General features: G+C 55.0%; 45 protein-coding genes and 3 pseudogenes. 33 read left to right on the top strand and 15 right to left on the bottom strand.

The annotated features are described in order from the left end of the window. The 9 genes and pseudogenes from AAFN47_RS26510 to AAFN47_RS26470 form a co-directional block, all read left to right on the top strand. Positions 1-186: hypothetical protein (locus AAFN47_RS26510; RefSeq protein ID WP_499812238.1), on the top strand; the 186-nt coding region annotated here is incomplete at its 5' end. 60 nt (positions 187-246) lie between these two features. Beyond that, on the top strand, positions 247-1,113 hold the full coding sequence (locus tag AAFN47_RS26505) for a polysaccharide deacetylase family protein (protein WP_499812237.1): 867 nt from the start codon (positions 247-249) through the stop codon (positions 1,111-1,113). A 24-nt stretch (positions 1,114-1,137) separates the two neighbouring features. Beyond that, a complete protein-coding gene (locus AAFN47_RS26500) occupies positions 1,138-1,917 on the top strand; it encodes an SDR family oxidoreductase (RefSeq protein ID WP_499812236.1) in 780 nt (259 codons plus the stop codon). Between the two features lie 35 nt (positions 1,918-1,952). Continuing rightward, a complete protein-coding gene (locus AAFN47_RS26495) occupies positions 1,953-2,927 on the top strand; it encodes a Bug family tripartite tricarboxylate transporter substrate binding protein (RefSeq protein WP_499812235.1) in 975 nt (324 codons plus the stop codon). Positions 2,928-3,199: 272 nt separating this feature from the next. Beyond that, positions 3,200-3,940 carry a GntR family transcriptional regulator gene (locus AAFN47_RS26490; RefSeq protein ID WP_499812234.1) on the top strand — a complete coding sequence of 247 codons (741 nt, stop codon included), beginning with the start codon at positions 3,200-3,202 and terminating at the stop codon, positions 3,938-3,940. A 78-nt stretch (positions 3,941-4,018) separates the two neighbouring features. Further along, a complete protein-coding gene (locus AAFN47_RS26485) occupies positions 4,019-4,474 on the top strand; it encodes a tripartite tricarboxylate transporter TctB family protein (protein ID WP_499812233.1) in 456 nt (151 codons plus the stop codon). Then, on the top strand, positions 4,474-5,979 hold the full coding sequence (locus AAFN47_RS26480; RefSeq protein ID WP_499812240.1) for a tripartite tricarboxylate transporter permease: 1,506 nt from the start codon (positions 4,474-4,476) through the stop codon (positions 5,977-5,979). The genes AAFN47_RS26485 and AAFN47_RS26480 overlap by 1 nt, the downstream gene beginning before the upstream one ends. Before the next feature lie 414 nt (positions 5,980-6,393). Then, positions 6,394-7,113 (top strand): hypothetical protein, encoded by a 720-nt coding sequence (locus tag AAFN47_RS26475; RefSeq protein ID WP_499812232.1) that lies wholly within the window; start codon positions 6,394-6,396, stop codon positions 7,111-7,113. Between the two features lie 301 nt (positions 7,114-7,414). After that, a pseudogene (locus AAFN47_RS26470) lies at positions 7,415-8,020 on the top strand (transposase); the annotation flags it as partial. Positions 8,021-8,065: 45 nt separating this feature from the next. On the opposite strand, the gene AAFN47_RS26465 reads toward AAFN47_RS26470, so the two are convergent. The 3 genes from AAFN47_RS26465 to AAFN47_RS26455 form a co-directional block, all read right to left on the bottom strand. Then, positions 8,066-9,013, bottom strand: coding sequence for a D-2-hydroxyacid dehydrogenase (locus AAFN47_RS26465; protein WP_499812231.1), 948 nt, complete (start codon positions 9,011-9,013; stop codon positions 8,066-8,068). 3 nt (positions 9,014-9,016) lie between these two features. Then, a complete protein-coding gene (locus AAFN47_RS26460; protein WP_499812230.1) occupies positions 9,017-10,081 on the bottom strand; it encodes a M24 family metallopeptidase in 1,065 nt (354 codons plus the stop codon). Between the two features lie 141 nt (positions 10,082-10,222). Beyond that, positions 10,223-10,588, bottom strand: a complete 366-nt coding sequence (locus tag AAFN47_RS26455; protein ID WP_499812229.1) for a YciI family protein — start codon at positions 10,586-10,588, stop codon at positions 10,223-10,225. Between the two features lie 105 nt (positions 10,589-10,693). On the opposite strand from AAFN47_RS26455, the gene AAFN47_RS26450 reads away from it, so the two are divergent. Continuing rightward, positions 10,694-11,578 (top strand): VOC family protein, encoded by an 885-nt coding sequence (locus AAFN47_RS26450; protein ID WP_499812228.1) that lies wholly within the window; start codon positions 10,694-10,696, stop codon positions 11,576-11,578. A 60-nt stretch (positions 11,579-11,638) separates the two neighbouring features. Here AAFN47_RS26450 and AAFN47_RS26445 read toward each other — a convergent pair whose 3' ends face one another. Beyond that, the gene (locus AAFN47_RS26445; RefSeq protein ID WP_499812227.1) at positions 11,639-12,673 is read right to left on the bottom strand and encodes a hypothetical protein; all 1,035 of its coding nucleotides are present in this window, start codon (positions 12,671-12,673) and stop codon (positions 11,639-11,641) included. 190 nt (positions 12,674-12,863) lie between these two features. On the opposite strand from AAFN47_RS26445, the gene AAFN47_RS26440 reads away from it, so the two are divergent. Genes AAFN47_RS26440 through AAFN47_RS26410 form a run of 7 tightly spaced genes read left to right on the top strand, consistent with a single transcriptional unit; the run spans position 12,864 to position 19,734 of the window. Then, entirely contained in the window at positions 12,864-13,976 is a 1,113-nt protein-coding gene (locus tag AAFN47_RS26440; RefSeq protein ID WP_499812226.1) for an alpha/beta hydrolase family protein, read from the top strand. An 18-nt stretch (positions 13,977-13,994) separates the two neighbouring features. Further along, entirely contained in the window at positions 13,995-14,846 is an 852-nt protein-coding gene (locus AAFN47_RS26435) for a fumarylacetoacetate hydrolase family protein (protein WP_499812225.1), read from the top strand. A gap of 43 nt (positions 14,847-14,889) precedes the next feature. Continuing rightward, complete coding sequence (locus AAFN47_RS26430; protein WP_499812223.1) at positions 14,890-16,980, top strand: tripartite tricarboxylate transporter permease; 2,091 nt, start codon at positions 14,890-14,892, stop codon at positions 16,978-16,980. Next, positions 16,944-17,810 carry an enoyl-CoA hydratase/isomerase family protein gene (locus AAFN47_RS26425; RefSeq protein WP_499812222.1) on the top strand — a complete coding sequence of 289 codons (867 nt, stop codon included), beginning with the start codon at positions 16,944-16,946 and terminating at the stop codon, positions 17,808-17,810. Before AAFN47_RS26430 ends, AAFN47_RS26425 begins: the two co-directional genes overlap by 37 nt. 32 nt (positions 17,811-17,842) lie before the next feature. Further along, positions 17,843-18,550: a GntR family transcriptional regulator gene (locus AAFN47_RS26420; RefSeq protein WP_499812221.1), complete on the top strand. Its 708-nt coding sequence runs from the start codon at positions 17,843-17,845 to the stop codon at positions 18,548-18,550. Next, positions 18,543-18,932: a carboxymuconolactone decarboxylase family protein gene (locus AAFN47_RS26415; protein ID WP_499812220.1), complete on the top strand. Its 390-nt coding sequence runs from the start codon at positions 18,543-18,545 to the stop codon at positions 18,930-18,932. Before AAFN47_RS26420 ends, AAFN47_RS26415 begins: the two co-directional genes overlap by 8 nt. Further along, entirely contained in the window at positions 18,850-19,734 is an 885-nt protein-coding gene (locus AAFN47_RS26410; RefSeq protein ID WP_499812219.1) for an alpha/beta fold hydrolase, read from the top strand. Before AAFN47_RS26415 ends, AAFN47_RS26410 begins: the two co-directional genes overlap by 83 nt. A gap of 494 nt (positions 19,735-20,228) precedes the next feature. On the opposite strand, the gene AAFN47_RS26405 is transcribed toward AAFN47_RS26410, so the two are convergent. The 3 genes and pseudogenes from AAFN47_RS26405 to AAFN47_RS26395 all read right to left on the bottom strand — a co-directional run. Then, positions 20,229-21,488, bottom strand: coding sequence for a tyrosine-type recombinase/integrase (locus AAFN47_RS26405; RefSeq protein ID WP_499812218.1), 1,260 nt, complete (start codon positions 21,486-21,488; stop codon positions 20,229-20,231). Positions 21,489-21,970: 482 nt separating this feature from the next. Next, a complete protein-coding gene (locus AAFN47_RS26400; protein WP_499812217.1) occupies positions 21,971-22,147 on the bottom strand; it encodes a hypothetical protein in 177 nt (58 codons plus the stop codon). A 443-nt stretch (positions 22,148-22,590) separates the two neighbouring features. Then, positions 22,591-22,707, bottom strand: a pseudogene (locus tag AAFN47_RS26395) (class D beta-lactamase); the annotation flags it as partial. 191 nt (positions 22,708-22,898) lie between these two features. On the opposite strand from AAFN47_RS26395, the gene AAFN47_RS26390 reads away from it, so the two are divergent. Then, a complete protein-coding gene (locus tag AAFN47_RS26390) occupies positions 22,899-24,140 on the top strand; it encodes a class I SAM-dependent methyltransferase (protein ID WP_499812216.1) in 1,242 nt (413 codons plus the stop codon). Positions 24,141-24,184: 44 nt separating this feature from the next. Here AAFN47_RS26390 and AAFN47_RS26385 read toward each other — a convergent pair whose 3' ends face one another. Next, complete coding sequence (locus AAFN47_RS26385) at positions 24,185-24,523, bottom strand: ATP-binding protein (protein ID WP_499812215.1); 339 nt, start codon at positions 24,521-24,523, stop codon at positions 24,185-24,187. A gap of 44 nt (positions 24,524-24,567) precedes the next feature. Here AAFN47_RS26385 and AAFN47_RS26380 point away from each other — a divergent pair. From AAFN47_RS26380 to AAFN47_RS26370, 3 genes and pseudogenes are all read left to right on the top strand, one after another. Then, positions 24,568-25,284, top strand: a pseudogene (locus AAFN47_RS26380) (IS6 family transposase). A 326-nt stretch (positions 25,285-25,610) separates the two neighbouring features. Next, positions 25,611-26,744, top strand: a complete 1,134-nt coding sequence (locus AAFN47_RS26375; protein ID WP_499812214.1) for a TAXI family TRAP transporter solute-binding subunit — start codon at positions 25,611-25,613, stop codon at positions 26,742-26,744. Between the two features lie 110 nt (positions 26,745-26,854). Beyond that, entirely contained in the window at positions 26,855-27,310 is a 456-nt protein-coding gene (locus AAFN47_RS26370) for a MaoC family dehydratase (RefSeq protein ID WP_499812213.1), read from the top strand. Between the two features lie 8 nt (positions 27,311-27,318). Here the strand turns inward: AAFN47_RS26370 and AAFN47_RS26365 are convergent, their stop codons facing one another. The 5 genes from AAFN47_RS26365 to AAFN47_RS26345 form a co-directional block, all read right to left on the bottom strand. Then, positions 27,319-28,068 carry an SDR family NAD(P)-dependent oxidoreductase gene (locus tag AAFN47_RS26365; RefSeq protein ID WP_499812212.1) on the bottom strand — a complete coding sequence of 250 codons (750 nt, stop codon included), beginning with the start codon at positions 28,066-28,068 and terminating at the stop codon, positions 27,319-27,321. After that, positions 28,065-29,594 carry a class I adenylate-forming enzyme family protein gene (locus AAFN47_RS26360; RefSeq protein WP_499812211.1) on the bottom strand — a complete coding sequence of 510 codons (1,530 nt, stop codon included), beginning with the start codon at positions 29,592-29,594 and terminating at the stop codon, positions 28,065-28,067. Before AAFN47_RS26360 ends, AAFN47_RS26365 begins: the two co-directional genes overlap by 4 nt. A 10-nt stretch (positions 29,595-29,604) precedes the next feature. Beyond that, positions 29,605-30,063, bottom strand: coding sequence for a MaoC family dehydratase (locus tag AAFN47_RS26355; protein ID WP_499812210.1), 459 nt, complete (start codon positions 30,061-30,063; stop codon positions 29,605-29,607). Then, positions 30,051-32,042: a TRAP transporter permease gene (locus AAFN47_RS26350; RefSeq protein WP_499812209.1), complete on the bottom strand. Its 1,992-nt coding sequence runs from the start codon at positions 32,040-32,042 to the stop codon at positions 30,051-30,053. The genes AAFN47_RS26355 and AAFN47_RS26350 overlap by 13 nt, the downstream gene beginning before the upstream one ends. Positions 32,043-32,122: 80 nt before the next feature. Continuing rightward, a complete protein-coding gene (locus AAFN47_RS26345; protein ID WP_499812208.1) occupies positions 32,123-33,055 on the bottom strand; it encodes a DUF6282 family protein in 933 nt (310 codons plus the stop codon). A gap of 187 nt (positions 33,056-33,242) precedes the next feature. Here AAFN47_RS26345 and AAFN47_RS26340 point away from each other — a divergent pair, with 187 nt between their 5' ends. The 3 genes from AAFN47_RS26340 to AAFN47_RS26330 are packed head-to-tail and all read left to right on the top strand — an operon-like array spanning position 33,243 to position 35,610. Beyond that, positions 33,243-34,112 (top strand): fumarate hydratase, encoded by an 870-nt coding sequence (locus AAFN47_RS26340; RefSeq protein ID WP_499812207.1) that lies wholly within the window; start codon positions 33,243-33,245, stop codon positions 34,110-34,112. Further along, positions 34,105-34,728 carry a fumarate hydratase C-terminal domain-containing protein gene (locus tag AAFN47_RS26335; protein WP_499812206.1) on the top strand — a complete coding sequence of 208 codons (624 nt, stop codon included), beginning with the start codon at positions 34,105-34,107 and terminating at the stop codon, positions 34,726-34,728. The genes AAFN47_RS26340 and AAFN47_RS26335 overlap by 8 nt, the downstream gene beginning before the upstream one ends. A 33-nt stretch (positions 34,729-34,761) precedes the next feature. Further along, positions 34,762-35,610, top strand: coding sequence for a cupin domain-containing protein (locus AAFN47_RS26330; protein ID WP_499812205.1), 849 nt, complete (start codon positions 34,762-34,764; stop codon positions 35,608-35,610). 9 nt (positions 35,611-35,619) lie between these two features. Here the strand turns inward: AAFN47_RS26330 and AAFN47_RS26325 are convergent, their stop codons facing one another. Then, complete coding sequence (locus tag AAFN47_RS26325) at positions 35,620-36,411, bottom strand: HpcH/HpaI aldolase family protein (RefSeq protein WP_499812204.1); 792 nt, start codon at positions 36,409-36,411, stop codon at positions 35,620-35,622. 161 nt (positions 36,412-36,572) lie between these two features. On the opposite strand from AAFN47_RS26325, the gene AAFN47_RS26320 reads away from it, so the two are divergent. From AAFN47_RS26320 to AAFN47_RS26280, 9 genes are all read left to right on the top strand, one after another. Next, the gene (locus AAFN47_RS26320) at positions 36,573-37,649 is read left to right on the top strand and encodes an Ldh family oxidoreductase (RefSeq protein ID WP_499812203.1); all 1,077 of its coding nucleotides are present in this window, start codon (positions 36,573-36,575) and stop codon (positions 37,647-37,649) included. Then, positions 37,646-38,662, top strand: coding sequence for an NAD(P)H-quinone oxidoreductase (locus tag AAFN47_RS26315; RefSeq protein WP_499812202.1), 1,017 nt, complete (start codon positions 37,646-37,648; stop codon positions 38,660-38,662). Before AAFN47_RS26320 ends, AAFN47_RS26315 begins: the two co-directional genes overlap by 4 nt. A 37-nt stretch (positions 38,663-38,699) precedes the next feature. Continuing rightward, the gene (locus AAFN47_RS26310; protein ID WP_499812201.1) at positions 38,700-39,572 is read left to right on the top strand and encodes a DNA-binding transcriptional regulator; all 873 of its coding nucleotides are present in this window, start codon (positions 38,700-38,702) and stop codon (positions 39,570-39,572) included. A gap of 377 nt (positions 39,573-39,949) precedes the next feature. After that, positions 39,950-41,788 carry a DNA helicase RecQ gene (gene recQ, locus AAFN47_RS26305; protein ID WP_499812200.1) on the top strand — a complete coding sequence of 613 codons (1,839 nt, stop codon included), beginning with the start codon at positions 39,950-39,952 and terminating at the stop codon, positions 41,786-41,788. 177 nt (positions 41,789-41,965) lie between these two features. Then, complete coding sequence (locus AAFN47_RS26300) at positions 41,966-42,514, top strand: lipocalin family protein (protein ID WP_499812199.1); 549 nt, start codon at positions 41,966-41,968, stop codon at positions 42,512-42,514. A 259-nt stretch (positions 42,515-42,773) separates the two neighbouring features. Then, positions 42,774-43,523, top strand: a complete 750-nt coding sequence (locus AAFN47_RS26295) for a sulfotransferase family protein (RefSeq protein WP_499812198.1) — start codon at positions 42,774-42,776, stop codon at positions 43,521-43,523. Positions 43,524-43,542: 19 nt separating this feature from the next. Further along, positions 43,543-44,697 (top strand): UDP-galactopyranose/dTDP-fucopyranose mutase family protein, encoded by a 1,155-nt coding sequence (locus tag AAFN47_RS26290; RefSeq protein WP_499812197.1) that lies wholly within the window; start codon positions 43,543-43,545, stop codon positions 44,695-44,697. 13 nt (positions 44,698-44,710) lie between these two features. After that, positions 44,711-45,697 carry a glycosyltransferase family 2 protein gene (locus AAFN47_RS26285; RefSeq protein WP_499812196.1) on the top strand — a complete coding sequence of 329 codons (987 nt, stop codon included), beginning with the start codon at positions 44,711-44,713 and terminating at the stop codon, positions 45,695-45,697. Continuing rightward, complete coding sequence (locus AAFN47_RS26280) at positions 45,698-46,951, top strand: glycosyltransferase family 2 protein (protein ID WP_499812195.1); 1,254 nt, start codon at positions 45,698-45,700, stop codon at positions 46,949-46,951. Between the two features lie 284 nt (positions 46,952-47,235). Here the strand turns inward: AAFN47_RS26280 and AAFN47_RS26275 are convergent. After that, positions 47,236-47,342 (bottom strand): transposase domain-containing protein (locus tag AAFN47_RS26275; protein WP_499812239.1); only part of this gene is annotated, 107 nt, incomplete at its 5' end.

Genomic DNA, 47,342 nt, shown 5'->3' with positions numbered 1-47,342 from the left:
AAAACGCCGACCCGCAAGCGGGAAACTCTGGTCGGGCTACGCCCTCCCGGCGTTCCCCGCTTGCGGCGCAAAGTGGCCTGGTTTTGCGCCGCCCTTTGGCCGACTTTTATTCCGCCGTTGACACTCTCTAAATGGAATATATTTCGAAAAAAAACTTATAATAAAAAAATTTTCGAAAAAAATTGACATAGGCTATTCATTTGAGGCACCCTGTGAATATCAAGCCGAACACGAAAGTGAATGAGAATGACTGAAGAAGTCGTAGAAACGACAAACCTCCCTGAGAGCTTTCGCTGGCCGGATGGTAAGCGTATCGCCGTGATTTTCAGATGCGCATTCGAAGGGTGGGCGGACGACAAATGGCCCGGCATCGGCCCGATGGGTAACCCGATCAAAGCCGGCGTGCTTGATACCAATGCTGTCAGTTTCGCAGAGTATGGGCCGAAAAGAGGGATCCAGAGAATCCTCAAGGTAGCGGACAAGCTTGATATACGCCTGACCATAATGATTAACGGTATCATGGCGGCCAGACATCCGGATATCGTCAAGGAAATCCACGAAACGGGTCATGATATCGTGGCGCACTCCTACTCAATGGACGTGGTGCCGGCCTACCTTTCCGAAGAAGAAGAGCGGGCGAATATCCGCAAAGCTGTAGGTGCGATCGAAACCGTTACCGGAAAGCGCCCCGAAGGTTGGATCAGTCCTCGCGGTACGCCAAGCCTCAACACAGGCAGGTTGCTCGTGGAAGAAGGGCTCAAATGGCACGGCGATCCTCTTGATGACGATCTTCCGTATTTTGTGAATTACAAGTCCGGCAAACTGCTCGTCTTCCCAAGTAATATGGATATCAACGACCTTCCAATTTACATGAAGCACGGCCAAACGCCTGATGCGATGATCAAGATATTTGATCAATGGCTCGAATATGTGCGCAAGTATGAAGATGGCGCGGTGCGGATCGATCCAACGATACATTCCCATGTATTCGGCCGGGCGCTCGGAATGTCCGCTTATGCAAAGCTGATCGAAAAAGCAAAAGCCGAAGATGACATTTGGATCGGAACGCGAGCGGAAGCCGTCAGTCATATCCTGACGAACTATGCTGACTGAGTCGAAATCTAGGAAATATCAGCTATGGACCTGGGAATATCGGAAAAGGCAGCTCTCATATGCGGATCATCGCGCGGACTTGGAAAAGCCTGTGCGCTATCGCTGGCAGAAGCGGGCTGCTCCGTAACAATCAACGGCCGGAATGAAGAGGCTTTGCAGGTCGCTGCATCAGAAATCGAGGAAAAGACTGGGCGTAAGGTCAACTATATTTGCGCCGATCTGAATGATGAACGTCAGTTGAAAGAGTTTGTGGTTGCAGCGGGAACGCCGGACATCCTTGTCACAAACAATAGTGGGCCGGCACCAGGCCGCTTCGTGGATTGGGGTCCGGAAGACTGGATGGATGCAATGAACAAGAACATGATTATTGCTCTCACGATAATTAAGCATGTCTTGCCTCATATGAGGGAGCAAAAATTCGGTCGTATAGTTAATATTACCTCTGCCATGGTCAAGTCACCAAGACCGCGAATGGGGCTTTCCACTGCGGCAAGAGCAGGTTTGACCGCCGCTTGCAAGGCTCTTTCAATTGAATGTGCGATAGACAATGTAACAATAAATAACATGTTGCCCGAACGATTTGATACGGATCGAACAACATTTATGGCCGATATTATCTCGAAAGATAAGTCAGTAAGTATCGAGGAAGCAAAGAAGCAAATTGCTTCAACAATCGCTGCAAAGCGGCTCGGGCAGCCGAATGAATTTGGCGATACGTGTGCATTTATTTGCAGTCAGCAGGCTGGATACATGTCAGGTCAGAATATTCAACTGGATGGAGGGTCCTACGCAGGTCTCGTTTAAATATCGTCGCCGAAACTAATCAAGGGAGGTTATCTATGAAACATAAGATCATTGCGGCATTCACCGTCGCATCATTCGCTCTTTTTTCTCACCAAACTGTAGCGCAAGAATTTCCCAGCAAGCCAATCACTCTCGTCGTGCCATACTCGGCTGGTGGTAATGTTGATACCAGTGCTCGGCTTCTACAGAAGGGACTTGGCGATAAGCTGGGTCAACCGGTCGTTGTCGTCAACAAGCCGGGCGGTGGAGGAATGATCGCAGGTGTGGCCGTTTCGAAATCCGAGCCTGATGGGCACACACTTTTTATCGGGGGAAACGGTCCGCTGATATTCGGACCTATGCTGAGAGAAAATGCACCTTACAGCGACTGGAAATCAGTGTTCGATCCTGTCAGCAGCCTCGCGGAGGCGACAAACCTGCTTTTGGTTCGGTCATCTCTTCCGGTTACAACCGTTGAAGAGTTTGTCGAATATACAAAGGCACATCCAGGCGAAGTTACGGTCGGCTTCAGCAGCCGTCTCAGCACAAATCACTTCATCGGCATGTTGCTCCGTCAGGAGTCGGGCGTTGACTGGACTGAAGTTTATTACAAGGGGAACGCCCCGGCGATCACCGCGCTTGTTGGAGAGCAGATTGATGCAGGTTTCCAGCAGTTGAAGAGTGCCATGCCGCACATTGAAAGTGGAAAACTGCGACCCCTCGCCGTTATTGGAAATTATGGTCGGAGCAAAGTGCTGCCGGACGTTCCAACCATTGAAGAAGCAGGCTATCCCAATGTCACGGGTAGTACGCTAAACGGTGTGTTGGCACCGAAGGGCACCCCCGCCGATGTGCTCAACTTTCTAAGCAAGCACATTCAGGAAGCGCTCGCAGTGCCGGAAATTGAAGAGGCATTTACCGAAATTGGTTCTGTGGCACCTGGTTCGACTCCTGAAGAATACGGTCAATGGCTGACGGACGAGGAAGCCAAATGGGTGCTCGTCATCAATAAGGATGAAGAATCGAAATAGATACGAGATATCCGCCTGTGCAGAAGTGTGTTGCAGGCGGATATGCTTTTCCTAATAAAAGTCAAGTTTTTAAATATTTGAATGGTATTGCCATTGATAAAGAATTGGTTGTGATTTTTTGCTTCGGACTGATCTTCTAAAATGGAGGGCATGTAGGTCAGGTTGCTAGAATTGGTGCGCAATTGTAAATAATTGAGGCTCTTAGAGAAGGTGCAACTGATCGAGTGTTTCTTCAATTTGTCGCACGAGGACCTTTGAATATGGAAACAAGGATGCCGAACGTTCTACCCTTTGCCGAAACTTCACCGGATCTGTCGGATTTCGGGGCAGGACGGACGACCGAAGCGAGTACAAAGAGAACGTTGGCGACGCAAGCATATATCCTCATTCGAGAGGATATTCTCAATGGGAAATACTCCCCAGGCGCGAAGTTACAGCCGCAGGAACTGGGCGCTAAATATTCAATTGGAGCAGCACCCGTCAGGGAGGCTTTGAGCAGGCTGGCAAGCGAGGGCATGATTGCGCAGAACGAGCGACGCGGTTTCACCGTCGCTGGTTTCAGCGTGGTGGAACTGGATGGAATATTGAGGACGAAGCGGTGGCTCAATGAAATCGGTTTGCGTGAATCGATCGAGCACGGAAGCCAGGAGTGGGAGGAGCGTATATTGATTTCCTTACATCGGTTGGCGCGGACGGACCGATTTGCCAGAACTTCAGAGCAAGAAATAAACCGCAATCCCGAGTGGAATCTACGGCATCTCGAGTTTCACGAAGCGTTGATCAGCGCATGCAGATCGGTGTGGCTGCTGGGATTTTGCAGAACGCTCTTTTTCGCTTCGGACAGGTATCGGGTTCTCGCACGATTGACGCCGCAGGCAAGCGACCGTGCCAAGGAGCACGAAGCGATTGCCCAGGCAGCGATTGCGCGGAACGGCGATGAGGCCGTGAACCTGCTGAACAACCATTTTTCCCGAACTGCCGATCTGGTTCGCGACAGTATTACGCCATCATGAAAGTGATCAAAACGGTCTCGCCAATTGTTGCCGCTTGGCGATGTCACGATAGTTCCGAAATGTGTGGAGTCGTGCGCGATGCGTTGGATCGCAGGAATTGACGTGTTGACCGGGCTTGTCATAGCCGGGTTTGGTATCGGCGTTTCAACTTACGCTTATGCAAAGTTTCCTACATCGGGATTTGATGACCTTGGGCCGGGCCTGTTCCCGCTTCTGGTGGGGATTCTTCTTACCTGCTCCGGCATTGTCATCGGTGTGCAAGGCGCGCTGAAAAACGCCGAAGCGCTGCATTTAACATGGTCGCGCGCTTTCATTATCCTGTTCGGCATACTCAGTTTTATCGGCGTTGTGAGTTGGTTCGGTCTGGTGCCAGCGATTGGCATCCTTGTCGTGATTTCGTCTTTGGCGAGTGCCGAGTATATCGGATTTGTTAAGAGTTGTGCTCTCGCCGTTTTCCTCTGCTTGTTCGTCTATCTCATATTTAGTTTGGGGCTGGGTCAGCACGTCGAATATTTTACCTGGTTGGGGGCTTGATGGATTTCCTTTCGGAAACATTCGCTAACATCGGATTTGGCTTGTCGGTTGCGTTGCAACCAGCGAATCTCTGGTATTGTTTTGTAGGTGTGTTTCTCGGTACATTTGTGGGCGTCCTGCCCGGTATTGGTGCACTGACCGCAATATCACTGTTGTTCCCGCTGACCTTTTACATGGACCCCACTGCAGGCCTGATCATGCTTGCCGGCGTCTGGTATGGGACGGCATATGGTGGATCGATCGCGGCAATTTTGATCAATGTTCCAGGTACCCCGTCGTCCGCTGTGACTGCGATTGACGGCTATCCACTTGCGAAAAAGGGGCGTGCGGGTGTTGCCCTCTTCATCACTGCCACCTCGTCCTTTATTGGCGGGAGCATAGGCATCCTATTGATGATGCTGTTTTCGCCGATCATCGTCGACTATGCGCTAAAGTTCGGTTCCGCAGAGTATTTTGCGCTGATGGTTTTGGGGTTGGTCGCGGCCTCGACCATATCGGGCAGTTCTGCTGCCAAGAACATGGCCATGATCCTTTTCGGTATGGCTGTCGGATTTGTTGGGCTGGATATTGATACCGGCGATGAACGTTTCACCTTCGGTATATTTGCTCTTCAGGATGGCATCGGCCTGATTCCGGTTGTTATGGGTGTCTTCGGCCTTGCGGAAGTCATCATCAGTGTAAGCAATGCTGGAGCAACAAAACGTGAGGATCAGGCGATCAACTTGAAAAGCATGTGGCCCAAGCGCGACGAATTTGTTCGCTCGTTGTTTCCGACGTTAAGGGGTGCCGGGATTGGGTCATTTTTTGGGACACTCCCCGGAACCGGCCCTACGATTGCTTCATTCATGGCTTATGGTGTTGAAAAGCGATTTGCGAAGGAGCCTGAGCGACTTGGCCATGGGGCAATTGAAGGAATTGCGGCGCCCGAAGCTGCGAACAATGCTGCCGATCAGACAGCCTTCATCCCGACGATGACATTGGGGATTCCCGGTAGCGCGACCATGGCACTTATGATCGGTGCCATGATCTTGCACGGAATAACGCCTGGGCCTTCGCTAATGGCGAGCCATGCGGACGTCTTTTGGGGGCTCATCATGAGTTTCTGGATCGGAAACGTCCTTCTTCTTGTTTTGAATGTGCCTCTGATCGGCATATGGGTCCGTCTGCTCCAGGTGCCCTATAACATGCTGTTCCCTGCAATACTGGTACTGCTGTGTGTGGGACTGTACATTGTCGACGGTAGTATCGTCGCCTTGTGGGTAGTGTTCGCGTTCGGGGTAATTGGCGTATTCATGCGTGTCGCAGGTTTGCCCGCAGCTTCATTCTTGTTGGGATTTGTTCTGGGGCCGATGATGGAGGAAAATTTCCGCCGTGCACTGACGATTTCGGGAGGAGATTACCTTACTTTCGTTGAGAGGCCGTTGAGTGCCGTTATCCTCGGGATCGCTTTTTGCCTGATATTGTTCTCCGGGTTTAGTGGGTTGCGGCATGTTGTTAAGCTGTAGCCTCCGCTTAAACCCAGTTGTTACTCTTCTTTACTTTGCCAAAATCACTGCCTTAAGCAATCAGCCCAATCTGTCCAGTAGGCGCTGACGACGGACACACAAAAGCTTTTCACGCTTTCGTTGCTCGCGGAAAACACAAAGGCGCCTTACTCTTTCCACACCGTCACGACGATGGTGCATTTGTCGTTTCACCGACGCGATTTGCGAGGGACTATGTCCAGGTAGCGAATGAAAGTGACTTGGAGACTTGGATCCTGAAAGGCTTTGGTCTTCGTATGCCCAACCTAACGGCCGGTATCGCAGCCCCGAGCCTTATATCACCAGCTAAAATATATCGACCGGTCTTGCGCTGAGATGCTTGACCTTCTGCAAGCCGCTACTCATGATTGAGTTGCTAGTTATCTTGGGGGAAGCATGACTACGCATCTTACCGCACGAATTGCCTGGCACGACGACGGGTGGAATGGACGGATCTGTTCGAAACCGGAGCAGAACACATATTGTGTTGGTGTGAAGTCCTATCCGGGCTACGTGATCCACCGCAAACGCAATCTCGAACGCGAGAAGGTCTGTACCGGTCAGGCGCTCTGCAATCTCAGGAGCCATGATCTACCGCCCTGCATATACAGCATCAATGCCTTCGGACCGGATGCCATTCGCGGATATTCGAACCCGCCCGATTTCTTCAACGGCGATGCCGACCGCGAGGAATGGGACATCCCGCCTTCAACGGTTTGCGTCTGGTCCTATGAAGCCATGTATGGCGATGAGGTTTATACTGATGGCCGTCTCGACAACGACAACGACAACGACAATCGCCGGGCCGGGGCAGACGAGTTCTTCGCAGAGCTGGAAGAGAGCGAAAGCCTCATCTTCTACTACACCAATTATTCCAACCCGTTCACTGACGAGAACGACTCAAAATATGTCATCGTTGGCGTGTCTCGCGTGAAGCAGCTCGGTAAACCGCTGTTCTATCCCAATGCGACGGATGACATAAAAAAGCGTTTTGCCAACGGAATGGTCTGGGCACGCAATATGACGTCGCACTATCCGGACGAAGGTTTCCGCATTCCCTATCACGTCTATCGCGACCAGCCGGAAATCCTCGACAAGATTCTCGTGACGCCGTAAAACCCTGCCACCTGCAAATATGGCGCACGGCATCTGACCGACGACACGACTATCGGCATGCTGGAGCAGCTGCTCGACGTGATCGCGCGCCTGAAGGAAATTGGCAACACCAGCGAGAATTGGGACGCCCGCGCCAAATGGGTCCAGGCTTAGATCGCCAAGCGTTGGAAGAGGCGTGGTCTTTATCCCCGCCTTCTGTCCGTGATGGATATTCTAGAAACAGAAGGATCGATTACCAACGCCAAATGGTATTGCGATCGCGGTGAGTAGAAGAAGGCCTATCAGCTGTTCTTCAAAATCGCCGCTCTATCAGGCCTCGGCGGTTCTGGAGCAAAGGCAGCGCCAACGCGGCCGCAAGATCTACAGCCTGCACGCCCATGAGGTGGAATGCATCGGCAAGGGCAAGGCCCACGCGCCTTACGAGTTCGGCGTCAAGGCCTCGATCGCCACGACGCTCAACCGCTCGAAGGGCGGCCAGTTCGCGCTGCACGCAAAGGCGCTGCCCGGCAATCCCTATGACGGCCACACGCTGGCGAGCGTGATCCCGGACATGGAGAGGACCATCGGCAACCAGATCGACCACATCCTGGCCGACGCCGGATACCGCGGCCACAATGCGCCCGACAGCCACAGGTTCAGGGTATTCACCGCCGGCCAGAAGCGACGGGTCACGCCAGCAATCAAACGACAGATGCGCAGACGCTCGGCGGTCGAGCCGGTCATTGGTCACATCAAGGCCGAACATCGCATGGGCCGCAACTATCTCGCCGGAGAACAGGGCGACGCCATCAACGTCATCCTGGCGGCTGCCGGATACAACTTCTCACTCCTGCTCAAATGGTTCAGGGAGCTCTTGTGGCTGATCGCCACTGCGCTCATCTCACACAGAATATCAATTGCAGCCTGAAACAGATCCTTTGTTCACGGTCGACAAAATAACCCGTTTCCCGCGTCAGTACTCGATGGAAATTAAAACACGGTTAACCATTTTTCCAACTTCGCCATGTAGGAATCGCGGAATGTTGGCTTCCAAGATGCTCATGAGCTTCATATCGTAGTTGTCGCTTCGCCCAGCCAGACCCGGAGTAATGAACACGTTGGGCATGGTCCAGAGTGGGCTGTCGGTGGGCAATGGTGTCAGTTCGAATGCATCCAGCCCGGCCGCCGAAATTTTCCCGTCTTTAAGCACGCCTATCAGCGCGGACGTGTCGACAGTGCCGCCCCGGCCGAGATTGATAAAAACGCATTCGCGTTTGCAGCCGTGCCAGAATCGAGCATCCACGAAGTGCCGATTTTCCTCTGACATGGGCAGAAGATTGATGACGAAATCAGCTTCGGCCACTGCCACGTGCACGGCCGAGCGCGCAACAATCGCTTGGAACCCCTCTTCCTGGCGCGGAGCCGCGCTCACTCCGAGAACACGCATGTCCATTAGCGACAGCACACGCGCCATATGCTGTGCGATCGCTCCAGAACCCAGGATGACCGCAGTTTTCCCTTCTAGCACGCGGGGCGTGAACGGCTGCCATTGCGCCTGTTTCTGATTGCACAGAAGCCGCGGCACCTGGCGTATCAGGACGAGCATGTGGGTCAGCGCTGCCTCGGTCATCTGCGCACCGTGTATGCCCCTCGCATTCGTCAACAACACGTCTGGTCGACGCCGCAAAAGTGGTTCGATATGTTCAGTGCCGGTGATCAGGCATTGGATCCATCGAAGCCGAGATGCCCGTACGACATGTTCGGCTGTCAACCAGCGGCCAATCGTAAGAAGAATGTCCACATCTTGCAGGTAGCGTGGCGCGACATCATCACGTGCGACGACGAGATCGAGCTTGGGAAACACCGATTGCAATAAATGGGCAAGCGGCTCGGGATTGGGATGAGCAAGCAGGAACCGCATGTATCACAATTCCAATATGGCTTCGTCCATCTGGTGCAACCGTTCCAGTTCGCCATTCTGGTCGATCAGGTAATTGTCGCAAATCCAGCTTCGTACGCCCCCATGAATGTAGCTCGGATGGACTGCGAGGTTCATCGATGTCCCCAGACGCATTGTTTCGTCCTGACGGAGCAGCGGACGTTCAACCATGTCGTAGCCTTGGCCATGCGCGAACAGCCGGCGCTCCTGCGGTCGGCCGCGGCTTTGCAGCCAGTCGCTATACTCCGCATAGATCTCGGCGGCGTCCGCCCCAGGTTTGAGCAGGTCGCAGACAAAATTGCGCGCCGCAAGCGCCACTTCCTGCTCGGCAAGCAGTTGCTCGGGAGCCTTGCCAAGCACGCAGGCGCGACCAAGTTCCGCATACTGGCCGCCCGGCCCATTGGTTTCGATGAGAAGAATGAGCTGATCGCCCTCGTTCAGCGTGCGGTTTTGGAAATGCCGTTGATTGAGTGGCATCGGCGTGCCGGCCTTGGCTGAGGCGGCAAGGTAAATGCCCTGCTCGGCTCCACGTTTCTGGGTTTCATACATCGCAATTGCAGTAACGTCGCGCTCGCGCATTCCTGGGCGGAGCGCTGCCAATGTCGCCTGCATCGCCTCGTCCTGAAGTGCTGCGGTCAATCGGATCTGCGCGATTTCTTCTGGGCTTTTGAACGCCTTGATGCTGTCGATCAGCTCGGAAGCTTCCCGAAAGTCGGCATCCGGCATTTCCTCCAGGAAAAAGGCGGCATGCGCGTGGGACAACTGATATGTGCCGACCAGCCCGATCGTGCCCTTTGCGTATGGTGCGAGCGCGTTCAGCGCGAGCCTTGCATCGTAGTATCGGGTATAGCTTGCCGAGGAGAAGCTCGGGGTCGTGAACATCCAGCGCACACCGGGCAAATCTTCGCGGCCACCCGCCCCACGGTCTTCTCGGTGATCAAACGCACCTTGCCGCACGACCGTCATGTCCTCGTCGCGCGGGAAGATCACAGTGACTGGATAACCATTGGTGGCTGGCAGGTCAGTCAGATACCGGACATAGCCGCCCATGTGATCATTGTTGTTCTGGAGGAGGAGTGCATCGAATCCGCATTCCGCCATTTTCTGCCGTATAGCGTTGCAACGCCGCTCCAGTTCGCGGCGCGATACGGGTGCATGGAGTCGTTCGAGCACGTCTTGCATGGTTTCCACCTATTCGACTATCGCCGACTGGTCGGAAAACCGGACCGTCATGGACAACGAACCTTCATTCATTAGCCAGCGCTGGATCGTGTAGCTGCGAAGACCTGCGCGGTGTAGCGGATCTCGATCCGCGATTGCCCGAGCGGCCTCGAACGAGTCCGCGCGCAAGATAAACATGCCACAGACTGGCTCTCCCGATTCGTCAAAGACCGGACCGGCGCCGAAGAGTACACCCTCTCGCTCCAGCCTAACCTGATTCTGCAGATGTTCTTGCAGAAGCGATTTTATTTCTTCTTTGGAAGCTTCAGGTTTTGAAAATATTAAGTATAAATTCATTCTTAGAAGCTTTTCTAGTTGTATAATATTTTTAGACATTTGATTTTTCCCTTTGTAGTTTCTTCGACTTAATTTATATTTAATGTTGCTTGATTAATATTTAATATATATGATCATCAACGTAAACAAGAGGAGAAATTTTAGATGATCAATGTCAGACGTCTTGCCTATGCCGAAATCACCACACCAAACCCAGAACGTTTGGCTGCCTACTACAAGGATGTGATGGGCCTGATCGAAGTCGGCCGACAGGACGAGACGATATTTCTTGCCACACCGACGGGCCAGCAGGCAGTGCATGTCAGCGTGGGCGACACCGCCCAATGCACACGCATAGGATTCGAAGTGCCTGCTGAAACAGATTTCCAGTCGGTCGGAAAATTTTTGTCCGCACAGGGAATCAATTCCGAGACTCGAACTTCGAACTCCCCGGGAATTGATCAGAAACTCACCTTCGCGGATAACAAGGGCACTGCAATCGATATTTTTGCCGAAGAGCAGTTCAGTCCAAGCTCCTTGTCTCCTAGCAGCATCAAGCCATTGAAGTTGGGTCACCTTGCGTTCCAGGTGAACGACATAAAGAAAACGGTGAAATTCTACGAAGAAATACTGGGGTTCCGTGTTTCCGACTGGCGTGGCGACTTTTTCGTTTTCATGCGCTGTGGGCCGGACCACCACGCGGTCAACTTTGTCACCCACGAGCGTCAAAAAATACATCACATTGCATTCGAGTTGAAGGATTGGGCGGAGATCCAGCGCGCATGCGATCATCTCGGCGCGCACGATATCCATCTGATTTGGGGACCGGGCCGTCACATTATCGGACACAACATTTTTATCTATCATCGCAATCCCGATAACCATATTGTCGAATGCTACACTGAGCTGGACCAAATGAAGGACGAGACGCTAGGCTATTGGGAGCCGCGCCCGTGGCATCAGGAATTTCCACTCCGCCCGAAGGTCTGGCCCGTTGATACCCTGGGCAGCTACTGGGGCGGCGGGCCGCGTCCGGATTTTGCAGACTGATCATAGATCAATGAAATGCGGGCCGACGCGTTAGCGCCGGCCCGTCAGCCAATATCGTGACTATTGCTGCAAAGCCATTGCGGCCTGCGCCTTTTCCAGAACGTCTGCAGGCGCGGAATGGATTTTATTTAGCAGCGCATCCAAATGCTGGTAAGGCACATACTCGATGTCAATTCCGGCCTCGTCGGCGTCGGCAAGAAATTCTGGATCGGTCAGCGTTTCCTCGAACGCCTTGCGAACAGCCTCAACGCGTTCGGCTGGCACATCTGGCCCCATGTAGTAGAAACGACCAAAATCACCAGAAATGCCCGCCAGCTCCGCTACTTGCTTGTTCACCGGATCCTCAACCACGTCTACGAACAGAGGTACGCCGGACAGCTCCGGATCGGGTGTCAACGCGAACTGAACAATTGGCATCAGCTTGTTCTGTTCAAGATATTGCGGATACAGCGCTCGGAAGCTGTCCATAGCGGAAGCGATGCCCTGCGTCTCACCCTGCTCCATAGCCAGGTGCGCCGCGCCAAAATTGTAGCCAGGTATTACATTCAACTTGGTGTCAAGAAATTCATTCATCAACGCCGGAAAGATGTAGGTGGGCGAAGTCTTCCCGGTCGAGCCGATCAGAACCTCCGTTTCCTTTAGCCCTTCGAGCGTATCCACCGGAGCGCCGTCCTTCCACAGCGCGAGGAAGAACCGGTTCGGCTTCATGCTACCGAGCAGCGACCAGCTGCGCACGTCGAAATTCCCCACGCCAGGATTGATAACCTGCGATACGGGGACGGTGTCCTGGGTCGTGCCGATATGCGTGCCATCGCCTGGCGTGTTGTTCTGCATGAAATCGGCCATCATCATGCCACCATTAGCGTCATCGGACCGATATGCGGCATCCGGGTTTCCCGGAATCCGCTTCATCATATGTTTGCCGAGCAGCCGAGTATAGATGTCAAGCATTCCACCGGGGCGGGCGCCAACCAAAAAGGTTATTGTCTTGCCTTCGTAAAATTCGGCTACGCTTGCGTCGTCTTGCGCAAATGCAGACGACGCCGCGATCGGTGATAGGCATAGAGCCAAGGCGGTAACAAGATGTAACTTCACAATTTCCTCCCAATCAATTTGAACTCGCCCGCACGCGATTTGCTGTTGCTGGCGTTATGAATTTATGTCATACAATAAGTCTGTATGTCAATATGACTATAGGTCGGAAAGGTGCCTGTGCGAGATGGCACCGCAATGATCAAGAAACGCATACGGACCGCTCAGTCCGGCTTGGAGGAACAAACAAAATATGTTCGATTTTTTTGCGCCAACCCATCGTTACGGATCACAGGTATTGCGTCTCGTTGCTGAATCACAGCAGGGCGGCGGCGACGTGTTTGATATTGCCCGTCTCTGCCGAACGATCGAGCTCGATGATGATGACGGCTGGGAGGCGGCTTGGGTCGGCCTTGCCCGCGATCTGGAGCAGAAGGCGCATGATGCGATTACGGCCGGCAACAAGCGCACAGCGACGCAGCATTTCTTCCACGCCAATCAGTACTACCGGATGGCGGACGTATTCCTTACCTCTGAACGGGAAGCGAGAAAACGCGAGTTGTTCCTCAAGGCGCAACAGAATTTCCGCGCCGGCGCCGCATTGATCTCGCCCCGAATCGAGGAAATCAGCGTTAAATGCGGCGAGGAAACTTATGACGGATATTTCTGCCACCCCCATAACCCCACTTCAAACAAGTGGCCCGCCGTATTCCTGATCGGTGGTGCGGATGCGTATGCCGAGGAAATCTATTTCAGCGGTCGACAAGTCCTAGACCGAGGCTGGGCGCTGCTTTTGGTTGATACGCCGGGTCGCGGATCGTCAATCTACGTCAAAGGCATTCCCACGCGTGCCGATTACGAAATTCCTGGAATTGCTTGCATCGACTGGCTTATGCAGCGGTCTGAAATAGACCCGGAGCGGGTGGCGCTGATGGGCATCAGTATGGCCGGCTATTACGCACCCAGGGTGGCGGCTTTTGATGACAGGCTGAAAGCCTTGGTCTGCTGGTCCGGCTGCTACTCGATATTGGACAATTTGTATGATTTCGCGCCTCGGCTGCGACCAACCGTCATGCGTTTGCTGGGCGATGTGGATCATGACACCGCGCGCGAACGTCTTCGTACGTTCACCATGGAGGGGCTAGCGGAGAAAATTCGCTGCCCGACCTATATAACCCATGGCACCGAAGATGCGTTGATGGACTGGCGCGGAGCGGAACAACTATATCGCGAAATTGGCGCCGCCGACAAGACATTAAAATTGCGTGACGGTAAATGGCGAGGAGCCGGCACAAATCACTGCAGTCATAATTTCTGGGCCCACAACGTCCCGGATATGCTCGACTGGCTTGAAGAACGGCTTTAGCGCACTGAGGAATTGCCTATGAAACTCTGCAGATATAATGACAATCAAATTGGGATCGTACGCGCCGACGGCGTCCATAACATTACGACAATTGTCGATAAACTCGAACCGCATCGTCACCCATTTCCGTTGGGCGATGCGCTTATAGCGAACCTCGAATCCTTGCGGGATGAAATGGAAGCGCTGGCTGACAGCGCAACGCCAGTTCCAATCTCGCAGGTTAAGTTGCTTTCGCCAGTTGCGAATCCGAGTAAAATTATCGGAACACCGCAAAATTATGAAGCGCATGCTCTGGAGGCGACCGCCGATCTCACGATTTCGCAAGGAAAACAGCGCCGCCCCCTCAAGGACCAGGGTTTGTTCCTCAAGGCCACCAGCTCGCTGGTCGGCGCCGGCGAGGGCATCAATATCCGGTTCCCCGATCGCAGGACCGACCATGAGGCTGAGCTTGGCGTTGTTATCGGCAAGCCGTGCAGTCAAGTTACGCCGGACGAGGCGTTGAGCTTTGTGGCCGGGTACGCCGCAGCGCTCGATATGGTGGTGCGCGGTCCGGAGGATCGAAGCTTCAGAAAATCGATCGACACCTACTCAGTGCTGGGTCCATGGCTGATAACGAGCGACGAGCTGCCCGCTCCCTCAAGTTTTCCATTTACGCTTTCTGTGAATGGAGAACTCCGGCAATCCGCGCATACAAGCGAGATGATCCTGAGCGTTGAGGAACAGATCTCCTGGGCGTCCCAATACTATACGCTGTTGCCGGGTGACATCATTATGACTGGCACTTGCGATGGTGTCGGCCCGGTTCGGCCGGGTGACACGATCGATATTCGCTTCGAGGGTTTGGCGCAGATGCAAGTCGGGGTCTCCTGACAGTTCGCAACTAATAACAGAAACGACCAAAGACGGTGATTTCATGGGTGGAGACATGCTGGATATGGCTGTACAAGCCTTGTCCAACATTTTGCAGATCGAAACATTTCTGTTTCTGATTGCGGGTGTATTTCTGGGTCTTATCATCGGTGTCGTGCCGGGAATAGGTGGGTTAGTCGGCCTATCCCTGCTGCTGCCGTTCACCTTTCACATGCAGCCGGAGGCCGCCCTTGCGATGATGATGGGATTGTCCGCGGTCGCTGTAACCTCGGACTCTATACCTGCCGTCCTTTTTGGTGTCCCGGGAACGGTTGCGTCCGCAGCAACCGTGATGGACGGCTATCCCATGGCCCGCAAGGGTGAAAGCGGCAGAGCGCTAGGAGCGGCATTTTGCGCATCGATATGCGGCGGGTTGTTTGGTGCAGTTCTTCTTGCAATCAGCATACCTGTGCTCCGTCCCCTCATCCTATCGATCACTGCCGCCGAAATGCTGGCTTTCTCCATTTTCGGCCTGTCGCTCGTTGCTGTTTTGAGTGGTAGCGCGCCGGCAAAAGGTCTGGGCGCTGTGTGCATCGGTATTCTCTTGTCCTCGGTCGGCTATCATGGGCAATCTGGTACGCTACGTTGGTGGTTCGGCAACATGTATCTGTACGAGGGGCTGGCGATCGTTCCGGTAGCTCTGGGCCTGTTTGCCCTGCCCGAAATTGCCGATCTCGTAATACAGCGTAAATCGATACAAAGTAACGGTCTAGGACCGTCGAAGAAAAGCAACCAGTTCCAAGGCGTTCGTGACACCTTCCGCCACATGTTTTTGGTCGTGCGATGTTCCTCGATTGGCTCGATGCTAGGTGCGCTTCCCGGCATCGGCGCGACTGTGATCGACTGGATTGCATATGGCCACGCTGTGCGCAGCGAAAAAGGGGCCTCCGAAACATTCGGTAAAGGCGACGTGCGAGGTGTGATCGCCTCGGAAGCTTCGAACAACGCCAAGGAAGGCGGTGCATTGATACCTACAATCGCCTTTGGTGTTCCGGGCACGGCGTCGATGGCGCTGGTTCTCGGCGCCCTGCTAATGCATGGTATCGCACCGGGACCGCAGATGCTCTCGACGCGGTTGGATCTGACCTATACACTAGTATGGAGCATCGCAATCGCAAACTTGATTGGCGGTAGCATCTGCTTTCTGTTCGCCGGCCAATTGGCGCGTCTCGCACTAGTCCCGATCGGGCTGCTTTGCCCGGTTGTTCTGGCGGTAGTTTTCGTCGGAGCCTATCAGGAAAACCAAGTCTGGGGTGATCTGTTTACACTGCTGACGTTTGGAGTTCTCGGCTGGCTAATGAAACGCCTTCGCTGGCCGCGCCCCCCACTGCTACTTGGTTTCATTTTGGGAGCGATCGTCGAGCGATACCTTTACATTTCATATAATGTCTATGGCATGTCCTGGTTGTGGCGACCGATCGTCATCCTGATCCTGATTATCACCGTGTACGGCATCCTCCGTCCGGCGGTTCGTTCCCTGATCGCCGGGATGCGATCACCTGGTCAGGAGCGCCAAAAGTGGGCTTACAGCTTCGACTGGCGAACCAAGGGTGTCGAATTGTTTGTGGCTTGCGTGTTCTTGGCGCTGTTCGTGGTGGCCGCCGCATACGCAGCCCAATGGGAAACCAGCGCTAAGCTAATGCCGCAATTCGCCGGATGGCTCGGCGCGTTCTTTGTCACTATCGCGATCGCAAGAATGCTATTCTCCCCAATCGAGCCTGCCGCGCACACGGCAGATGTCGCGGCATCGGGCAGGAGCGCGTCCAGCGGTGCCTATTACGATCTTGTTACCGATTTTGGTGAGTTGTCGCCGTCTGCTATCTTTGCGCGCGCAGGAATTTTTCTTGGTTGGTGCTTGTTTTATCTGACATGTGTCTGGTTGATCGGCCTGCTTCCAGCAATGTTTGTCTTCGTCGTCGCCTATATCCGCTTCGCCGCCAAGGAAGGGTGGAAACTGTCGCTTCTCGTAGCAGTTCCGCTGTGGCTGCTTTCCTATTTTCTGTTTCACCATGTACTCAAACTGGACTGGCCGGATTCGGTATTGGGCACGATATTACCTTGGCTTCACAACTATCCGTTGCTGGATATACTATAGCAAGTCAATTTGACATACGGAATGATCGTATGACAAACTTGACACAGTATGGCCCGCTCTGCCGGCGCCTTAGCGGAAACTGGGAGATCGTATTGGATAACGCTTTCACTACTGATATCGACGGACAGAACCATATAGCGACCATAACGCTTGCACGCCCCGATGATGGCAATCGCCTGACCGCCGAGAATATTTCGCAGCTCGGCACGGCGATTGCATCAGCGGCATGCGATCCGAAAATGCTTCTTGTTGTCGTTCGTGCGCGTGGCGAGGCGTTTTGCTTGGGTCGTATACCGGGCAAGCAGTCGAAAACCGCGCCTTCCGCCATGGAAATATCCAACCGCGTCACCCGCCCGATTCTCAAATTGTATGCCGATATCCGAGAGGCGGAGATACCGGTGATGGCGATAGTACAGGGTGAAGCCAGGGGATTCGGTTGCGCAATGGTTAGCCAATGTGACCTGGCCATCGCCAGCACGCAGGCCGTGTTCTCCATGCCAGAAATGGACAACAACCTGCCACCGACTCTGGCCATTTCGTCCGTGCTCCATAGGCTTCCTCCAAAGCAGATTGCGCGGCTTGTGTATTCGCGCTGCCGGGTTTCGGCTCAGGAAGCTCTGGCCAGCGGCATCGTCGGCGAACTCGCTGAACCCGATACTCTTGAGACAGCCGCTGCCGATCTCATTGCCCGCATCACCGACCGCAGACGCGCTTCCTTGGTAACGATAAAGTCCTACATGCGCACGGCGCCCTATATGGACCCACGAGCCTACTCATTGCTTGCGGACAACATGCTCTCTGTCGTTCTTTCTTCCGATGACGGCAGATGAGTAGCCACAAACACAAAGAGGATAACAAGGTAATGCCAGACGCAGACCCAAACATCCTTTCACCGGTGCGCCAAGAAACGGCTCCTCTGCGGCGACTAATCATTTCTTCAATTCGACGGGCCATTGAGAATGGCACCTTGCCACACGGTTCGCGCCTGATCGAGCGAGACCTATGTGAGCAGCTGAACGTCAGCCGCACGTCGCTGCGCGAATCGCTACGTGAGCTAGAAGCGGAAGGACTTATCGGCCGTCAGGGCAAGCGTGGCTTGGTGGTGACCAAAATAACCGCCCCGGAAGCCGAGAATATTTACAAGGTTCGCGCTGTTCTGGAGGCTCTCGTCGCCGAACAGTTTGCTACAAATCCAGACCCGGCGGCCCTGTCCAAACTTCGCGAACTGGTCAACGATCTGGCCGCCGCCTATCTGGAAGGGGACATGGGAGAGATTCTTGACACCAAGCGTAAGTTCTATGAAGGGCTATGCACCGGTGCCGGCAACGCGATTGTTCTCGACATTCTACAGCGCCTCAATTCCCGCATTTCTCAATTGCGCAGTTCGTCGCTTTCTACGGCGAACCGCCGGCCTCGCAGCATCGAAGAAGTCAACGCACTGGTGGATGCCATCGCCAGCGGCAACGTGGCTGAGGCCCGTAAGATGGCATTGCTGCATGTTAGCAACGCCGCGGAAATCGCGCTTGGCAAGAAACTGAAGATTACGAAAATGAGCAACGAAAATGAATGATCCGCTCTTCGACAAAGGCCTTGAAGTTCGTAAAAAGGTTCTGGGCAACAAGTATGTAGAAAAGTCGCTGCAGGACGCGGATGATTTCACCCTTCCGCTACAAAGCCTTGTGACAAAATTTTGCTGGGGTGAGGTCTGGGGAAGACCCGGATTGGACCTCAAGACACGGTCCATCATCAATATTGCGATGATTTCAGTTCTCAATCGCCCGGCTGAACTGCGCTTACATGTCCGCGGGGCGCTTAATAACGGTCTCACTAAGGAAGAGATTCGCGAGATATTGCTGCAGGTCGCTGTATATGCAGGCATTCCCGCAAGTCTCGACAGTTTCCGCGTCGCGCGCGAGTCCATCGAAGAGTACAACTCCGAAGCCGAGAGCTAAACAGATGGATGTCGTCTCCGATCGCACCGAAGCGCTCTATTTTGAATCGAGCGGGACGGGCACTCCGATCCTGTTGTTGCACCCCATTGGGTTGGATCATTCAATCTGGCGGCCCTATGTAGACGCGCTTTCGCAGAACCATCAAGTTGTAAGCATCGACCTACCGGGCCACGGCCGGTCGCGCGCGCCTGACTCTGGGTGGGATTTTGCCGATCTGGTGGCAAGCATCGATCGATGCCTGTCGGGTCTCGCATTACCCACCCATGTCATTGGAGCCTCATTCGGCGGTATGATCGCCCAATACATCGCGATCGCAAGACCGCAACGAATCCGCTCGCTAGTCCTTTGCTGTACCGCTTCGCAGTTTCCAGACAATTTGCGAAGCGCAATCGCAGCGCGCGGCGCGGCAGCCTTGCGCGATGGCATGGGCGCGATTGTGCCCGAAACACTGGAGCGCTGGTTTACCGTATCGGCCGTGGATGGCATGACCGCACTCAGTTGCAAGGATCTGCTGCTGGCTAGCAATCCGGCGGTCTGGGACCGATGCTGGAAGACGATCTCCCTTCTCAATACAACATCCGGACTGGCGAGTTTGGACATTCCCGCATTGGTGTTGTCCGGCGAAAACGACGTCGCTACACCTCCAGCACTGTCGCAGACAATTGCGCACGCCATGCCAAATTCGGAATTGGTGATCATGCCGGACGCGTCACATATGGGATGCTTCGAGACGCCGCAGCCTTACATTTCCGCAATCCAATCGTTTCTGCAGCGCGTCGACGAGGCACGCTCAAATACATAGTAATCCGCCTGCTTATTTGTTTGATTACAATCACATTTATAATCCTTGTGTAGTTTGATTACCGTGAACAATGAGCTTGTTTGCGATTGCAATTGATACTCTGCATCTGGCAAGTGTAGCAACGCCTGCTGGAACATTTCGACAGTCGGGGAATTGATCCGGTTATCTCACCTGGAAACATTCCTACGACCCACAGAGACTTCGATAGAGAGCTCCATAAAATCTGCCATCTTATCGAAAATGTCTTCCTCAAGCTGACACGATGGCGCGCCGTCGCTACACGCTACGCCAAAATATCCGTATCATTCCTTGCTGAATGCCGAATCGTCGCGATCAGGTTATAGCTTCGCTAGTGCAAGCACACCGTCTAGTTTTGGATCACTGAAAAAGGGAATGATTTCCAGGCAATTGTTGGTGAAAAGGCAATTACTGCCCGGGATTTGAACCTACCGGCTATGGCAGATGCGTTCGCCAGAACAGATTGGCATTTATATTCACTTCAACGAAGACAATACATACGCTTCCCAGGCCATCATCATATCCCGGCGTTGATCCAGCAGGTCGCTGCGGTGGTATGCTGCTTCGGTGGCATTGGGAATGGTATGTGAAAGAGCCCGCTCGGCTAGTTCTCGTCGATAACCGTTTTCCGACGCCCAATCCCGGAAGGACGACCGAAAACCGTGCGCGGTCGCTATGCGGCCGGAGACGTCACTTTCAACATTCCAGTCTCGGAGCAGCTTTGTCAGCGTCATATCACTAATCATCGTTCCGTTACGCGATGGAAAGACCAAAACACCATCAATTTGATTGGACATTTGTTTCGAGATGATCTCGTTGCATCGCGGCGTCAATGGAACACGGTGTTCCACTCTGGTTTTCATCCGGATTGCCGGAATGGTCCAGATCGCCGATTCCAGATTGACCTCCGTCCATGCCATCCCTCTGATCTCACCCGACCGTGCAGCAGTCAAAATCAGAAGCTCGAGCATTGCTTTTCCAACAGATGAACTTCCACTTCGAATGCGATTGCGGAGGAGCACGGGAACATCGCGCCATAGCACAGCAGGATGATGGACCACACGGGACGTTTTGCCGGGCTGACGCGGGAGGAGCTGCGTGACGATGGAGACAGGACTTGCGATAATGAAGTCCTGAGCCGCGCACCATTTCATGACCGTGTCGCAGCGCTGACGAACTCTCGATGCTGTTTCCGGTTTCGACAGCCAGATCGGACGAAGCGCATCAGCGAAATCGTTGGCTTTCAATTCATTGACAGGCTTGTTTCCAATAAAGGGAAAGACATAAGTCTCGAGTGTGGTTAACCATTGGTCGGAATGCTTCCTGTTGCGAAACCCGTCCCTGATCTGCGTGTGGACTGCGCGTGCTGCGGTTTCGAAGGTTGGCATTGTCTGTGTCAAACGAAGGGATTCGTCCGCAAGTCGCCGTTCCTCGATCGGATCGACCTTTCGGCTGAGCAGTTCCCTGGCGTCGAACGCCGCTCTTCGTGCCTGCGCGATTCCCACTTCGGGATAGGCGCCCAGACCCATATCGCGGCGCTTGCCCGTAAGAGGCGAAACGAACCGGAGGATCCATTTGCCATATCCCCTGGAACTCGAAGGAAAGAGATACAGGCCCCGAACCGTGCCATCCGCAATGGCTTTGTCCCCAGCCTTTATGTTCCTTGCTCTGGCGTCGTTTAATCTGGCCATCTGATCTGGACCCACATTCAGCCCATCAAAAACATTGAGATACATTGAGATTGAATGATACCAAAAAGGAGTTAGGTAACAATCAATATATTGAAAAAACGTGGTGATTTATAGAGCCGTGAGCCTCAGTGAGACTGGATGCTGCCGATTTATGGCAGACTCTCTCTCCGCCATCTACTCTCGCAATATATGTCTCTCGATCCGGCTGAGGCCGGATTCTCCCGTTATTTTGGGCGTGATATGACGGATAGATGTTCACTGACCTCCGCGTTAGAAGGCCCGGAAGTGTTCTCTGAGGGCCGGCATTCTCCGGACCTGTTGAGAGCGTGGGTTTGGTGAATAGCTGTTATGTTATTGGCTTCGCTAAAATATTGCTTTGATTAAAAATTACTTGGATCGGAGTGGCGATTTCCCGTTCGCGACCTAAATCAGAAATCTGCAGACTGGGAAAAAATGATATCACTTTCGTCCGATAGCTGTCTTGGTGCTGACACCATGCTGCGTGATGCGAGGACGGCACTTGATTTTCACCGCGCTATGTACTTGTGGGCTTCATCGAAAACCACCAGCTTGTTGAAGTCCCTTCCCTGGTAGGTTGCTTCCGAGAAAATCTGCAGCATTAACACGAACAGGCCGAGGGCCTCGTCCTTTTCGATGTACTCATCGCGCAAAGCAACACCTTCACGCCGCATCGTACGGCCCATTCTGCTGCCTGACGGACTTGAACCATCCTTCCGGGAAAGCTCCTGACATTTGGCATCAAGGAAGCCTCTGACTTCCTCATCAATCCGAACGATTCCAATCGCGCGGTGAAGTGCTTTAGCACAGAGTTTTGCCAATATGAGTTGGCGGCTACTGGCGATTTCTTCGATATGATGACTTCCACAACGTGCCTAACCTTACCGTGTAGTTGGCGGCTCGGAAACGGAATTATAAAGACCGACTCGCCCTAGATCTCTTGTCGGGGCGCCGCGCCTCCATCAAGTGCCATGTCCCTGTTTCCGGGAATAGGCAGGACGAGGAGCGGTTTCGCGGTCTGGATGATGTGAGCGGATGAATTGCGTTCTCGGCCGCATCGATCGCTACCTTGCAGTATGCTCGATTTGCGTTCTATCCAATGCAGACCCAGTTGGAATATTGCTTAGTTGAAAGTCGATGCAGGGGTTACTCGTGTCCTGCAATCACCCTCATCCAACAATATTTTACCTTCATCTGCATCCGCGATGTTTGTGCATACCGTTTTCGCATCGCTGGATACGGGCATCAGCAATGCTCACTACAGGAATGCAACGCCGCTTATTGTGCCCTTGGTCATCGCCTGCCTTTGTCCTGAAGTCGACGAACCTCCGTCTACGGAAATTTCCGGCATGGGGGTGAGCCTACCGTTGCTCGCAGCTTTTTTTGTTATATACCATCAAGATCACTCGCGAGTTGATCGAGCGAAAGCAACGGTAAATGTTTCCACTCTCACACATGATGAAAACCTTCATCCAGACCGGACGGCTGGAGGTCATTGATGCCGATGGCAAGCGGCATGTCTTTGAAGGCAGGCCGGGGCCGAAGGTCGTCATGCGGCTGACCGACAAAAAGCTATACCGCGACCTGGTGTTCAAGTCCGAAATTGCGGCGGCTGAGGCCTATATGGACGGCACCATGACGTTTGAAGAAGGGTCGAGCCTGCGCGATTTTCTTCATCTGTTTTCGATCAACCGCCTGTCGCTCGCCGCCTATCCTTTGCAAAAGGTCATCCGCAAGATCACCATGCTGACACGACGCAGGCAGCAATCGAACAAGGTTGGCCAAGCGCAGCAAAACGTCGCCCATCACTACGATCTCGGCAACGATTTCTACAAACTCTTCCTCGACAAGAACATGCTTTATTCTTGCGGCTATTTCATCTCCGACAATGATTCGCTGGAGCAGGCGCAACGCAACAAATTGCGCTTGATCGCTGCCAAGCTGAATCTGATGCCGGGTCAAAAGGTGCTCGATATCGGCTGCGGCTGGGGCGACATGGCGCTTTATCTGGCATCGATGGAAGACGTGAACGTTGTCGGGGTCACGCTTTCGACCGAGCAACAGAAACTGGCAACCGAGCGGGCCAGGGAAATGGGGCTGTCAGACCGCGTCGAGTTCCGCTTGCAGGACTATCGCGAGGTGACGGAGAAATTCGACCGCGTTGTCTCGGTGGGGATGTTCGAGCATGTGGGCGTCAGTCACTATGACGAGTTCTTTGAAAAGTTGAACGACCTGATGCCGGATGATGGTCTGGCGCTCATTCACTCCATTGGCCACATGAGCCCGCCGGGCATGGCCAGCAAGTTCTTGCGCAAGTATATTTTTCCAGGCGCGTATTCGCCGGCCCTGTCGGAAGTTTTTGAAAGCGTGGAGCGCAATTCTCTTTGGTGTCTCGATCTGGAATTCCTGCGTGTTCACTATGCCAATACCCTGGCGCACTGGGAGCGAAGGTTTCAGGAAAACCGCGCAGAAGTGGAGGAAATGTACGACAAACGCTTTGCACGCATGTGGGAGTTTTATCTCATCTCCGCCGAGGCCATGTTCCGCACCGGGTCGCAACTCGTCTTTCACATGCAATTGTCCCGCACACGCGATGCGGCTCCGTTGACGCGCGATTATGCGGTCGACGTACAGCGGCAATATGAGCAGATGGAAGCGGAGAAGCTACCGGCGCTATAGGTTTGTTCGGTCATCTGAAAGCCCATGCATTTTCCGAGAGGGCTTCAGCCGGCCTTTCGGTCACGGCTTTGGGCGAGACGATAGCTGTCGCCATTCATCTCAAGCATGCTGACGTGGTGGGTGACGCGATCCAGCAGCGCGCCGGTCAGACGCTCAGATCCGAGCGTTTCGGTCCATTCCTCAAACGGTAGGTTGCTGGTGATCAGTGTGGCGCCCCGTTCATAGCGTTGCGAGATTAACTCGAACAGCAATTCCGCACCGGTCTTGGAGAGCGGCGCGAAGCCCAGCTCGTCGAGGATGACGAGATCGGAATGGACAAGTCGTTTGGCGATCTGTCCCGCCTTGCCCTGGGCTTTTTCCTGTTCCAGCACATTGACGGGCATCGTAACGTTAACCGGGCGGCGATTAGCCTGTGCGATTTTACGGTATGACCCAAACCCCTCGTAATCCCCTTTATCGCCGCCACCGGTTCCCGGCTGAAGTGATTGCCCAGGCCGTCTGACTCTATCTTCGTTTTCCGCTCACTCTGCGGATAGTCGAAGACTTACTGGCGGCGCGTGGGATCATTGTCTCGCACCAGACAGTCCGCCTTTGGGTCGAGAAATTTGGTCGCCATTTTGCCAATGAAATCCGGCGCCGGTCAGCCGGAAAGCTTGGCGACAAATGGCATCTCGATGAAGTCGTCATCTCGATCGGCGGCAAGAAGCACTGGCTTTGGCGGGCCATCGACCAGGATGACTTCGTTCTCGATGTGCTGGTGCAGAGCCACCGTAATACCAAAACCGCCAAACGTCTGATGCGAAAACTTCTGAAAGAACAGGGTCAAGCACCCCGTGTGATGATCACCGACAAACTGCGATCCTACGGCGCTGCCAAGCGAGAGATCATGCCCGGCGTCGAGCATCGTTCACACAAAGGCCTCAACAACCGGGCGGAGAATTCACATCAGCCTACACGACGGCGAGAGCGCATCATGAAGGGCTTCAAGTCAGCTCGACATCTCCAGCGATTCGTCTCCATCAATGACCCGGTCGCAAATCTCTTCCACATTCCACGCCACGATATCCCGTCCCATCATCACCGTGAACTGAGAATCGCAGCCATACAAATGTGGAGTGAGGTCGCTCGCCTGCAAACCGCATAACCGAAAGCGGAGGGCGAAATTCTTGACCGGTATTCGTTAAGTTTACAGTGCCGTCTTCTGATTTTCAAATGTTCAATTATCAGAATACAGCAGCAAGAGTTCTTCAAGAGACCTTCGGCTTCGATCGCTTCCGGCCGGGGAAAGAAGAAATCGTGAACAGGCTGTTGGAAGGCCGAAATGTTCTCGCCGTTTAGCCGTCTGGCGCAGAGCGTTTCGTGATGCGGAACGCCGGCCAATCAGGGATTACACCTCCTGTCCAATCACTCTACGATCCGCTTCTGAATAATGCGGTTACTTACGCTGCACGTATTAAAGGGAGGATTAGTATGAAGACTGTTCATGCATTACTGGCAGGCGCAATGCTTTTTGCCGGATCGGCTTTCGCGGATGCGGTGGCCCAGGAAATTGAACTGCCGTCCACGGTGTCCTGGACATCCTATGACGTTGGATCGTCGGGCTATGTCCAGGCCGTCGCGATCGGCGCCGCATTGAGCGACGCCTATTCGACCAACCTGCGTGTGCTTCCGGCGACGAGCGATGTTGCGCGCGTTCTTCCGGTCAAGCAGGGGCGGGTCGATTTTGCGCTCCTCGGTTCGGAATCCTTCAACGCCGTTGAAGGGACAGTCGCCTTCGCCGACCCGCAACTGGGTCCGCAGCAACTTCAGATGCTCTACGGCGCAAACTCCGACAACTGCTTCACGCTCGCCCTGCAGGGCGATCTGACGGTCAACGGTCCCGACGATCTGCGCGGCAAGCGCCTCGGGTGGGTGGTCGGATCTCCGGCGCTGCAGGCAAACGTCGCAGCCTTCCTCGCATTCTACGGCCTGACATGGGACGACGTCGAAAAGGTCGACGTTCCGAGTTTCGCCGGTTCCTGGGAGGCGTTTCTCAATGGCCAGGTCGACGCGATCACGACATTGACGACCGTGTCCTTCGCGACCCAGGCTGCAGCTTCGCCGTCCGGTCTCAACTGGTTGGCGTTGCCTGCTTCCGACAAGGAAGGCTGGGAAAAGCTGCGCATGATCAAGCCGCAATTCGCACCGCGCGTCGGCACCGCCGGAGCGAACATGTCGAAGGACAAGTCGGTTGAATGCGCCGGTTTCCCGTTCCCGGTTCTGCTCGCCTATCCGGATCAGGACGAGGACATGATCTACAATCTCACAAAGGCGATTGACTTGCAGTACGATGAATTCGTAACCGCCGAGCCGAGCCTTGTCGGCTGGGCAGCCGACCGTCAGAACTTCCAGTGGAATGCCCCCTATCATGCCGGCGCCGTTCGCTACTGGAAAGAAAAGGGACTGTGGACCGACGCCGACACGGAGCACAACGAAGCTCTGATCAAGCGCCAGGACATTCTGCAGAGCGCCTGGGAAGGCCTTCCCGAGGGCGAACGCAGCGAGAAATGGTCCGAAACAAGGACCAAGACACTCGAAGACGCGGGCCTGCCGACCTACAACTGACGCATATCTGGCAGCGCTGCTGCCCGACCAATCATGAAAAATGCGATTATGGCGGGGTCTTTCCCCGCCATAATTATTCAGCCAAAGCGGCAAACAACAGGGAGACATGAATGGCGCAGACACGCCTCTTCGAGGATTTCGAGGTTGGTGAAACCTGGACGAGCCGCACGGAGGCCATCACGGAAGAAGACATCATCGCATTTGCGAAAGTCAACGATCCTCAGCCAATCCATACGGATCCCGCCGCAGCCGCAAAGGGTCGCTTCGGAACCGTGATTGCCAGCGGCTGGCAGATCGCGGCGCTCTCCCTGCGTCTCTTCATCGAGGATGGAGGCTACGGCGATACCCCGATGGTCGGCCTTGGCGTGGACGAACTGCGATGGCGACAGGTGGTCAAGCCTGGCGATGTGCTTCAGGTGACTCGTGAAGTCGTCGAAACGCGGCGCTCCAAATCCAGGCCCGACCGCGGAGTCATTAGGACCAGGGTGGAGGTCAGGAACCAGAACGACGAGGTCGTTCTCTCCTTGATTTCGTCAGGTCAGGTTCCGACCCGCAAGACCGATTAACCTGTCTCTCACGGTAGGTGTCGACCCTCGTCGACAATGATCTCGACGCCGGTTGAACTGGTCAGATGAACGACGCAGGAATAGACGGCGTCAGCGACGGCGCCAACGTCGGTGACTTTCTTGAGTGGCGTATTGGCTGCGATCTTTTCCAGCGCGCCTGGTGCACGACCCTTTACGAATTCGGTGTCGACGGCGCCGGGCGAAACAGTCATGACGCGGACCGACGGCCCCATGACCTTCGCTAGAGCAATGGTCAGTGTGTGAACGCCGGCCTTGGATGCGCAGTAGGCGAGGTTGCTGCCGGTCCCGGTCGTCGCCGCTACGGAACCGATATTGATCACCGCCGCTTGCGGCGCGGCCTTCAACAGTGGCGCGAGTGTCCGGATGACCGCAAAAGGCCCACGCAGATTGACCCGCGTGATCTCGTCAAAAAGTTCGTCCGTCAGATCGTCGAGATTCGCGGCGGGAACAGGAACCGTCCGGCCGGCCGAATTGATGAGCACATCGACCTCTCCGAACTTTGAACCTATCGCTTTGGCTGCCTCCGCAAGGCTTCCGGCGTCGTCGATCTTCATGCGGATGGCGAAATGGCCGTTTCCGGCCAGGCTCGCGGCCATCGCTTCCGCCTTGCCGGCGTCCGAGTGATATCCAAGCGCAATCCGCGCGCCATGCGCTGCAAAGAGCTGCGCCGTCGCCGCGCCAATGCCGCTTGCGCCGCCTGTTACGACAACGCGTTTGCCCTCAAGCGAATAACTCATTGCACCTGTCTGAGCGCGGGATCACGCGCCAGCTCCTGTTTCAATATCTTGCCGATCGACGATCGTGGTAGTTCTTTCCGCAACGCGATGCCAGCAATCTTCTGCATGCGGCCGAGTCTCTCATTCGCCCATTCCCGCAGAGCGTCAGCGTCGATCCGGCTGTCTGTTCGAGGCACGACGAAGCCAAATGGCGTTTCGCCCCACCGGTCGCTGGCGGCTCCGACAATCGCCGCTTCCGCGACGTCGGGATGCAGGAGCAATACGCTTTCCAGATCGCCGGGATAGATGTTGAAGCCGCCGGAAATGATCATGTCCTTCTTGCGGCCCTGCAATGTCACAAAACCTTCTTCGTCGAACGATCCGAGATCACCGGACCGGAAATAGATTTCGCCGTCCGGCGCACGCCATTGAAGGGCGGCCGTCGCATCGGGCCGGTTCCAGTACCCGCTCATCATGAAAGGCGATCGGCCGATCAACTCGCCGATCTGTCCGGCCGGCAAAAGCTCGCCATTTTCACCGATGACGCGAATGTCGTTGTCAGGCGCCGGCCGGCCAACGGTCTGCAACTTTTCGGGGTAGCGAGTGGCGTCGAGCATGAGTGTCACGCCGCCTTCTGTCAGGCCATAGACCTCCACGAAGCGTCCGGGCCATCGTTCCATAATGTCCTGTTTGACTGCAATGGGCATCGGCGCGCTGGTGCTCTGCTTGACCTTGAAGGACGACAGGTCACGATCGTCGAAACCGGGCGAAGCCAGAATCCGCTGATACTGCACCGGCACCAGCATGGTGTGTGTGGCCTTCGAGCGTTCGGCGAGGTCGAGATATCCCTCGACATCGAACTTCTGCATAACGACGACATGGGCGCCGTGGCTGAGGCCTGCCAGAAGCGGCATGAGCGTGGTGTTGGAATAGATTGGCGTGGACAACAGCATAACGCTGTCTGGCCCGATGTCGAACACCCGGCGCGCCGCCTGGCGGTTGCGCATGCTGTGGTCGTGGACGATGCCCTTCGGCCGCCCTGTCGTTCCGGAGCTGTATATGATGTTGAAACCGCTTTCCGGATCCATTGTAAGCGGTTGTGCGCCCGGATCGCCTGCAGACAGAAAGGCTTCGAAACTGTGTGGGGCGGCAGGCTCGCTCTGGGTAGAGATCACCGGCGCGTCGTAAAGGCCTTCCAGCGCCGATTCTCCGGACGCGTTCGCAACCAGCATGGCGGGCGAGCAGTCCTCGATCAGGACCGCAAGATCGCGGCGAAGCAACGACGCGGGCAGAGGCACGGCGATACAGTTCGCTGCAATGCTCCCGAGATAGGCGACGACCGCCTCGACGGAGTTGCCGGACAGAATGCCGATGCGTTGTCCAGGCGCGACGCCGTTCGCCCGCGCGCTGCTGGCAAAGCGGGCAATGCTGTCCGCGAGCCGGCCCCAGCTCAGCGTATCTTGTCCAACCGTCAGAGCTGGGTCGTCGGCAGAACAGCGGGCGCGATCGAACAGCGCGCCCAGGATTGTTTCGTTTTGAGGCCTCATGCCGCCGCCCTCACGGATTGGTTATGAGCAGAATGTGTTCAGCCACCAGCGCCGGCTTTTCCTTATTCTCGATCTCGAAAGTCTGTTGCGTCGTAATGCGTGTTCCGAGCGAATGGGGCTCTGCCGACAACAGTTTCAGGGACAGCCTGACGCGCGCATTGACCGGTACAGGCGAGACGAAACGCAGCTTGTCGTATCCGTAATTCAGGCCGCGACCACGTTTGCGGACGGTATAGATCTGCCTCTGCAGTCCCGGTCCCATACCGAGGACCAGGAGGCCGTGAGCGATCGTTTTGCCGCCGGGCATCTCGCTGGTCGCCCGGTCCGGATCGACATGGATCCAGTGGTCGTCGCCGGTGAGTTCAGCAAACCGGTCGAGCATGGATTGATCGATCGGCGTCCATTCGGAATGGCCTAGTTCCCGCCCTTGATGGGCCTTCAGGTCCATCGCGGTTTCTACTTCGACCATGCCGCTCCACCCAGTTTTCCCTTGTTGGAGATCGCCGCGAACGCCAGCAGCGGCAGGGCGATCACGGCTGCAACGCCGAGCAATTCGAGGTCTGACCAGTGCGGAACTGCGTCGGATGGCAAGGCGATGAGAATGGCCGCGAATATCACCAGGAGCCGCAGCGGCAGGCCGTACCACTGGTTCGGGAACAGGTGCCCGACCAAGGGGATATAGCCCTGGATGGCGCCGGCGTAGAGACCGATGCCAAGCACCGCCAGAACGAAGGCGACCACTGCCTCGTTCCAGGGGCCGGCCATGACCAGCGCCGGCTCGAAAACGAAGAAGAACGGGATGAAATAGATGACGCTGCCGAGCTTCATCGCCTCGACGCCTGTGCGCATCGGTTTGGTTTTCGCAATGCTAGCAGCGGCAAACGCACCGAGAGCGACAGGCGGGGTGATGAAGGAAAGCATGCCCCAGTAGAAGATGAAGAGATGCACTGCCATCGGTTCGAGACCGACCTTGATCAGCGCAGGCGCCAGCAGGATCGCCAGGAATATGTAGGCGGCGGTCGACGTCATGCCGACGCCGAGAAGCAGTCCTGTCAGCGCTCCCATGATGAGCAGCGGCAACGGATCTCCGCCGGCGATTCTCAAGAGATCATTGACGAGCGTCGCCGCAACGCCTGTCATGGCGAGGGCGCCCATGATCATTCCGACAGCGGCGAGGATTGCGACCAGGTTCGCGAACAAGCTGCCCAGCGTGTCGATGAACAGCAGAACGTCGCGCCATTTCCAGCGGTGCTTCTTGGAGAATATCTGGTTGAGCAGGATCAGAAGAGGGGTGGCGAAATACGGCGCCAGCGCCTCGCGGCGCATGACCAGCAGCATGAAGATCAAAAGAGCGAAGGCGAACACATAGTACCAGCCTTCCTTCAGCGCCTGCCTGACGGACGGCAGTTCCTCGCTCGGAAGGCCTTCGAGGCCTTCCCGGCCCGCGCGGGCGTCGATCTGCGCGAACAACCCGAAGAAATAGAGGATCGAGGGAATGGCTGCGGCAAGCGCGACTTCGGCGTAGGGAACGCCCATGAAACTCGCCATGACGAACGCTGTTGCGCCCATGACGGGCGGCATAAGCACCCCGCCGGTCGAGGCGCAGGTTTCAACCCCCGCCGCGAACGTTCCCGACATGCCAACCCTGCGCATTGCGGGAATGGTAAGCACGCCCGTCGTGAGCACATTGGTGATGACCGATCCGCTCATTGAGCCCATCAGGCCGCTGGAAAAGATCGATACCTTGGCCGGCCCGCCCCGGACGTGGCCGAGCAGTCCGAAACTCACGTCCATGAAGAATTGGCCTGCGCCCGTGCGCTGCAGGGCGGCGCCGAAGATGATGAAGCCGATTATGAGACTCGCAAACGTTCTCAACGGAATGCCGATAATGCTTTCCGACCCCATGGCGTGATAGGCTGCGACATACTCGGCCGAGGAACCGAAGCCGGCAATCGCGGCAGGCAGATATTCCGTGTAGAGCGGATAAGTGGACATCACGAAGACGATGATCGCCAGCGGAAGACCGCCTGCCCTTCGGCCGGCTTCCAGCACCAGTACCCACATCGCGAAAGACGCTATGATCGCCCAGAACGGGGGTGAGACCTCCCAGCCGAGCAGCGAGATGCTGTAGGAATTGGCGAAGAAAAAGGCGCAGGTCGCAATCAATACGGCGACCAGCAGCCAGTCGAGAACGCCCGGGGGACGATCGTACTGATGCTTCGACGGCGCCATCAGAAGAAAACCGCATGACAGCGCCAGCGCGATGATGACGTAGTTGAACTGCAGCGTGATCAACGTGATGTCGACGAAGAAGCGTGTATTAAACGCCTGATTGATCGCCAGCAGCAGAATGGCGATGGTCGCAATTCGCACGTACCATCTTGCAAATGACGGCAACGGCCGACCGGGCGTCTCGCGATCGAACGTATCGACCTCTTGTTCACTCATGCGTCATACCTCCCCACCCGGCATCGATCCATGCCCGACCGGGTTTGCAAACCGGAACAGCCGCGGCGTCCCTTCTAAGCTTACTGCAATCCGACGATGCGTGCAGGATTGTCCTGAACCATCAGCTTCACTTCTTCGTCGGTGTAACCTAGCGCGAGGCACAGACGGATCATCTGTTTCAACCCTTCGACGGGAGATGGATTGTCCACCTGCCCGAGGTCCGAACCGAGCGCGGAATGGGCGGGGCCGGCCGCGTCGATGTGCTCGCGCAGTTCTTCCGGCGTGAAATAGTTGAACCGGGAATCGACATAAAGACAGGCCGATTGCTCGATCAGGGCCCCTATGCGGACAAGTTCGGAAACGTCGTCAGCCGTACAGTGCAGGCCGTACATGGGATGGTTGACGAGAAGCCGTTTGACGCCGCGCGCCCTGGCTTCCTCGAACAGCACCCAGACCTCGCCGATATGGAGGTGGCCAGAAGACAGGATTGCATCGAATTCCGCGATGGAATCAAGAATTTCCTTGCACTCGTCGAGCAGGTCGCCGCGCGCGTCGAGAACCGAGACTGCTACAGGTTTCTTCAACTGCACATTGGTCGCCAACCGCGATTTGCGGTGAGTGTTGCGGATATGATTGAGAGAATGCGCGGTCGGCATCCAGACGAGCTTGGCGCCAGACTTCAGATTGAAGTCGACCGCATGCGGGTTAAGACTGCCGATGGTGTTGTTGAGCACGACGCCGCCGTACATGGCCACGCCGTGATGGCCAAGCACGCGCTCCATGATCGGCAGGAACGGCGCCACCGAATAGTGATGATCCTTGAAAAGAATGCCCCGCATGCCGGCGGCGGCCGCCTCTTCCACGGCCTGGAAGTGGTCGACCTGGCGAGCCATGACCGACGGGCCCGAATGGACGTGCAAATCCACCGCGCCCTTCATCAAGGCGTCGGCGCGTGATTCATCGATCGTATCTATCAAGCGAAGCGCTTCCGCGCGATTTTCAGCGGCTCCCATCCCTGGTCCTTTGCAATTCGACGTCTTGTGTTTTGTTGCGAAATCGTTTCGCGAACGGCCGCGCAATACAATTGGCGTTTGCGCGCGTTTCATGATGCGGAATGCGCTTGCGCCCGATCTGTCATTCTCGCAATCGCGGGATTAGTTTCCCATCCATCGGACCGAGGGTGGAGGAGAGTAGCGTCAGGTGCCCGTCACATATGAAATGATGAAATCGACGACCAGGGACCTCTACGAATGGTCGCTCAAGAAAATTCCGGAGGATTCGAAGGTCGCTCTGCGTTCGGCCCTGGACGCCGAAACCGAGGACGCGCCGAAAAAGGCCCTCGGATTCATGCTGAGGAGCGCTGAGCGCGCGGAAGCCGAAGACACCCTGCTGTGTTCCGATTCGGGCGTTCCGACCTATTCGGTCAAAATCGGAACAGGCGTCGAATTTGGGGGCGACATCAAGCAGGCGATCGTTGATGGCTTTGCGGATCTGGTCGAAACGATCGAACCGCCGATCCTCAAGTTTGTCACCAATCCTCTTACAGGCGAGCGCAGCTACCACGGCAAAGACATGCCGATCGTCTCGTGGGATATGATATCGGGCGCCGATTACATCGACGTGACCTGCGCTCCGAAGGCTCTGGGGGGCGGCCGCTGGGCGGCGCTCGAGATCTTTTCCTATCCGACGCTGGACGAGATCGAAGCCTGGATCATGGACATGGTGGTCAGGGCGGGATCGCAGCACTGTCCTCCCGTCACCATCGGAATCGGCATTGGCGGCTCCTTCGACCATGCTGCACGGCTGGCCAAGCAGCAGACATTGCGGCCTTTTGGCACGACCAACCCCGAGCCGATCCTCGCCAATATGGAAAAGCGCCTTCTGGAAGCGGTCAATTCGACCGGTTTCGGTCCAATGGGCACCGGCGGCGTCACAACCGCATTCGGTGTTCACATCGACTATGCGTCGGGACATGGCTTTACGCCTGTTGCGATTGCATTCAATTGCTGGATCAATCGGCGCACGCGCGCGAAGATCTACAATTCCGGCGAGGTAGAACGCATTGAGTGAGTATAGGCTGAAGGCGCCCCTCGATAGGGGCGACATCGACAAACTCAGGATTGGCGACGTCGTCTATCTGGACGGCGAGATCATAACGACGGCAGGGTTTCCGACCCACCAGCGGATCATGGATGCGATTGCCCGATCCGAAGAGCCGCCGATCGATCTGAAGAGCGCCGTTTTCCTGCATATGGGGAGCTGCAACATCGATACGCCGGACGGCGTCGTCACGGAATATGTAAACCCGACGACGAGCACGCGATTCAACGCCTTCATGCCCACGCTGGTCCGCCATTTCGGCTTTACGGCGGTGGGCGGCAAGGGCGGCATGGATCAGTCCTGCGTCGACGCTCTGCAGGAAACCGGCTGCGTTTATTTCTCGATGATCGGTGGCGCGGCGCCCCTGCTGACGGAAGGCGTCAAGAGGCTCGTCGAAACAGGATGGGACGATCTTATCACGCAGTTTCGGTTGTCGCGTTTCGAGGTCGAGAATTTCGGCCCGCTCCTGGTCGCAATCGATGCTCACGGGCATTCGCGATACGCGGACCTTACCAAAGCGGCCACTGACAAGCTCTCCGAAATCAAGCGCAAATTGCGCGAAGGTCGGCAGGCTTCGACAAGCTGACAAGCGCCAACTCCAAGAGGCAAGGAGATCGATATGACCCAGACCAGACCGGAGAGCCTGGCTGACCACTCGAAGGAACCACCACAGATTTCCGGGAGCGGTGAAGAGACCTGGATCACGCGCGGGGCGAACCTCGTCGTGGCCGTGAGCCGGCTGTCGCCCGGCATATCGCTCGAGCGCACAGACAATCCCGACGAATACTGGGTTATCCTGCCGGAAGCCGAAGCCCGGATCGAAGCCGGATCGCACGCGATCGACGCGAAGGCCAGCAGCATCACAATCGTGCCGCCCGGCAAGAGCTCCGTAGTCTCTGCACAGGGCGGCCTCGTGGTCCGGGTCTTCTCGAACCGCGCTACTGATCTGGTGGAAATGTCGGTCAATACCGACACCTATTCGGACGGCGCGCCGGAATGTGCGCCACTCGTCGCCTGGCCAACTCCCACGGACGGTTTCAAGCTGAGAACCTATCTTCCTGACGAGTACGATAGGCCGGATTCCAACATGCGCGTGTTCCGCAGCACCAACATCATGGTCAACGCCATGCGCAAGCGCACAGAGCCGCGCGACGTCACTGCCCTTAGTCCCCATTCGCATGCCGACTATGAACAGGCGTCGCTGCTGCTGGAAGGCAAATACGTCCACCATCTGCGTTGGCCATGGAGCAAGAACATGAACGAATGGAAGCCGGACGAGGCGCTTGAGGTGGGAAGTCCGTCGGTGCTGATCATTCCGGCCCAGGTCATCCACACCAGCCGTAATATCGGCGACGAAACGGCGTGGCTCATCGACCTTTTCTCGCCACCCAGGATGGATTTTTCGGAGCGTCCCGGATTCGTGTGCAACGCGGACGACTATCCGATGCCGGAAAAGGAAACGGCCTGACGATCGGCGTCAGGCGCCGTCGAGCGCCCGGATGTCCTCCAGCGCTTTCCTGGCGCCCGCGCGCAGGAAACTCTGATCGGCCGAATAGACGACGATCGAGGCTCTTATTTTCCTCAACTTCTCCACCTCGGCGATGCTGGCTGCAAAGACAGCGACAGCTTTGCCGTGCTTCTTTGCAGCGTCGGCGATCCGGCGCGAGGCTTCCTCGATGACGTCGGCGTCGTTGGACGGGGCGCCATAGGCGACCGTCAAGTCGCCGCGCCCGATAAAAAGCGCGTCGACGCCGTCCACCGCCGCGATCTCCTCGACATTGTCGACGGCTTCCGGGTCTTCGATCTGAGCGATCACCACCGTCTCGGCGTCGGCGCGGTCGACGAGATCCCAGCGCGCCTCGCCGCCGAAGCGTCCCGCACGCGTGCCGGCGGAAAAACCGCGCCGACCGCCGCGATACCGGCAGGACTTGGCGATCTCTTCAGCCTGCATTGCGTTCATCACATGCGGTACGACGACGCCGGTTGCGCCGCAGTCGAGAACCGAAAGCAAATGCCAGGAATTGCCGCTCGGCACACGAACCAGCACCGGAATGCGATCGCGACCGGCGGCCTGCATGACATTGTCGAGCGCTGTGCGATCGAGCGGCGCATGTTCCGCATCCGCCACAACGAAATCATATCCGAGATCGCCCAGGATTTCCGTGGCATGACCCGTCGGGGTCTTCACGAAAGTGCCTGCGCACAGCGCGCCGCTTGCAAGGCGCTCGCGAAAACTGCCGGGCGCGGCTGGCCAGGACATTGTCGACATGATTGAGTCTCCTCCATTCGCTGTCTGCGAAAGACTAAACAGCTCGGACCGGCGCTTTCGACATCCCGTTGAGCTTGTTCCGCATCGTGGAATATACCATTGTTTACGTACGATGCCGGACAGGCCTGTGGCATGGACGATGGATGAGTATGGAGGAGGCCATGACCAGTCAGGATTACGCGCAGCGCACGTTTCAGGTCGCCGTGGTGCGCGATCTGCTTGCAGATATTTTTATCGCTGCAGGGCTTTCCAGGGCAGGCGCGAAAGAGGTGTCGTTGGCCCTGATCGAGGCGGATCAGCAGGCACTGCCGTCGCACGGCGTTCTTCAGGCGGAGAACTACGTTAACTATCTGGAAGCCGGCATGGCGAAGCCTGCCGACGAACCGGCGTCAGTCGAAGATCGCGGCGCCGTCACGGTTATCGACGCCGGGCACATGCTTGGCCATCTGGTTGCCGGAAAAGCAATGAAACATGCGATGCAATCCGCGCGACAGTTTGGAATCGGCGTCAGCTCGGTCCGCCATTCCTTTCATTTCGGCGCGGCCGGTCGCTATGCGAAGATGGCGGCCGACGACAATCTCGTCGGCGTCTGCATGACCAACGCCCGCGCCGTCATGCCGGCGCCGGGCGGAGCCGAGCCTCTGGTCGGGACCAATCCGCTGGCGATAGCGGTTCCCGCCGGAGAGCATCCGCCGGTGGTCTTCGACATGGCGACGAGCCAGGGCGCTCTCGGCAAGATCCATATGGCCCGGCAGGCGGGTAAGCCGATCCCGGACGACTGGGCCGTCGACAGCGACGGTGCTCCGACCACCGATCCGGTCGCCGCGCTTGCGGGCTTGCTGCTTCCCGCAGCCGGACCGAAGGGCTTCGGGCTATCCTTCATGATCGATCTTCTGAGTGCGACGCTTTCAGCCGGCGCGCCCGGAACGGAGATCGGTCCGATGAAAGGCAAGCTGACCAAGCCGATGGACTGCTCGCATCTTTTCATCGCCCTCGATCCGGCCTTCTTCCGTCCGACGGAGGATTTCCTGTCCGATGTGGACGTTGCAGTCGAGCGCGTGAAGTCGTCCCGTCGCGCCGCAGGGACCGATGAGCTCTTTGTTCCGGGCGAGCGCAAGCACAGGGCTATTCATGCATCCCCGGACGCCGTCATCCTGTCGCCAGCCGCGCAGGCGAGCCTGGCAATCCTCGCGCGCGATCGCGGCGTGCCTCTGCCAGACGAATGGGAGCAGACATGACCATGCGTGTAATCGAATTCGACGAGCCAGGTGGACCGGAGGTGCTGCAGTTGCGCGCGCGCGCGCGCCCTGAACCGGGTCCTGGCGACGTTCTCATTCGCGTGCTTGCCGCCGGCGTCAACCGGCCCGACGTCCAGCAGCGGCGCGGTCTCTACCCGCCGCCGCCTGACGCCTCCGACATTTTGGGGCTCGATGTCGCTGGCGTCGTCGAGGCGATCGGATCAGGCGTCGACGGTCTCAAGGCCGGAGACGCGGTCTGCGCCTTGGTCAATGGCGGTGGATATGCGGATTACTGCGTTGTCCCGGCGCTGCAGTGCATGCCCTTGCCGGCAGGCTTCAGTTTCAGTCAGGCGGCGGCTCTTCCCGAAGTCTTCATGACGGCCTGGAACAACCTGATCTGGCTCGGCCGTCTCGAAATGGGTGAAAGCTTCATGATGCAGGGCGGGACCAGCGGCGTTGGTCTCGCAGCACTCCAGATCGCCAAACAGCTGCGTCAGGCCCGCACCTTCGCAACCGCCGGCACAGCGGAAAAGATCGAGGTTCTCAAGCAATTCGGCGTTGATGGCGCGGTCGACTATCACGGCGCGTGGGACAAGGAGCTTTGCGCGCTCAACGGCGCGGAAGGCTTTGATGTCATCATGGATGGACAGGCTGGTCCGTACACGGGCAGGCAATTGGATCTGTTGGCCAATGACGGCCGCCTCGTGCTGCTGGCAAGCCATCTGGGCGCCAATGCAGACGTGAATGTGCGGGCGATCGTGCGCCGCCGTCTGACGCTCACCGGGTCGACGCTTCGGCCGCGCCCGGCTGAATATAAAGGCCGGCTCGCCGCCGAACTTGTCGAATTGGTTTGGCCACTGCTTGCCTCCGGTGCTATCCGTATGCCCATATGTGCAAGCTTCCCGCTTGAGGAGGTAGCGAAAGCCCACGCGGTGCTGGATGCCAACGCCCAGATAGGCAAGGTCGTCCTGCACATGGATCCGGACAAGGCGGTGTCAGCTCCGGGAGGATAGAAACATGTATTGCTCCTTGGTTTAGACAGGCTGTTTCGTGGCGCATTATCCACCAGTCCAGTCCGTCGTCAGGGCCCTGACCCTTCTACGCTCGATCAATCAGCGGCGCGTTGCGACGGTGCGCGATCTTCACAAGGATACGGGCCTGCCGAAGCCGACGATCGTGCGTTTGCTCCATACGCTGGTCAGTGAGGGCTATGTCGCCAACGACAAGATGATCGGCGGCTATTGCGTGACCTCGCTCGTGCCGGCGCTCAGCGCCGGTTTCCACGGAGCGCCGATGATCGTTGAGGCGGCGCGGCCCTGGTGCAGCGATCTCACGCGTCGCCACAAATGGCCGATTGCGCTCGCCCTGCTCGACGGCGCGCACGTTTCGGTCCGGTTCTCCACCATTCCGGACAGCCCGGTCTCGCCCTTTCACGCAACGTTGAACATGCGTCTCAGCCTGGTGTCCCGCGCCCTCGGTCGCGCCTATCTCGCGTGTTGTCCCGATGAGGAACGGGAGATCCTTGTCCAGTCGCTGAAGAAATCCACCAACCCGGAAGACAAGCCGAGCAATCTGGACGCCACGGTTGCCGGGGTGCGGTCCTTCGTGGCGAAACACGGCTACGCCATCCGCGACCCGCATGTGGAGCCGAAGAACTCCTCGACTATCGCCATGCCGATCTTTCACGGGGATCGGGTGCTTGCCACGATTGGACTTACCTATTTCCGCTCGGCCGTCTCGGCGCCCAATCTCGATGAAGTTCTGGTGCCGTCGCTGCGGGAAGCGGTGGACGGGATCGAAGCCAGTTTCAGATTGCTGACGTCAGGGCGGTCGGCAAGCGCGCTGGAGGACGACCGCAATTCAACGGGCCTTGCGGAACAGGAAGTGGCCCTTCCAACCATCGGATCAGGCAGGCTCCGGTGAGCGGATGGCTTTAATCAACAATGGTTTGTTGTACCGGCAAGCTCTTCTCTTCAATCGATAAAAGCCGGGAACCGCCAGGCGAGGGGGAAGCTGATGCGGCTTGCGGAATTTTGGGGCGGCAATTTTCCCAATCGGCGTATACGACAAAACGAATTTCCAGGTGCCGGCCGTCCGGTGGCAATCACCTGGTCGAGCGCCTTGATCACAAGGTCAGTGGCGCGTTGCAGCGCAACTTCTACCTCTAAATCTGAACTTGCCAAAACCAGTGCTGTGACGGATCACAAAAACTGTGAACGGCAGCGGCGTCTTGTTAAACAGGATCTTTATTGCGATGTAGGCGTCAGTTGAAATTTGGCCTGACTTCCGGTTTTTACCGAATGAACCATTCACAAACTGCACTTAGCGTTCTTAAAGAGACCTTCGGCTTCGACAGTTTTCGCCCGGGGCAGGAGGAAATCGTAGACAGGTTGTTGGGGGGTCGGAATGTTCTCGCTGTCATGCCGACCGGCGCCGGTAAGTCGCTTTGCTATCAAATACCAGCCATCGTGCGAGACGGATTGACGATTGTTGTATCGCCGCTCGTAGCCCTCATGAACGATCAGGCGGCGGCGCTGGAAGCCAATGGTGTTGCAGTCGCCTGCATCCATTCCGGACGAACCCGTGAAAGCAACATTGTCGAGTGGCGCAAGGTGCAAAGCGGCGATGCAAGAATACTCTACATGTCGCCGGAGAGGCTAATGACTGAACGAATGCTGACAGTTATCGACGCCATCAATCCTGGCATGTTCATCGTTGACGAAGCACATTGCATCTCGAAATGGGGGACTGGTTTTCGACCGGATTATGCAGCGCTCGAACACGTGAAGGCGCGCTACCCCGATGCGACGATTGCCGGTTTCACGGCCACGGCCGATTCTACGACCCGGAGCGACATTGCAGACAAACTCTTTGGCGGAAACGGCGACACGATCGTCCATGGGTTTGACCGACCGAACATTTGGCTCGGCGTTGCGCCAAAGACTCAATGGCGAAATCAGCTCATGGATTTCCTTGAAACGCGGCGTGATCAATCCGGGATCGTTTATTGCGCCTCACGACGCTTGACCGAAGAAGTCGCTTCATTCCTCTCAGAAAACGGGATCTGCGGTCTGCCTTATCATGCGGGAATGTCGAACGAAGATCGCCAACAGAACCAGGAGTTGTTCATGTCAGATGAGGCGATTGTCATGGTGGCGACGATCGCATTCGGAATGGGAATCGACAAATCGGATATCCGTTTCGTTTTTCATCTGAATTTGCCGGGTAGTATGGAGGCCTATTATCAGGAAATCGGTCGTGCTGGTCGAGACGGCGCGCCGGCGGACGCCTTCATGATTTTCGGATTGGATGACATCCGAACGCGCCGCCAATTCATCGAACAAGACAGCAGCGAAGATGAATACAAGCGAAAGGAACACAAGCGTCTTGATACGCTGCTTGCCTACAGCGAGGCGACACAATGCCGCCGCGTGTTGCTCCTTTCCTACTTTGGTGAGGAGGAAACCGAAGCCTGCGGGAATTGTGACGTTTGCCAAAATCCGCCGACCTTGATCGACGGAACCACCGAGGCGCAGATGCTTTTATCTGCTGTTGTGCGCTCTGGTGAACGATTTGGCGCGAACCATATCATCGACATTTTGACGGGCAGTTCGACAGAGCGGATTATCTCGCTTGGTCACGACAAGTTGCCGACATTCGGAGTTGGTCACGAACACCCCAAGCTCTTTTGGCGAGCCTTCATTCGCCAGGCAGTCGCCGGCGGTTATCTGATAATTGATATTGGACGTTTTGGGGGACTGCGGTTGAGCAGAACGGGTTGTCTGGTTTTGAAGGACGCCCAGCAATTCCGGTATCGGGAGATCAGCAACCCCAAAGCCATTTTGCGCTCTGCGCGGTCCAAAAGCAAAACGGACGATTTTTCGGACGTAGACATGGAGTTGTATCAACGACTGAAAAGATTGCGTCGAGAGCTGGCGGACGAACGAAACGTTCCTGCCTACGTAATTTTCTCTGACAGGACGTTGCAAGAAATTACGCGTGAAAAGCCTGCGAATCTGGAACAAATGTCGGCCGTGAATGGCGTTGGACCGAAAAAGCTGGAGGATTTCGGGAAACTGATTCTTGATGCGGTCAGCGATCATTTGAATGCCGCCAATGATGCATCTGCAAGCAGGTGAGTATAAGACTGATGGCGATACGGTCGGCAGAACGGACGAGAGCATCGGACGCTGCGCTGGCAAGTATTGACGGGGTTCTTTTCTGTATCAGGGCCATAAAATTTCGATTGGTTTAAAAAATAGTCTTAATGTCATGCATAGGTGTTGCGGAAGACACGGGGGAGTATCGATAACGCCATGGCGACAGTGCGTCAGTTCTCTATTCTGGTTTGCACAATCGTGTGCGCGGTGATCGCCGGATGCACGGCCAAACCCTATACGGTGGAGCCGGTCACCGATTTCGACGTCTCCCGATACGCCGGCACGTGGTATGAAATCATGCGGCTCGACCATCGGTTCGAACGCAATCTGACCAATGTGACGGCCACCTACGAATTGCTGAAGAACGGCGGATTGCTGGTGACCAATCGCGGGTTCGATCGCAAGTCATGCAAGTGGAAAACCGTGACAGGCAAGGCCGCTTTCCAGCAGGGTCCCGATGTGGGCAGTCTATCCGTCCGGTTTTTCTGGCCGTTCGCCGCAGGCTATCACGTCTTCGAATTGGACAGGGAAAATTACAACTGGGCCGTTATATCCGGATCGAACAGGCGATATCTCTGGATCCTCGGGCGCGAACCTTCAATGCCGGAAGCGCTCAGACAGCATCTGATCAGAAAAGCCCGCGCCGACGGCTTCGCCACGGACAAGCTCATTACGGTTGACCAGGGGCCTGTTTCCTGCGGGTAGCTGCCGAGTATCTTGTCGCTCTGTGTCGTCGGGTTGACGGACTACGCGTTAGCGTCGGATAATTCCCATGGACTACTTCTGTCGGGTGTGGGCCTGGTTTCTCAGAGCACAAACCACATCACATCGCAGATTGCTTTACTTCCCGACATTTCAGTTTTTCACCGCTGATGCGGTTGCCGTATCGGAACAGGTTAGCTACTAGCGGTTTAGTTTAGCGCCAAAAGAAGTATGAATATTTAGAAATTTTGAAGGCGATTGCATGCCATTACCCAACCTGTTGATTACCGGTTGTCAAAAATCGGGAACAACCTGGCTACATCACACGCTAAAAAAGTCTCCCCAATTTTATGGTTCGAGACCGAAGGAGCTGAATTTCTTCAACAGGAGCTCATGCAAAAAGCGAATTGCTGAGTATGCGGGGCATTTTCCTGAAACCAATGGTGTTCGCTACTATTTTGAGAGCACGCCACATTATTATCGCCTGCCTGATGGTGACGTAGATATCGCATGCAATATTTATGAAATACTCGGAAAACCGAAACTTATTGTGCTTTTTCGCAACCCTGTAGATCGTTACGAGTCAGCTTATCGGCACCACATGATGGCGGGACGCATTTCCAGGACGCCCGAGATCACTGACATAACCAACGATTTCAAGATGCTTGAGTTGGGAATGTACGCCTCTATCACAGAGCATTGGTTGTCAATTTTTTCTGTTATGCATTTCCACTTATATGATGAATTGGCAGACAAGCGATCTCTGTGTCAGCACATCTTCGAGCAGTTGGGCGTGGATTATGATTTGAGCGACGATAGTCTGGAGTTCGTGGTGAATGAGAGCGAAACAAAAGCATCCAGACTTGGTTGGGACGAGCTACCGCGTCTCAGCAGGGACGCGCGTAATGTGTTGATCGACCACTATACCGCCGAGATTGAACGTTTAGGTAGAATTCTGAAGCGTGATTTGAGCAACTGGCTTTCTGGTGCAGCTGTGGAGACGGACCGTTGAGATTTTCTTTTTTGAAAGCATGCTCGAAAAGCAACAAACTGGATCTCGAATTTTGAAACGTATTTGTGCTGTCGGAGCTGGATTCAGCGGAGCGGTCATTGCACGCGAACTTGCTGAAAATGGTTTCAAGGTCCTCGTAGTCGATGAACGATCGCATGTCGCCGGGAATTGTCATACCGAGCGTGACAGCGACACAGGGATAATGGTTCACCGTTATGGTCCACATATCTTTCACACCGCGAATGTTCAGGTATGGGACTACATAAACCGGTTTTGTCGGATGATGCCTTACATCAATCGGGTAAAAGCTGTTGTTCGCGGACAGGTCTACTCGATGCCGATAAACTTGCACACGATCAATCAGTTTTTCGGAAAAGTCTTTTCACCGAAAGAGGCTCAATCCTTTATCGCCGGAATGGCTTGTGGTGATATTGAACATCCCCGGAGTTTTGAAGAGCAAGGGTTAAAGTTCGTTGGGCCTCAGCTATATGAGGCATTTTTTGACGGCTATACGAGAAAACAATGGGGCATAGATCCATCCAGACTGCCTGCCTCCATATTGAAAAGGCTGCCACTGAGATTCAACTATGACGACAATTATTTTAGTCATCCTTTCCAGGGTATTCCTAAAGAAGGTTACACGAGTCTCGTCTCGAGCATTCTTGCTCACGAGTCGATCGAGGTCAGGTTGAACTGCCCTTATGAAACCTTGGATGAAGAATTTGCGCATGTGTTTTATTCAGGCCCGCTAGACAGGTATTTTAATCATGATCTTGGGAGGTTGGGGTATCGAACCCTCGATTTCGAACCCGTTTGGGAAGACGGCGAGTTTCAGGGCGCTGCGGTCATTAACTATCCGGATCCGGACGTTCCGTTCACACGAATATCCGAGCACAAGTTCTTTGCTCCGTGGGAGATGGAAAATTTCGACAAGACTATCGCTTTTCGCGAATACAGCCGCTCCTGCGGGAAGGATGACATACCCTATTACCCCATTAGGCTGATGAGCGATAAAAAACTGCTCGAAGACTACGAGGAACGATGCAGGCAGGAAGAGGGCGTCACCTTTGTCGGTCGCCTCGGGACCTATTCCTATATCGACATGGATATATCGATTGACAATGCGCTGGCAGCCGCTCGAAGCTTTGTAGAAAACAATAGTCGTCGCATGTAAAAAAAGTAATATAATGAAATTATCTATAATAATTCCAATATATAATGTTGAAAAATTTATTTCACATACAGTGCGTGATATAGATAGGAAGTATACGGAGCAGCACGAATTCATAATTGTGGATGATGGGTCTACAGATAACTCGTGCGACATCATAAAAGAACTTCAGTCTGAAATTCCAGCTGTTCGATATTTTTTACTCGGCGCAAATCGTGGCGCGGGTGTTGCCAGAAACAGCGGGCTAGGAGAGGCGTCCGGAAAATACTTGCTGTTTTTCGATGCAGACGACCATCTTTGCGCGGGAGTGCTCGAAAAGATGATCGCCGCGCTCGAGTTCACGGGCGCAGACCTGTCGATAGCCAGGTACGAGTACGGAACGAATGCAGCGTTTTCTGATTCCGGTAAAATGCATCCCTCCGATGAAAGACGCTGGGACGAGATTCTCGGAGATACGCCATCGCGGGTGACGAAGATTCAACAGTCGCCCAGCTTGCTGCAGATGACGAACTACCCGTGGACGAAAGTCATCAGAGCGGACTATGCGAGAAGAATCGGACTTCGATTTTCCGAAACGAAAGTCAACAATGATATATTCGCGCACTGGCAGTCACTGATGTTGTCCGAGCGCATTGTGATGATCAATGAATCCGTCTGTTTTCACATAGTCCCGGCTACGGGCAACAATATTACGAACCGAAAAAACGAAGTACGGTTCGAACTTTTCCGGGCGCTGGATGACGTAGACGTCCTGTTCGATCAGAGCCCCAGGTTGAGAAGGCTGTTCTATCAGAGGTTTATCCACTTCAAGCTGGATATGGCCAAATGGGCGATAAACAAGATCGATAGACCCTATTATCCACGATTCATTGAGGAACTCGAAAGATCATTCCGGGATCTGAGGTTCGACGATTATCTCAAAGCAAAAAGTCGAATGCCGAAGGTGGCTGATGAATTGCTGGACTGCCATTTCGGTCGGCCGAAATTTGTGGAGGATATTTAGATGCCGCTGCTTTCGATCATTGTAACCAGCTACAATGTAAAGGACTATATCGGTGATTGTATCCGCAATCTGATCGACCAGACGATAAAGGATATCGAGATCATCGTTGTAGACGACGGTTCAACCGATGGATCTGCTGATATCATCCGCGAACTTGCTGCGAAGGATCCACGCATAATCCCGGTGCTTCAAGAAACAAACAGTGTCGGTGGAGTAGCGACGCCTGCGAATATTGGCCTGGAAATGGCGAGTGGAACCTTTGTCGGGTTCGCCGATGGTGACGACATCTACGATCCCACCATGTTTGGCAAACTCGTCGATGCGGCCGTATCGGAGGATTGCGCGCTGGCTATGTGCAATTACTACCTGACTGATTCTCTGACAGGCGATCTGACCGATCCGGCTGATGAGAGGAGATGGAAGGACTTCTCCGGTATCAAGAGCGTTAAGCTGGATGAGAAGAGCCGAAAGAAGTTTTTACAATTTATCGCGGTTCCCTGGCGCAAGGTGTATCGTCGTTCCCTGCTGGAGGAAAACCGGATCAGGTTTCCTGTAGGAGATTTCTTCTTTGAAGATAATCCGTTCCACTGGGCTACAATTATAAAGTCGAACTCCATCGCGCTTGTTCCGGAAAAGCTGTGCAAGCACCGTGTGAATCGCGTCGGACAAACGATGGATAGCGGTAGTAGTCAATTGTTCGGAATATTTGCGCACCATGAGATCATTGAGACATGGCTCATAAAGGAAGGCGTATTTCCGAATTACAGAGATCTTCTGTTAAGATGGACAATTGCTCAAATTGAATGGACGTCGAAAAAATGTGGTAACGAGAAGTGGCCGGATTTTTTCTCACTACTATATCCAATTGTTAATTCATACAAAAAGAATAATATAAAATACGTAATAGATAGATACAAAATAGGTAATAGAGGATCAAAATTAGTAGTATTCATCAAAATAAATGATTTTAAAACGTTCTCGCGAATATTAGAAGGTCGAAATGAACTCAAATACAGAAAAAATATATATTTTAATTACTTTACGCATGGTGTTCTCGATGCAATTGCAGTGGCAATACGACCTCTGAAATTCAAGAAAAAGAAAAAAATCAAAAAATCCTTATCGAGTAACAGATCCAATAATGAGCTTGATAAAGTTGTAGTAGGCATATCCATGCTTGAGAAAAAACTAATAGCAATAGATCAGAAGGTTCAATCGATAGAGAAAAAAATATCCGAAAATAGAATACTATAAATTCTGTCTATCTTATTGAGAAATACGCTCTTTATTTTTAATATATTTCAGTCTTGAGAGTGTTTCATCCAATTCGGAATAGTATTTCGGGTTTTTTTTTGGGGGTTTACATATTTAGTGTCAGATCCGCAATTTCCTCATTGAGGTTGTGCTTGACTACATAGTGGTTTCCAGCTTTCCGCAACAATTTCAGATAGTTGTTTGCCATGGTTTGCGGAAACCGTTCAAACATTTCACGGAAATAGGAAAACGCGTCAAGCGAACCAATGTAAGCGGTGCGCCGGTCACAGGGTCTTTGCGTAGTTCCAGGGAAGCAGTTCGTTGATGTCGGCCTGTTTGTGGCCCTGTGCAATTGCAGTCAGGATACCTGACAGATAGCCGTGGGGTTCGA

Origin of the sequence: Hoeflea sp. CAU 1731, assembly GCF_039888615.1 — a bacterium.
In the GTDB taxonomy this organism is placed as follows: Bacteria; Pseudomonadota; Alphaproteobacteria; order Rhizobiales; family Rhizobiaceae; genus Flavimaribacter.
This window is presented reverse-complemented; position numbering and strand designations above follow the sequence as displayed.

Coding starts and splice junctions, on each gene's coding strand:
- AAFN47_RS26505 (WP_499812237.1), top strand. CDS start 247: ATGACTGAAGAAGTCGTAGAAACGACAAACCTCCCTGAGAGCTTTCGC.
- AAFN47_RS26500 (WP_499812236.1), top strand. CDS start 1,138: ATGGACCTGGGAATATCGGAAAAGGCAGCTCTCATATGCGGATCATCG.
- AAFN47_RS26495 (WP_499812235.1), top strand. CDS start 1,953: ATGAAACATAAGATCATTGCGGCATTCACCGTCGCATCATTCGCTCTT.
- AAFN47_RS26490 (WP_499812234.1), top strand. CDS start 3,200: ATGCCGAACGTTCTACCCTTTGCCGAAACTTCACCGGATCTGTCGGAT.
- AAFN47_RS26485 (WP_499812233.1), top strand. CDS start 4,019: ATGCGTTGGATCGCAGGAATTGACGTGTTGACCGGGCTTGTCATAGCC.
- AAFN47_RS26480 (WP_499812240.1), top strand. CDS start 4,474: ATGGATTTCCTTTCGGAAACATTCGCTAACATCGGATTTGGCTTGTCG.
- AAFN47_RS26475 (WP_499812232.1), top strand. CDS start 6,394: ATGACTACGCATCTTACCGCACGAATTGCCTGGCACGACGACGGGTGG.
- AAFN47_RS26465 (WP_499812231.1), bottom strand. CDS start 9,013: ATGCGGTTCCTGCTTGCTCATCCCAATCCCGAGCCGCTTGCCCATTTA.
- AAFN47_RS26460 (WP_499812230.1), bottom strand. CDS start 10,081: ATGGGCGGCTATGTCCGGTATCTGACTGACCTGCCAGCCACCAATGGT.
- AAFN47_RS26455 (WP_499812229.1), bottom strand. CDS start 10,588: ATGTCTAAAAATATTATACAACTAGAAAAGCTTCTAAGAATGAATTTA.
- AAFN47_RS26450 (WP_499812228.1), top strand. CDS start 10,694: ATGATCAATGTCAGACGTCTTGCCTATGCCGAAATCACCACACCAAAC.
- AAFN47_RS26440 (WP_499812226.1), top strand. CDS start 12,864: ATGTTCGATTTTTTTGCGCCAACCCATCGTTACGGATCACAGGTATTG.
- AAFN47_RS26435 (WP_499812225.1), top strand. CDS start 13,995: ATGAAACTCTGCAGATATAATGACAATCAAATTGGGATCGTACGCGCC.
- AAFN47_RS26430 (WP_499812223.1), top strand. CDS start 14,890: ATGGGTGGAGACATGCTGGATATGGCTGTACAAGCCTTGTCCAACATT.
- AAFN47_RS26420 (WP_499812221.1), top strand. CDS start 17,843: ATGCCAGACGCAGACCCAAACATCCTTTCACCGGTGCGCCAAGAAACG.
- AAFN47_RS26415 (WP_499812220.1), top strand. CDS start 18,543: ATGAATGATCCGCTCTTCGACAAAGGCCTTGAAGTTCGTAAAAAGGTT.
- AAFN47_RS26410 (WP_499812219.1), top strand. CDS start 18,850: ATGCAGGCATTCCCGCAAGTCTCGACAGTTTCCGCGTCGCGCGCGAGT.
- AAFN47_RS26405 (WP_499812218.1), bottom strand. CDS start 21,488: ATGTATCTCAATGTTTTTGATGGGCTGAATGTGGGTCCAGATCAGATG.
- AAFN47_RS26400 (WP_499812217.1), bottom strand. CDS start 22,147: ATGGGCCGTACGATGCGGCGTGAAGGTGTTGCTTTGCGCGATGAGTAC.
- AAFN47_RS26390 (WP_499812216.1), top strand. CDS start 22,899: ATGTTTCCACTCTCACACATGATGAAAACCTTCATCCAGACCGGACGG.
- AAFN47_RS26385 (WP_499812215.1), bottom strand. CDS start 24,523: ATGCCCGTCAATGTGCTGGAACAGGAAAAAGCCCAGGGCAAGGCGGGA.
- AAFN47_RS26375 (WP_499812214.1), top strand. CDS start 25,611: ATGAAGACTGTTCATGCATTACTGGCAGGCGCAATGCTTTTTGCCGGA.
- AAFN47_RS26370 (WP_499812213.1), top strand. CDS start 26,855: ATGGCGCAGACACGCCTCTTCGAGGATTTCGAGGTTGGTGAAACCTGG.
- AAFN47_RS26365 (WP_499812212.1), bottom strand. CDS start 28,068: ATGAGTTATTCGCTTGAGGGCAAACGCGTTGTCGTAACAGGCGGCGCA.
- AAFN47_RS26360 (WP_499812211.1), bottom strand. CDS start 29,594: ATGAGGCCTCAAAACGAAACAATCCTGGGCGCGCTGTTCGATCGCGCC.
- AAFN47_RS26355 (WP_499812210.1), bottom strand. CDS start 30,063: ATGGTCGAAGTAGAAACCGCGATGGACCTGAAGGCCCATCAAGGGCGG.
- AAFN47_RS26350 (WP_499812209.1), bottom strand. CDS start 32,042: ATGAGTGAACAAGAGGTCGATACGTTCGATCGCGAGACGCCCGGTCGG.
- AAFN47_RS26345 (WP_499812208.1), bottom strand. CDS start 33,055: ATGGGAGCCGCTGAAAATCGCGCGGAAGCGCTTCGCTTGATAGATACG.
- AAFN47_RS26330 (WP_499812205.1), top strand. CDS start 34,762: ATGACCCAGACCAGACCGGAGAGCCTGGCTGACCACTCGAAGGAACCA.
- AAFN47_RS26325 (WP_499812204.1), bottom strand. CDS start 36,411: ATGTCGACAATGTCCTGGCCAGCCGCGCCCGGCAGTTTTCGCGAGCGC.
- AAFN47_RS26320 (WP_499812203.1), top strand. CDS start 36,573: ATGACCAGTCAGGATTACGCGCAGCGCACGTTTCAGGTCGCCGTGGTG.
- AAFN47_RS26315 (WP_499812202.1), top strand. CDS start 37,646: ATGACCATGCGTGTAATCGAATTCGACGAGCCAGGTGGACCGGAGGTG.
- recQ (WP_499812200.1), top strand. CDS start 39,950: ATGAACCATTCACAAACTGCACTTAGCGTTCTTAAAGAGACCTTCGGC.
- AAFN47_RS26300 (WP_499812199.1), top strand. CDS start 41,966: ATGGCGACAGTGCGTCAGTTCTCTATTCTGGTTTGCACAATCGTGTGC.
- AAFN47_RS26295 (WP_499812198.1), top strand. CDS start 42,774: ATGCCATTACCCAACCTGTTGATTACCGGTTGTCAAAAATCGGGAACA.
- AAFN47_RS26290 (WP_499812197.1), top strand. CDS start 43,543: ATGCTCGAAAAGCAACAAACTGGATCTCGAATTTTGAAACGTATTTGT.
- AAFN47_RS26285 (WP_499812196.1), top strand. CDS start 44,711: ATGAAATTATCTATAATAATTCCAATATATAATGTTGAAAAATTTATT.
- AAFN47_RS26280 (WP_499812195.1), top strand. CDS start 45,698: ATGCCGCTGCTTTCGATCATTGTAACCAGCTACAATGTAAAGGACTAT.